We start from the raw sequence: 56,362 nt of genomic DNA on the forward strand, positions 1-56,362 counted from the left end.
TCCCGCATGCAGGCTCAGGGCGGCTTCCTCGAGGCCTATGCCGGTCTGGTACAAAGGGTGTTCGCCGAATGGGAGCCGGAGCACTCGGCCGTCACCCGGCCACTTGACGTGGCCGAGGCAGTCTGGCTTGCGGCGACCGATCCGTCGTCGCCGGCTCGCATTCCTGCCGGCGCCGACGCCGTGGCACTGGCCGGCTGACACTGGCTGGCTGACACTGGCGCCAACTATCTTTCAAGCCCCACGAACCGGCTCGCCGCGGAGGCCCTTCCGCGGCGAGCCGGTCGCTGACCCGAGGTTGCATTTATTGCAGCAGCTCCGTCAAGCCGTAGAACGCCGCCGATATCGCGGCAGTTGCCGGCATGGTCACGATCCAGGCGATCACGATGTTGCCGGCGAGCCCCCAACGTACCGCCGAAACCCGTCGCGCGGCGCCGACGCCGACGATCGCTCCTGTGATCGTGTGGGTCGTCGAGACGGGAATGCCGAGCCAGGTCGCTCCGAACAGGGTCAGCGCGCCGCCAGTCTCGGCACAGAAACCCTGCATGGGGTTGAGCCTCGTGATCTTCGAGCCCATGGTATGAACGATCCGCCATCCGCCGAAGAGCGTACCGAGCGCCATTGCCGATTGGCAGGAGATCACCACCCAGAAGGGGACGTAGAACGTCGAGCCGAGATATCCCTGGCTGAACAGAAGCACCGCGATGATGCCCATCGTTTTCTGCGCGTCATTGCCGCCGTGGCCGAGGGAGTAAAGCGACGCGGAGATGAACTGCATCACGCGAAATGTCCGGTCCACCGCGAACGGCGTTTGCCGGACGAAGAGCCAGGAAACCAGGAGCACGAGCACCAGGGCAAGCAGGAAGCCGATGGCCGGCGAGAGGAAAATCGCACCTACCGTCTTCCCGAGACCGCTCCAGACAATCGAACTGAAGCCGACCTTTGCCAGGCCGGCGCCCACCAGCCCGCCGACGAGCGCATGCGAGGAACTGGACGGAATTCCGAAAATCCAGGTGAGAATATTCCAGATGATTGCCCCCATGAGGGCGGCGAAAATCACCTGGGGTGAAACGATCCCCGGATCGATGATGCCTGTGCCCAGCGTTTCCGCCACGTGCAGGCCGAAGAAAAGGAAGGCGATGAAATTGAAGAACGCCGCCCAGGCGACCGCATATTGCGGCCGCAAGACGCGGGTCGAGACGATCGTCGCGATGGAATTGGCCGCATCATGGAGACCGTTGAGGAAATCGAAGAACAGAGCGAGTGCGATCAGCCCGAAGAGAAGTGGCAAGGCGAGAGAGATATCCATCAAACGTTCTCGATAACGATGCCGCTGATCTCGTTGGCGACATCCTCGAAACGGTCGACGACCTTTTCCAGTTCGCCGTAGATCTCGCTGCCGATCATGTAGGCCATCGCGTCGCCGCTTGCGCCATGACGCCGGTACAGGTCTTTCAGGCCCTGGTCATGAAGGTCGTCCGACCGGCCTTCCACGCGGGTAATCTCCTCGGCGATCGCGGCAAGGCGGTGAGCATTGGAGCCCACCTTGTTGAGGAGGGGGATTGCTTCCGAAATGAGGTCCGCCGCCTTGACGATTTCGCCACCCATCTGCTGCATCAGCGGATCGAAGCCGGACTGCTCGAACAGCCGGATCGTCTTGACCGTTTTATGCATCATGTCGATCGCGTCATCCATCGACTGGATGAGGTCCTTGATGTCGCCGCGGTCGAAGGGCGTGATAAAACTCCGCCGGACGGCGAGAAGAACCTCCCGCGTGATGTCATCGGCCTCATTCTCCAATGCGACGATCAGCTCGCAGTTCTTCTCGATCTCGTTGCCCTTGAGGAGCTGGTCAAGCGCGTGGGCTGCTGCAACGACAGCTTTCGAATGCTGGGAAAACATTTCAAAGAAACTGTCTTCACGCGGCATCAGCTTCCGAAAAATACTCATCATACCGTGCGACCTTCCATGCGGCTGACTGTCATAAATGTGTCATAAACATGCTCGGGCAATTGAAGCAACACGCAAAATCGACAGTTTGATCCGCATGAAATCCACAAAAAAGCGCAGCAAGCCGCGACCGGACAGGTCCCAGACGCTGCTCAAGCAACTTGCGGCAGTTCCGGGAAGGTTATTCGCCGGCGCGTTTCACCAACAATATGGCGCCCTGTGTTTTCGATATCGGGGGGACGGTCCTCAAGTTGAGATCCTGGTGATCACCTCGCGCGAGGCCGGGCGGTGGGTCATCCCGAAAGGCTGGCCGATGAAGGAAAAAAAGCCATTCGAGGCCGCGGCCACCGAAGCCTGGGAAGAAGCAGGCGTGAGCGGTACGGTGAAGAAGAAGCCGGTGGGCCGCTATACCTACCTGAAAGAACTCGACAACGGCGATGTGGCCCCCTGTATCGTCGACGTGTTCCAGATCGAAGTCACGGAGGTCACGGGTGACTTCAAGGAACAGGGGCAGCGTATTCTCGAATGGGTCAGCCCTGATGAAGCGGCACGACGCGTTCGCGAGATCGAACTCAAGTCGCTGCTCGTCGAATTTGAGCCGCGGGGTCGCAAGAAGCGCAATCGCGGCTAATTCTGAACCTGATCGCCGGCGCTTTGGTAGGTGGTCCTGCTTTGCAGCAGCTCGCCTTGCCTTTCCAGAACCGGATAGGCCGTGGCTGCGACGAGGTGCGAATTGATCTGCTTGAAATCCCGCAACAGGTCCAGGTGCAGCGAGCTGGTTTCCGCCGTATCGAAATCGCCCTCGCGCAGCCGCTGGAAATGAGCGTTGGTTCCGTCGCGCTCCGCCCGCCGGAAGACGATTTTTTCGTCGGCGAGCATGCGTGCGACGCGCTCGTCCTGCGACATGAAAAGCGCAGCGGCGGTGCGCAGATTGGTCGAGAGGCGGTCCAGCAGACCGCTAAGCTCATGCTGCCCTTCCTTCGAAAAGGTCATGCCTCGGCGCAGTCTTTTGACAAGGTGGGGAAGCACGTTTTGGTCGACGACGTCGCCCGCGTGTTCCAGGCCGGTCGAGAACAGCAGAATCTCGTCAAGGCGCCTCCGATCGATATCGCTGAGTTCTTCCGGGTCGATGGACGTGAGGTACCGTTTGACTGCCGTATTCAGGCGGTCGAGGACGTTGTCCTTCCGCCGCAGTTCCGCCAGGGCGCGGCGATCGGTGCTCGTCAGGGCAGCCTTCGTCCCCGCCAGCATTTCCTCCAGCACGTCGACCAGCCGCAGGACTTCGCGTGCCGCTCCCTGCAGCGCGACGACCGGCGTTTCCTTGGCGGAGGGATCGAGATATCGCGGATGGCCGGGATCGCTTTCGTCGATCCGCCGCGGCAGCAGCCTGACGAGGGCGTTTGCGAAGGGCGAGAGGAACGGCATGAAGACGACCGCGACCACGAGATTGAATGCCGTGTGGAAATTCGCGACCAACCGGGCACCATCGCCCTCGATCTGGATCATCAGCGCCGTAATCGGAGAGAGAAGCGCAAACGCCGCCAGAACACCGAGGATCCTGGTAACCAGATTGCCGATCGGAAGCCGTCTGGCCGCAAGATCCTTCCCGGACTGCCCCTCGACAACCGGATTGATCGCCGTTCCCAGGTTGGCGCCGAGGGTCAATGCGAAGGCCTGGTAGGGATCGATCAGCCCCTGGCTTGCAAGTGACATAATGAGCAGGACCACCGCGACGCTGGAATGGGCTGCCCAGGTCAGCGCGGCCGCGAGCAGAAGGCTGAGGAGCGGTGTCGTCGAAATGGCTGAAAGAACCGCAGCGAAGACCGGTGTATCGGCATATTCCGTCAGCACATCGAGCAGTTGATGCAGGGCGAGCAGCATGAAGCCGAGCCCGATAAACACGCGACCGAGGTCATGGACCTGCGGATTTTGCGTACGGCGGAACATCAGGACGCCGAGCAGTATCAGAGCCGGTGATGCGGCGGCCACGTCGAAGGACAGGACTTGCACGATGAGCGTGCTGCCGACATTGGCGCCGAGCATGACGGCAAGGGCCGGGACAAGGTCGACCAGCCCGTCGGCCGCGAACCCCGACGCCATCAGCCCGGTCGCCGTGCTGCTCTGAAGAATTGCCGTGACGCCCAATCCGGAAAAAAACGCCTTTATCCTATTGTTCAGCGCGCGGCCGAGAAAAGACCTGAGATTGGGGCCGAAAGCGCGCTGGATGCCCGTCTGCACCATCCGCGTCCCCCATAGAAGGAGGGCTATGTGTCCGGCAATGGTGATGATTGCAATGATGAAGGGCATGGCATTTCCGTAAGTAATCAGCCGGATGGAGAATCGCACCGGCAGCGCAAGATGTTAGCCAGCTAACATAGTTGCCGGGATCTATTGCTTTTTCAAGGCTGAGGTCTGACCGGTAGGTATTGGGGGTCTACCATCCGGCATTGCCCGGAAAGCGGGAGATTTTTTTGAGACGAGGGGGTGTCGGGTTGGCAAAGTCTGGTTCGTCCTTAGAGTCGTCCATTCCACATTTCAAAAGGATCACGACCATGCCGAACACCATACGCCTGCATCGCGTTCTGGCAACCAGCCCGGAAAAGATCTATCGCGCGTTCATCGAGGCTGACGCGCTTGCCAAATGGCTTCCGCCCAACGGCTTTTTGTGCACTGTGCATCACTTGGAACCGAAAGTCGGCGGCCAGTTCAGAATGTCCTTCCGCAACTTCACGACCGGCAACAGCCATGCCTTCGGCGGCGAATTTGTTGAGCTCGTCCCAGGCGAACTTGTCCGCTACACGGACAAATTCGACGATCCCAACCTGCCGGGCGAAATGGAAGTCACGGTGACGTTGAAGAAGGTTTCGGTCGGAACCGAGGTGAATATAACCCAGGCAGGAGTGCCGGACCTCATCCCGCCCGAAGCCTGCTATCTCGGCTGGCAGGAGTCGCTGCGAAACCTGGCAAGGGTCGTCGAGCCCGAGATCAAGGAATAATCTATCATGACGGCGCAAGCCCGGGACCGGTTCGCGTTGGTGACTTTCGCGATCCGGTACGGGAAGCAGTTGCCTGCGGGAACAATCGCGGGCCTGTCTTGTTGACCTTCCGAAAGAGAAGGAAGTCATGCAACAGCCACCGACAGCATCCTCTACCGACCGGCAGCCTCCCGTGCCGCCGCGATCCAATCCGGTCTCCCCGGCCTCCGAAGCGCAATCAGATCGCCTGCCGGACGAGGGCCCCAGTCCCCATCCGCAGCAGAACGACGCGAAGCCGAAATATACGCCCGAGGATCTCGTGAAGAACTATGGCCTGAGTGCGCAGGAAGCGCAGCGTCTCATCGACCGGTTCGGAGCCTCCGCGGCGGAGCTCGATTTCATTCTGGCCGGGAAGGGGCGTCCCAAGAGGCATCGCCGGCAGGATATCGAACGCTCGGCCGAAGAAATCGCTTTCGGGTGAGCGTGCGGGTGGCAACATTCTTCAAGAGAAATACCCGTCTGGAACTTGAGCCCGATGCCCGGCGTTGGCGGATCTCCGAGGGAAACGGATCATGACGCTTTTCGGTTATCACGCCTCCCATGAACAGTTTTCACCAAGCGAGCTTATCGGGCATGCCCAGGCTGCGGAGGCAGCGGGCTTCGGAGCGGTGATGTCCTCCGATCATCTGACCCCATGGAGCGAGCGGCAGGGGCAGTCTGGTTTTGCCTGGGCGTGGCTGGGCGCGGCGCTCCAGGCGACACGGTCGATCCCGTTCGGGCTCATCACCATTCCCATGGGCTGGCGCTACCACCCGGCCATCACGGCGCAGGCCGCCGCGACGATCGCCGAAATGTTTCCCGGAAGGCTGCCGTGGATTGCGGTCGGCAGCGGGCAGGCCATGAACGAACATGTCACCGGCGAGCGCTGGCCTTCGAAGCGGGAACGGAACGAACGGCTACAGGCGGCGGTCGAGATCATCCGCGATCTGTGGTCGGGCAAGCTGGTCAGCCGGGAGCAGCCGATCAGGGTGGACGAGGCGCGTGTCCATACCCTTCCCGAAGAGCCGCCCCGCCTCGTTGCCGGCGCCTTGTCGCCCGAGACGGCGCAATGGGCCGGAAGCTGGGCCGACGCGCTGATCACCATCAATCAGCCGAAGGATAATCTGCGCAAGATCATCGACGGTTTCCGGCGCGGCGGCGGCGAGGGCAAACCGCTTTACCTGCAGACCCATGTGTCCATCGCCGGCTCCGATGACGAGGCGAGAGCAAACGCATTCGACCAGTGGCGGAGCAATGCAGTGACGGCGGCGGTCTCCGAAACGCTGCGCCTGCCCGAGGAATTCGACCAGGCGTGCGCCAATGTGCGGCCGGAAGACATGGATCAGCATGTGCGGATTTCCGCTGACCCGCGCCGGCATGTCGAATGGCTGGAAGCCGACGCCGCCATGGGCTTTGCAGAAATCTACGTCCACAATGTCGGACGCAACCAGCGCGAATTCATCGATCGCTTCGGACGCGAGGTTTTGCCTCACGTGAAGGCGGATAAACGCCACCGGAACGGGCGGTGACGGGTTGGCGTCGTCGCGTCCGGCGATGGGCCTCTGGCCGGAGTTAGGGCCGATGCCGAACTAAGTTCCGGCGCCATGGAACTACGATGGCTGACCCAAGTTGGAAGTGCTCAATCCAACCATCCCATTCACAATGACCTCAAGACCGAAAAGACGCCGCGTCTAGGCTTTCCAAGTGGCCCAGCCGGCGGATGGGGATCGGCTAGGTCCGTGGGTGAGGTGCTCATCCGGGAACACGTTCCGGTGTCCGGGCCTTCTCTTCTGGCGCATCAGAACAAGCCGGCCGGCTTGTCTCAGGCAAAGCCGGCGGCGGACGGTTCATTCGGATCCCAGTCGGGAAGCGTTCTCCCGCTCCCGCACTTCCTTCAGAAGCTTTTCGCGAGGCTTGCCGGAGAGCTTGCGACGCGTCCTTTCGACGGTCTCGTCGTCAACCTCGACCGGTCGCCCGCTGTCATCCGGCAGGCCGTCGGCGGTCTGGCCTATCGGCGCGTTCTTCGGCCTGTCATTCAGGCCCTCGGTCTGTTTTTCAGTGCTCATTTCAGCCTCCTTGGACCTTTCCAACAATCGACGGCCGGTTTTGTGCCCTGACATGCGGCCCTCGGAGGCCGAAAAGGAGTTTTTCTGCTGGTCCTGGAACAACCCGAGGAATGCATTGTTCGCGCTGATGCGAAAGGAGAATTGCATGAACAAGATCATTCTAGTGACTGCCATGGCAATGGTTACGACGTCGGCATTCGCCCAGTCCGCGGCGGAAAAATCAGGCGTCAATTCGCTTGCGGGCATCCCTCCGAAGACCCAGGATTTCGTCACCGAAGCTGCAACGAGCGACATGTTCGAGATCGAATCCAGCAAGCTGGCCGCCGAACGGGCCGACGCGGCGACGAAGACGTTCGCACAGCAGATGATCCAGGAGCATCAGAAGACCACGACCGAACTGAAGCAGCTCGTCGATGGCGGCAAGGTGAAAGTCAAGTTGCCGACGGCGATGACCGACGCGCAAAAGAAGTCGATCGCCAAGCTCAAGGGCTTGAAGGGCAAGGAGTTCACCGAGCAATATCATTCGGATCAGGAAGACGCCCATGAAGATGCCGTCGACCTGTTCAAGCGATATGGCAAGGAAGGTGAAAATGGCGATCTGAAGGCGTGGGCGGCAAAGACGGTCCCTGTGCTCGAACATCATCTGAAGATGGCCGAGGATTTGAACAAGTAATCGCCATTGCACGGGCTTGCGTCGACGGCTGTGGCTTATGCGGCGGCCGTCGAGGCCTGTGCGCAAACGAAGATAGTGGGGAAAGACCGGAGCCACGCCGCAGCCGTATTTGTGTTACCATTCCAGCGGTCTCAAAGCGGAAAGGTCGAATGCCCCTTCAGCGTGTCAGTTTTTATGTGCTTCTGGTCCTGGTGACCATTGCGTTCGTCGCAGTCGTCCTGCCGTTTTATTCAGCGATATTCTGGGCAATCGTCCTCGCCATCATCTTCTTTCCTCTCCATGCTCGTATCGAGGCCCGTCTGGGTGGACGCAGAAATGTTGCCGCGGCGCTCTCCGTCCTGATCTGCCTTTGCGTCGTCATCATTCCGGGGCTGATCGTCCTCAGCTCGCTCGTCCAGCAGGGCAATCTTCTCTATGGGCGCATCGACAATGGCGAGATCGATGTCCGGAGGTTTTTCCAGGAACTACAGGCATCGCTGCCCCTGTTCGTCCGCGGCTGGATCGAGCGGATCGAGCTGGAAGGCTTCGACACGCTTCGGGAACGTATTTCTGCGGCGCTGATGCCGGGCGGTGGTTTCTTTGCCGGACGCGCCTTGAGCCTCGGGCAGAACACCCTGCAGTTCTTCGTCACTTTCGGCGTCATGCTCTATCTGCTGTTCTTCATGTTCCGCGACGGGCAGGTGCTCGCCCGCACGATCCGAAAGGCACTGCCTCTCAGCAACGCGCATACCCGTCGCTTCACCTCCAAATTCACCGCCGTCATCCACGCGACGGTGCGGGGCAATATCATCATTGCCATCATCCAGGGTTCGATCGGTGGCGTCGCCTTCTGGGCGCTCGGCGTGGAGCCGGCCTTGCTGTGGGGCGTTCTGATGAGCGTCCTGTCGCTGCTGCCGGCGGTCGGTGCTGCATTGATCTGGATGCCCACTGCCGTTTATCTGGCGCTTGCCGGCTTTTGGGTGAAGGCCATCGTGCTGGTTGCGGTCGGCGCACTTGTCATCGGTCTGGTCGACAATCTTCTGAGGCCGCGCCTGGTCGGCAGAGAAACCAAGCTTCCCGACTATGTCGTCCTGATTTCCACCATTGGCGGCATTTCTCTGATGGGTATCAACGGGTTCGTCATCGGACCGCTCGTCGCCGCGCTGTTCATCGCCGCCTGGGGAATATTCGTCGAGGAGGAGGGCGTTGCCGATACCCAGTGAGGGCAACGACCTCTCCGTGCATTTTTAAGACGGCCTTCGGAACTTCCGTCTCCCTGAGGGGTTCGAAAGATTCGAACCATCATCATGGAGGTGAAGCCATGAGTGCTTCGGGTCTCACCGTCTTCGACAAGACGCTGCAAACCACCAACATATGGCTGGACGATCTGATGGCCGATCAGGGACCTGACCGGCAGCTTGCCTGGCATGTGCTGGGCGCGGTTCTCCACACGCTGAGGGATCGCCTGCCGATCGAACTGGCCGCACATCTTTCGGCACAACTGCCGCTTCTCGTACGCGGCGCCTATTACGACCGCTACGATCCCTCCAGGCAGCCGACCCGTTCCCGCTCGCTGGACGAATTCCTGGAACCGGTGAAGGCGGAGCTTTCATCGACGCGTCCGGTGGACGCGAAGGAGGCGGTGCGGTCGGTTTTCCGGGTGCTTTCCCATTATATCGATCCCGGCGAGGTGCGCAAAGTGCGCGAGGGACTGCCGTTGGAAGTCCAGGCGCTCTGGCCGGATCCGCAAAAACCGCACTGAAGGGTTCGGAAGGAGCGACCAATGACAATGACCCTCACCAGCCCGGCTTTCGCCGATGGCGAACGCATGCCGGACAAGTATACTCGCCTCGGGGAAAACCTGATGCCGCCTTTGAAATGGGGCGATGCGCCTGAGGAGGCCAAAAGCTTCGCACTGATCGTGGAGGACCCGGATGCACCGAGCGGGACCTTCCGCCACTGCGGTGTCTTCAATATCCCGAAGGACTGGAACCAGTTGGGCCAGAGCGCGGATACGGCGCCCGGCGGCGGTCCGCGTTTCTCCGCGAACGACTTCGGCAACGCCCGTTACGACGGGCCTCAACCGCCGAAAGGCCACGGCCTGCACCATTACCGGTTCCGTCTCGCCGCCCTCGACGTCCCAAGCCTCAAGGTGCCGGACAGCGCGGGCGTGGAGGCGATGTGGAAGGAGGCGCGCAGCCACATCCTCTCGGAGACCAGTCTCACCGGAACATTCGACGTCCACTGAACGAAGGAGGAAAGACCATGAAAGTGTCAGAGATCATGTCGCGCGATGTCGAGATCGCCAGTCCCCACCAGACCGTCGCCGAAGTCGCCAAGTGCATGGCCGACAGGCAGATCGGCTTTTTGCCGGTCGGTGACAACGACAAGCTCGTCGGAACGATCACCGACCGCGATCTGGTCATCCGCGGGCTTGCCGACGGGCTCGGAGGCGATGCGAAAATCCGGGAAGTGATGACGCGTGACGTAAAGTACTGTTTCGAAGACGATGATGTCGACGACGTGGCCCGCAACATGGGCAAGGTTCAGGTCCGCCGTCTTCCTGTCGTCAACCGCGACAAACGCCTGACGGGCGTCATTTCGCTCGGGGATGCCGCCCTTGCGGACGCCGCAGCCGCGGGAGCCGGATTGAAGAAGGTTTCCCGCCCGGGCGGCGCGCACGCCCACTGACGAAAGGACGTCGGCCGGGACAATGCCAACCTGAAAGTAGGGGATCGCCTCGTGGTTCTCTTCACGATCTCCTGCGGCGAATGCTTTTTTGCCAGCGCGGCCTTTATTCCGGCTGTGAACGCTCTCCGCAGATCTCTCTCGCAAATCCCGGACAGCTCTAACCCCGGCCCGTGGGGGTCGCGCTCACAGCGAACCTTGACAGTAGTATCTGGACGGCGACGCCGCGATCGGCAGCATGGCGGGCGATCTCGGCGATCCGGTCCACCGACATTCTGCGGGCGAGAGCGGTAAGATGGAGCCCCGTTGTCGATGGGATGAGCTCGAGATGTTCGGCAAACTCACGGGAGATAGCGTCCGCGAGGAGCTGGTGCCGTTCCCGGTAGATTGCGCCCACTCGTCGGACATGACGCGCAAACTCGCCCTCATCGATGAAATTCCCGAGTGCCGCTTGCGCGAGGGTCGATGAGTGCCAGTCGCTGACGAATTTCGCCTTGTGCAAGGCCGCTCGCAGCGATGGCGGCGTCATCAGGAAGCCTAGCCGAAGCGTCGGCAGCATTGTCTTTGAGAAGGAGCCGACGTAGACGACCAGTCCTTTTGCGTCGAGTGTCTGCAACGGCTCGAGAGGACGGCCCCCGAAACGGAACTCGCTGTCGTAGTCATCCTCGATGATGGCCGCGTTGTTTCTTTCTACCCAGGCCAGCAGTGCCTGCCGGCGCGGTAGCGTCATCGTTACGGAAAGCGGATATTGATGGGAAGGCGTGACGTACACGGCCCGGACGCCGCGCGGCAGCGCATCAACGACCAGCCCCTGGCGATCCCACCGGTACCCCGAGGCGTCGATCGTGCAGATCGATGAGGTTCACGGTGACACTACGATCGCGCGCGGCACCGAAGGCATCCTCCTGACCATGGCGGCCTATATCGGACTTAAGCCCCATATGGATGTCGTCACTCATCACACCACGATTGCGGGGGCTTCGCCATGACGCGCTCGCAGTGGCTGATCAGGGGCGCCGATGAGAATGGTCGCGCGATCGAAGTGCACCATCATGGCATGGAGGTTCATCGTCGGCTTGCCGATGGGACTTGGGTATTTTTCATAGATCATCCGTCCGGCGCCGATCCGAGATGGGCTGTCGAAACTCCGCCGCATGCGGAGTAGGGTGCCAAGGCACAGGGAAAGCCACGGAGGATGCTTGCACGTGCTTCATCTGCAACGAGTTACGAAAACTTCCACGCGCGCAGGAATCGGGCGTCTTGATGCCATCCGCGACGAGGTCACTACCCTTGCCGCCGAGCACAAGGCAGAAGGCGACTCGATGCGCCGGCTACCGGTGCCATTGGCAGAGGCGTTCGTCAGGCACGACGTTTATCGCCTGCTGCTGCCACATGATCTCGCCGGCTCGGCGGTCGACCCGCTCGACTAGCTGCAACTCATCGACGACATCGCCCGCATCGACGGATCGACGGCGTGGTGCCTGGCCCTTGGAATCGGCTCTGGTCTCTATGCGGGTTATCTGCCGCCTGAGCGGAGCCGGACCATGTAGCGGAGCCGGATTGCTGTATTGCAGGCGCCTACGCGCCGATTGGGCGCGGCGTAACCGTTCCCGGCGGATATCGAGTGAGCGGGCATTGGGGCTGGGCCAGCAGCGTCCATCAGGCGCGCTGGATGGTGTTAGGCTTCACGGTGGGCGGAGGGCGGCCGCGTGGATGGCCGCCAGGCTCTCGCGCCTCGCGAGGCATTCCGAATCCTCGACACCTGGCACGTGAGCGGCATGCGCGGCACTGGCAGCAGCGAGTATGAGGTTGAAGATCTGTTTGTGTCGGCGGAGATGACCTTTCAGATGTTCATCGGCAAGCCACTTCATTCGGCGCAGGTATTCAGCCTGCCAGGCGCGTTCTTCAGCGCCATTGTTGCTACGGTGGCGGTCGGCATCGCGTATGGTGTGATCGAGGCGCTGGCGGAACTCGCCGCCGTCAAGCGCGGGTACTCGGGACGCCCGACTTTGCGTGACCAGGCATTCGCGCAGTATTCTGTCGCCAAGGCGCAGGCGCTAGCCGAATCCGGCGGCGTCTACCTGTAGCGCGCAAAATCGAATGGCCCGTCGCGCAAGATCAATTGGCAGCAGATACCGGACTGCACTCAGCCCTTCTTCGATACCAATTCAAGCCTCTTTCAATGGCGATTTCAAAGTCTCCAAATTTTGCCCCACAAGATGATGGGGCGGTGGGCTAGGCGGCTGCCATCGCGCGCTTGCGCGTTAGGGCTTTACCTAGCGCCTGACCGGGAATCTCAATCCATCTGTATCCAATCGCAGCAATCAGATATGTGACCGGCACGGTGATCGCCAGCGCGGTAGCCCATCGGGCCGGGTTTGACATCGGATGGTTCGCGATAAGATACGCGATAACTGGTTGCATCACGAGAAGGTGGGCGAGGTAGGCGCCAAACGAGAGCTCGCCGAGCAGATGGAAGAACTTGTTCCCAAGTAAGCTGCTGATCTTCGACAGCGGCGGCCTGAGTGGTTGCCACACCACACGATGATGAAGGAGAAGGAAGAACACTCCGACAATCGCCAGCCGCGCACCGTGATGGATTATGCCCATTGCGCCGCCGATCGGGATCAACATAAGCGCCGCCGACAGAGCGGCGGCTAACCAGACACGCTTCGCGTCCGCGCCGAGAACACTTGCCATCAAAATTCCGACCGCGAAGACATGCATCTTCAAAGGCAAGAATGCCGGCATTGGGAATCGATATCCAAGCGCATAGGAAATCACCGCAGCAGCCAGGCCGGCGAACACAACAGCACTCATGCCCACAAAGAGGTTCAAACGTTTGATGACGAGCATCACAAACGGAAGCACGAGGTAGAACTGCATTTCGAGGCCGATACTCCAATCAGGGAGCGCAGTTCGATATGCATATCCCGGCATGGCGCCGAACGCGAATGTCAGATGCGCCACCCAATTCCAGAAGCTTTGATCGAGGTAACGCCCTGCCGGCTGCACCGGAACGGAGTTGTAAGCGTCGATCATTACCCGCGCTTCGTAAATCGCGGGGCCAAGGGCCATCGCAAAAATCAACATGATGTAATAGAGCGGCGCGATCCTAAAAAAGCGGCGCAGCCAAAATGTTCGCCACGTGGATGGTAGCTCCCATGGTTCCTTCGCTTCCCGCAGCCGATAATGAAACACCATCAAGAAGCCAGAAAGGACAATGAAGAGATCTACGCCAAGGTCCGGATCACCGATTAAAGGCACCCGGAACCGGGTCAAGAGGTGCGCATGACCTATCAAAACCCATAGCGCCGCGATACCTCGCAATCCATCCAGACACTCAATGCGGTTTGGCGCAGTTTCGGTCATTAGGTTGCCTCCGATCGAAATGCAGTATTCGTGCACCATCTAGACGATTGCAGCAACCAGATGATCCAGAGAGAGTCAAAGTCATAGCTACGCCTGTGCCTCGGAAACAACGGCTGCATATCGCCCGGGCGCTTGCGCAACAGCCAGAAATCCTGCTGCTCGACGAGCCGACTAACCATCTCGATATCGGCCATCAGATCAGCCTTCTCGACCTGGTGCATCAACAGGACCTGACCGTTGTTGCGGCCCTGCACGATCTCAATCACGCGGCCCTGTTCTGCGACCGGATCGCGGTGATGCAGGAAGGCCGGATTATAGCGCTGGGTGAGCCGGGCGACATTTTGACGGAGGAGCGCATCCGCGCGGTGTTCGGCGTCGATGTCGAGATCGAGCAGGATGATGGCGGCATCTGCAATATCCGCTTCCTGACGCGTCGGGCGCAGAGGCGCGCGCCGGCCGGAAGGCGGAGAAACCTTTCCGCCATGGGAGCCTGAGCCGATGGATATGCGCAATCAAAGCATGGCGAAGTTAACCTGCATTATGGCAGTGAGCCGGGATAAAGGCTCTATTGCCGGTTGTCGGTTCGCCATAGCTACTTCAGCATCCTACCGATCAGTCCAATCGACACGCAGGTTGGCGTAAGCGGTGTGCTACTCACCTGCTCGTGCCAGGGCGATATGCGTCCACCATCCGGAAATCGCCTCGAACGGCCCGCCGGTGAAATCGCGCGCAAACTCGGCGGCCGAAACGGTCCTCTCCCCGTCGTCGAGCGAGATCGCTCGCCGTAGCGCCCGCCACCGGCTGGCCGAAAGTCCATAGGGACGGGTAGGGACATGGCCCGCTTCTGCGGCCTCGAGGGCATTGCCGGGGGCATAGGGGCGGATGCCGGTCAAGGCGAGGTACGTGATGATGCCGAGCGAAAAGACGTCGTCGCCGGTGCCGGGCTCGGCGCCGGCAAGCCGTTGCGGTGATGCATAGGCCGGCGTCAGCGCGCCGAGGCGGCCGAGAATGGCGATCGTATCCTCCTCGCGGGTCTTCCTCGGTCGTGCCACCGGATAGGCGATGTTGAAATCGATCAGCTTGATCCGCCCGGATGTTTCCAGGAATATGTTACCAGGCTTGAGATCGGCATGGATGATGCCTTTGCCATGGGCAAATTCGAGCGCGGCCGCGATTTTGCCGACCAGCCGGTCAACCGCCGGCAGTACCAGCCGGTGCCCCGGTGCCTCCCGCAGCATGCGCGACAGCGGCTGTCCTTCGAGATATTCCATGATCATGAAATGAAGCCGCCGATCGGAATCCATATCGTAGACGCGGACGATGTTCGGATGGACGAGATCGCGCAACCGCCGCGCCTCCCGATGCATCAGCGCGATCACGTCGGGATCGGTATTCTTGCCCGCGGCGATCAGCTTCAGGGCCACATGAGGATCGGCGAGGCCGGCGCGCAAAGCCACCATGTCGCGGGCCTTGAAGACCCGCGACAGCCCGCCGCGGCCGATTTCCGCCACCAGTTGGTACCGCCCGCGCAGCAGGCGGGAGGGATCGATCGGGGGCTGGTCCTCGATGAGAACCAGCGCCGTCGATTGCGATCTGTGGTCCTCACTCATCGGCAAGCACCCAGACCAGCACCAGCGTGATATCGTCGACGGATCCGCCCGCGATCGATTTCGCGAGCAGCCGATCGGCGGCATTCTCGCGTCTGTCGCACAGGATGCCGACCAGTTCGTCCTCGCCCATGCCCTTGAGCAGGCCGTCGCTGCAGAGCACGAACAAGTCGCCGTCGGCAAGCTCTACGATCCGCCGGTCCACATCGACCTTGGCCGAGGAACCGATGGCACGGGTCAGCGCGCCGCCTTCCGCCGCATGATCCTCCGAGATCAGGTAGAGCTTCTCGTTGCGCATGAGGTAGAGCCTGGAATCTCCGACCCAGAGGCAGCAGGCGTAATCTTCCCCAACCAGCAAGGCCACGGCGGTCGAACCGGAAATGCCGGCTGCCGGATTGGCAAGGCTCTCGCCGAACAGGGTTGTATTCGCGTCTTCGAGCGCGTGCGTGGCATTGTCGATCCGTTCCTCCAGGGAGGTGGCGGCGCTCCGTTGCTGAAGCGACGTGATCACCGCCCGGCTGGCGATGTGGCCGTCGCGATGGCCGCCCATGCCGTCGGCAATCGCGAAAAGGCGCTCGTCGAGGCTGACCATATAGGCGTCCTCGTTATGCACATGGGAATAGCCGCGACGGGTCGTCGCTTCGGCTTCGACGATGCGGCGTGAACGGAGGAAATGGGGATCGGCCGTGGGGTGCTCCATCAGGCAAGGCCCGTGCCGAGCGGCTGGCGCTGCTGCCATCCCGCCGGCCAGTCGGCAAAAAACAGGTGCCGCGCGGTGGCCTCCGTCGGCAGGCCGCGAACGACATAAAACTGTGACGGCCTGAGCGGCGCATGACCGTCGTGCCACCAATAGCTTTCGGGGGATCCGGCAGGCGAGGGGGCGGGACCGGAGGGAAGGCTTGTCGCTTGCGCCGCCCGGCCGCCCGACCAGGCCGGATCGGCGCCGATGAAACAGGCCGCTTTTTCGGTATCCGCCAGAAGCGGGCTAGCTATCACCTTCTCGCGTGCGACAAGCGAAAGATCGGTCGCCACCGTCTTCAGCATTTCGACGAACTCTTGCCTGGCGATCTGGTCTTCCATGAAGCCGAGCATGGCGGCTTCGATGCGATCGAGCGCCCTGTCCAGCCGAGCGTCCGGCCTCAGGATGCCGGCGGTTTCGCGCGAGACCAGCAACACCGCGAACGGAAAGGCGCGGCCGGCCCCATCGATCGAGCCCGCCATCAGGCCCGCGGCGCCGTTAACACCGGCCTTGCCGCCGAAACCCGCTGGCATCAGGAAGCGCCAGACCGGCGAGGAGAGCACGTTTCGCTGGAAACTCTCGTCGCCCTCGCTGCGCACCGATGCCATCCAGCCGGCTGCGATCTCGGCCCAGGCTTCGGTGACGCGAACGGGCAGACCGTGAAACACGAAATCCTTGGCCGCGGGAACCTTGCCGAAATAACCGAGCAATTCCAAGGGAGCCATCCTCCCTCACAGCGCCGGAGGGCAGCGGAACGAGGCGTAGAGCTCACCATTGAACGGATTGGCGACGCTCGATGCCCTCAGCCGGAAGCTGGCCCTGATCTTGTCCTTCTCGATCGAGAACTCGAACTGGTCCTGGCCGCTGGTTCTCGCCATGCCGGTGCCGCTCAGCATCCGGAAGATCGCCCAGTTGCCGGTGCGTTGCACGGTCTCGGTCTTGCCGTCGAGAAGCGTGATGCTCAGCTGCGCGGTGCTCGCATCGCGCTTGCTCGGCCAGACGAAGTCGCGCGGCCTGATCGGACCATGCCGGTAGACGAGATCGGCGTCGTCGAGAACGAAGGACGATCGGAGCGCTTTCGGATCGAGATACATCGGTTCGACAGTGAATTTCGCTTCCGGCGCCGTGCCGGCCGCGCCGAAAAACGCATCGCGGATGGCGAGCGCCCGGGCAAATTGTCCGAGCGCATTGGGCGACAGGCCGATGCCGCTGCGCTGCGGATCGATCGGCACCAGCTGGCGGCCCTTGACGACGACGAAGGGCGCCAGGTTGTCCTTGAAGAACTGGTCGATGATGCCAGCCGGCTTGAAGATGTCGGCAAAATCCTGAAGCGAGATTTCCTGCTGCGATTCCGGCGAGAACGGGTAGCGGTCGTTCATCATCGCGTTGCAGGTCGGAAGAACCTCCTCCTGCCAGCGCTGGTTGACATGTGTATAGGCAAGCCTGCGCAGCACCTGCCAGGTCCGGTTGGAGACGAATTCGACCATCGGCCGGATTGGCGTCGGCTTGGTGGCCGCGTTTGCCCTGAGCCGCGAAAAACTGTCGGTGGTCGGGTTCTTGCCGCGCTGAAGCACGAAATCGAAGGCGGCCGCCTCGGGGCTCGGTGCGGATGCGATGCCCGCGGCGGTGCCGAAAAGCTCCCCGAACAACTGCTGCATCTGCGCCAGGCCCTGGCCGTTCTGTGGATCGACCAGCGATGTCAGCGGCAGGAAGGCGTTGCGGATCGTCGTCCCCGGCCACGGTGCGGAACCGAAGGCTGTTGCGAGCGCTGTCTTGGCAAGCGCATCCGTGACGGTGCCGGCGACGGCCGTCGCGATCCCGGGCGGGGCGGCGACCTGGGACAGCGCGCCCCCGGGCGCCTGGCTTTCGGCATTGGCGCCGGGCAGCGGCAGTTCGGTATTGTCGCGCAGCGTCGTCAGCAGCGAGGTCAGCGGCGATTGCGGACTTGAAAGATCGCGCAGCACCGTCTGGCCCTGGCTCAGCGAATCGAAGTCGATCACCCGCACCGGGTTGACCGCGCTTTTCCATATGGCGATGTAGTCGCGCACGTAGGCCTTGGCGATCTCTTCGGAGAGTTTCTGATAGGCGTCGTTGCTGATGCCGTTTTCGCCGAGAACCCAATCGGTCCCGGTCGAGCTGCGAATATATTCGGGCAGCCGCGGCAGGAAGAACTGGTAGAAGCCATTCTTCGTGTAGAGGCCGGGGATCACGCTCGTGCCGCCGGCGGCTGTGTCGACCTGCAGTACCCCGGGGCCGAGAACGTTGATGATGCTGATCGGCGGCAGTTGATAGCGCCGCTGTGCATCCTGGACCATGCGCGTATAGATGTCGGACGCCTGCGGCACGTCGGCGAGGCGGGTGCGCGCCGCCTGCACGGTCGACTGGTCGGTCGCAGTCCCCGCCGGCAGGAGGGCGGCGAGGCTCTCCGCGTGTTCGTCCATGCGCAATTTGGCGTCGGGCCGCAGCGCAAAGGCCGCCTCGTTCTGCCGCGAAAATTCGCTTTCGACCCGGCCTCTTTCGTATTTCTGGCCGGTGGTCAGCATCAAATAGGTTTCGAGCTGGCCGCGCAGCAGCAGGTTGTTCGGGTCTGCGGTTGTCGACAGCAGCTGGATCTGGGTCTGCAGCCGGGCCACGACGGACGGAAGAAGGAAGGTCCTGAGCAGCGCGTCGTAGGTTTGCAGCGAGACGCCGCGCAGTTCGGGCCGCGCGTCGATCGACAGGATATCCGGCAGCGGCCAGCCCGATTCCGCGATCTCGCGCAGCCGGCGTGCCTCGTCGAGGATCGGCAGCAGGCTTTCCAGCGACCGGTTGTTGCCCGCCTGCTCGATGCCGATCTTCAATTTGTCGGCGGAGGCGTCGGCCTGTTTGATCAGCGAAAGCGAGCTGTCGAGCCCCGCCAGCCAATAGCCGCAGAACAGCACGGCGACCGCAGCAAGGCCCGCATAGGCGGCACTTCGGGCGGCGGCGAACTGCCGTTCGACCTTGGTATTGCGTCCGACGAGGTTCTGTTCGGCAAAGATGATATCCGTCAGCAGATTTTTGATGAAGAACGCCTTGCCCTGGCCGCTTGTCGGCGGCTGGTGGCTCGGCGCCAGCGCGAAACTGCGGCCCATGGCGCCGAGAAGCCTGTCGAACGGTGTTCCCTCCTGGGTGCCGGAGGTGAAATAGACGCCGCGCAAGAGCGGTTGCGCCTCATAGCGGTTGACCCGGAAGACATCGGTGACGAAGCCGCGCAGCACCGCCGAAAGCGAGGCGAATTCATGCGGAAAACCGTAGATGCGGCAACGGCGGCCGTTGTTGCGCTCGGTCTCGAGTTTCGATGGCAGGCGCCGTTCGATGCGGCTGACGAGATCCTGAAAACCGCTCTCGAATGTCGGGCCGAAGCTTGCCTGATCGTCGTCGCGCGGGAAAGTGATGCCCCAGACCTGGTCGCGATCGGCTTCGGTCGAGTCGTCGAAATATTCCTCGAAACCGGCGATCAGGTCGCATTTGGTGAAAAGCACATAGACCGGCAGCCGCATTTCGAAGCTGCGATGCAATTCGCGCAGCCGCTGCCGGAGGATTTCGGCATGGCGCTGCCGTTCGGCCTCGCTGGCGAGCGCGACATCGGCGACGCTGATCGCCAGCAACACGCCGTTGACCGGCCGCCTTCTGCGGTTTTCCTTGAGGATGTTCAGAAACCCGCCCCAGGCTGCGGCATCTATGCCCTGGTTGACGTCCTGAGTCGTGTAGCGTCCGGCGGTATCGATCAGCACCGCGTCGTTGGAGATCCACCAGTCGCAATGGCGGGTGCCGCCCATGCCCTGCAGAGCAGCCGTATGCCCGGTTTCGGCCAGCGGAAAGTCGAGGCCAGAATTCTGCAGGATGGTGGTCTTGCCGGTCCCCGGCGGGCCGATGATGATGTACCAGGGGAGGTCGAACAGGTATTCACGCCGTTTGCGCCCGTCGAGCGGACTGTCGCGCAGCGTCTTCAGCGTCTTTTCGAAGCGCTCGCGGATGAGTTCCACTTCGTCGGAGGACAGATCGCTGCCCATCGAGATCAGCTCGTCATTGACGAGCATCGAATTGATCAGCCGGGCGTTGGCGCGCCGCGCCAGGAAAAACCTGAGGAAGGTGACGACGAAGAACAGCAGCACCGCGCCGGTGGCCACCAGCGTCCGGCTCGGAACGGTGGCGAAGGGTGTGATGCCGCCGACCGTGACTTGACCGCCGAACAGCCAGAACAGCGCCGCCAGCAGGATGATCATCAGGAGGATGATCAGGCTGGACGGTCTAAGAATGCTGACGAGATAGGTTCTGATCATCGACGGTATCCTAACCCGCTGGTCAGCGCCGAAATCTTGGTGAGAACAGGTTTCAGGGCTCCGGAGAGATAGAATTCCAGGTAGACGTAGACGACGACAAGCGACAGGCCGGCGATCGCCGCCGCCATCCACAGCGGAAACACGGCACGGATCTTCTTGCCACCCCGTTCGCCCTTGGAAATCTTCGAAAGCGGTTCTTCGGCGCCGGTATCGCCTGCCTTTTTGATGACCCGCGACAGCTCGTTGCGCAGGTCCTCGAGCTGGTCGCGGCCACGCTCCACGATCCGGTACCGACCTTCGAAGCCGAGCATCAGGCAGGCGTGGATGAGGAGCAGCAGCGGCAGACGCTGCGACGGGCTCTGTTTCACCCGGTCGAGGATCACGAACACCTTTTCGCCGCCCCAGGTCTCGTTGTGATACTGGTTGAGCAGGGAGTTCGAGCTCCATTCGCTGCGGCTTCCCCAGGGCGTCATCAGCACGGTCTCGTCGATGGTCGCGCAGAGCACGTAGCGGGCCGCGACGATATCGCCGGCCTCGACGCCGCTCTTCTGGGCGATCTGCTGGAAGCGGTCCATTTCCTCGACGACCTGGCGGCGCAGGGCCGTGACATCGGCCCGTTCCGTCGAATTGCGCAGCTGCGCGACGATCAGGAGCAGCGGCGCTGCGGCCCGCACCAGCTTGCGCTCCGGCGCGGTGTCGAGCTGTTGCACCAGGTTGATGGCGCTTTGCAGCGACGACGCGTCGCCGGCATTGGCGGACGGCGGCAACGACTGGCGCACGACGACGGTCGGATCGTCGCCCATCTCACCGCCGAGCGCCGTTCTCGCCCGGGGGCTTAAGTGACGCACAACCGTCGGGGCGTCGTTATCGTCGCCGAAATTGCTCATCTGCCGGCCTCACGCTGGATCGCCCAGAGCTCCAGGTCGAGCCCGGGATAATTACCGCTCACATGCAGGGCGAAGGCGGCGGAATCCTTAAGCTTCGGCCAGAGCGGATTGGTGGTGTCGACCTCGAAATAGACGGCGTTCTGGATGAACGGGATTTCGCGCGGCGCCACCGAAAGCGGCTGGATCGCGATGCCCGGAAGCTGAAGGTTGACGAGGTCGCGGATCTGCTCGACCGGGCCGATCTTGATATGGGCCGGCAATTGCTGGCGGATGTTTTCGAGCGCCAGGTCGGCGCGGGCGATCAGCACGAAACGGCGGCTGTTGAACGCCATCCGATCCTTGATCTCGCCGAGCCAGATGCCGAAATCACGTTCTGTCAACGGAATGCTGAGCGCATTGCGCTCGACGATGACGCTTAGCATCTCGCGCAGGATGGCAAGCAGCCCGTCGAAGCTCATGCGCAGGTCGAGATGGTTGTAGGGCGGCATGTCCGGCGGTCGCCGGGTCGGCGAGGCATAGGCCGATATCTCGGCGGCGAGCGCGATCACCTCGCGATAGGCGCTCTCGGCGGAATGAAGGCCGGTCGCGATCAGATGACCGATGATCGCCTCGGCGCGGTTGGCAATCCCGAGCAGCATGACGTCGAGCATGCCGGAACGGGTATCGTTCGCCTGCCCGGTCGCACCCGCCGTCAGCGACGCCGCCCTGCTGCGCAGCAGGCCGCGGATCTGCTCCAGGATCGAGATCAGCCTGAGACTTGCCCCGATCGCGACCACCGGGGGGATATAGGTTTCGGTGAGGGTTACCTGACCAAGTGCGCCGACCGTCTCGATTTCGCCGATCGGCAGATAGGTGAGCTCGTCGAGTTTCTCGCCCTCAAGCACGATGCGCACATTCAGCGTGCCGACGCCGATTTCGGCCGACGGTCGGTTGGCCTGCGCGTTGTCGATCACACGAACCGCGGTGTTGCGGAAACGTTGCGTCATGCCGGCGCCTTCGGCGACCTCGCTCGCCCCCGGGGCGCGGATCGGCAAGGCCAGAAACACACGTTTGCCCTGGCTGCCCGGCGGTACGTGGACAGCCTGCGGCAGGGGCTGCGGGCCAGGCGCGATGAAGAGGGTGCCGTCGGGAAAGACGATATCGACGGCACTGACGCGGATCTGCCCGGTCTTCAACGCTTCCTTGTCGAATTCGAGCTGCCGCACGCCCCATGGATAGGGAGCGAGCCCCGCCACGCGCTGGTCGAGATTGCTTTCGATCCAGCGGTCATATTGCTGCAGGTGCTGCGGCCGAAGAAACATGCCTTCCAGCCAGAGTGGCTTGCCCATCGATGTCAATCATACCCCCTGGGCCAAGGCCCCGATTGCGCATTCAAATTCAAGGTTTCGCCCGGCAGGCTGGATCACTTGCCGAACGAAAAACGCGAATATTTCTGGATCCGAACCGCCAGGCTCGTGACGTAGATGGTGAAACGGTTCTGCGAGCCCTTCTCCAATTCGATGGAATCCCGCCACTGCGCCGACTGCATGTCGCGGAAGCTCGCGACGACGCCGATATAGGCAGCCTCGCTGGAGATCTCGCGATCGTATTTCTTCTCGGTCCCCGGCAGCATCTCGAATTCGCGGCTCGAAATCAGGTCCGCGCCGAGCAGCTTGGCCTCGTCGTCGAACTCGAAATAGGTGGCGTTGTTGAAGGCCTTGAGCGACTTCAGTTCATAAATGCGGATCACTACGGGAGAAGCGAGCTTGGTTTCGCCCGGATTGACGGCCGCATCGGCATTGATGGTGAAAGCGGCAGGCGTCGGCTCCGGCACGCCGCCGCAAGCCGAGAGCACGCCTGCCAAAACCAGCAGCGCGATACCGAGGAATGTCAGCCTCTTGAAGCTCATTTCTTGTTCTCCCAATATTGCGAAGCGATCCGCCTTGCCTGTTCCTCCTGAACCTGAGCAAAGGCTTCGGCGATCAGTTGGCGCGCCACGCCATCGAAATTGCTGCTCATGCGCTGATGCATGTCGACATAGGTCTCCCACTTGCCCTTGCGCGCGCCCAAGCCCCGGATGCGATGGGTGCCTTCGGCTTCGTTGTCGCGCGCCGCATGTTCCGGGCTCAGCCGCTCCATCAGCAGTTTGATCGCCCGCTGCATCGCCGCCATGGTCAGCATGACGTGCTGCTTGAGGTCCTCCAATGCCGATTGGGCGGCTTCGCCGGGTGCCTGGAAACCACCAGAGCGGGTGACGAACAGTTCGTCCAGCGCGAGCTCTGCCATCTTGAAATGCTTGAAAGGATTGTTCTCTTCCGGCTGCACCTGTGTTTCGTCCATGCGGAATTCGGATTTCACCATACGGCGGGCTGACAAGAGCAGGATGAGGCCGTCGGAAAAGGCCCGCACCATCTCGCCGACTTCCTGCATCACCTGCTTCTGCCTGTCCGGTGAAATGTCGGCGCCCGGCAGGCCCATGCCGGTGAACAGTGCGACCAGCGCGGTGCCGTCGGCACCGGTCCGGCCGATCGGCTGGAGCGGCTGGTCTGAAACCGCGCCAAAGGGCTCGCCGGGAGCCGCAGCCAGAGGTGGTTGCGGCTCAAGTGGACCGGGAAATATGGGCGCAATGGACGGCAACGGCACGCCCGGTATCGAAGCTGGTATCTGAGCAGATGCGGGAACTACCGGCCGAGGGTGACCGTCTCCGGCCGCCTTCTCGATCAGTCGCGCCTTGCGTTCTTCGCGGCGGGCCTTCATGGCCTCTATGGCGTCGAATTCGCCGGCAGGCTGCTCCGGTCCCGCCGGGCGTGTCGCAGCCGGCTCGCTCAATCGCGCCAGATCGGCCATCAGCGACGGGCTGAGCGGCTCGCGGGCAGGCGGCAGTGGCACAGGCCCAAGTAAGGGCGGAGTAGGGGCCGATTGAGCGGGTGGGTTGGCCGCCAAAGGCTGATGACCGAACGGTGAGGCCGCGGTGTTCCCGGGCTCCTGCCGCAGCTCCCGGTTACGTCGCGCCGGGCTGGCAAGGATGGAAAGCGGATCGAAATCGTCGGGAATGAGTTTTTGGGGGCCGGCAGCCGGCATCGGTTGCGGCGCGGATGAGGGAGGAGCCGCGACGCTTGGCTGCGAAGCAACCGGCGGCCACGACTGCAAAGGCTCGAAACCCATTGGCAAGCCGGTGGCGGGCTGATGCGAAAAAGCCGGTTGAGGCGGGGAAGCCGGCGACAGGAACTGTTCGCGCGGATCCGGCCCCGGCATGAAATGGGCCGGTATCGGCTGTGGCGCCGGCATTGCCGGCTGGCCGTTGGCGATCATGCCCGCAAACGGATCCGTCTGACGTGGAGGAGGCGAGAAAAGCGGGTCGACATAGGAAATGGCAGAGGCGGCCGGATCTGGCGATGCAGCCTCCGGCCATGGTGCCGATCCGAGATAGGCGAGCGGATCTTGGGAATTCTTGGCCCAGACATCACCCATGTCGCCACGTTCGCGCAACGCCTGCTCGGCCGATGGCGCAGCATTCTGCCAGACGGGCTGGTAGGCCTGCGGCAAGGCAGGGCCTGATGTTGGTGCCGGTGAAAAGGCGGCGGCGGCCAGGAGCTGCGCCTCGATCAGGTGTTTGGCGGCGCGGAACCTGAAGCCGCCCACCAGCGCCACGCCGTTGCCGCGTCCGAGTGGCTGCTGTCGGCCATCGAGGAAAATGCCGTTGGTGCTTTCGTCGACCAACATGAACTTGTTGTTCTCGAAGACGACGCGGCCGTGGATGGACGAAAGGATGCGCTCCTCATCGGAGAGAACCCAATCGCATTTCAACGAACGGCCGAATGTGCCGCCCTGAACTTCGAAGACATGTTCGCTCGGCTGTGTCCCGCCGATCAGGGAAAGCCTGACCCTCATGGCCGCCCTCCGATGCCCTCAAAGCCCGCCATGGCGGCAGGCGGCATATCGAAGGACGACACGGTGCTGTCGGTCGACAGGAGGACCGTGTCCTCGAGCGGTTCCGGCGTGTCGGCATGAAGCCAGCTCGTCCAGCCGAGGCGGCATTCGCCGAGCTTCGCCATCGGGATGGTCTCCGGCTCGAACGAAAATTGCAGCTCCCATTCCAGCGGCTCGCGTGTCACCATCAACAGCAGTTCGCAGAACTGGCGATGTTTGGCGCCATGCGGCAGGAAAGGTTCGAGCACGGCGAAGCTCGCCCGGCCGGCGCAGATGCGGTACTTGCCGAAATCGTCGTCGAGTTCGAAGCCGAGGATCGCGTCCTCGCCGAGGATGTTGTTCGTTCGGCCAAGCGCCAGCCGAGACTCTTCGCCGATCGCCACCTTGCGCGGAATGAACTCTTCGATCCGGCAGGGGATCGCAAAGAAGTTGGAGAGTGTCGCGCCGACCACATCGGCCGAATTGGAAAAGAGCGAAATCAATCCCAGATGCGGCAGAAGCGCCGAGCGGGAAATCTCGCCGATCCGGTCGCGATCCTCGATCGGGAAACCGCACAGCGCCAGGAAGCGCTTCGACAAGGGGTCGGCGCCGCCGCTTTCATAGCGCAGATAATAGCGGTGCTTTCGCCAGATCACATGCAGCAGCGAGATCAGCCGGTGATTGAAAAGATCGAGGAAATCCTCGACCGGGGTCGGAACGGTATCCGACTCGATGATCCGCTCGGTGAACCAAGGCGGCAGCGGCGAAGCCGGGCCATAGAGACCGAAGAAATTGACCCGGATATCAAGCCGGTCGGCCGCCGTGTCATAGGCGACGGCACTGACATCGGACGCCCCGAAACTCAAGGAGCGGGTGGCGCGAAATCGCAGATATTCGCTCGAGGGATCACCCAGGCTCCCGACGGGCAGCGCGTCGCCGCGCCTGAGTTCCATCAGCGCGACAAGCTGGTGGAAACGGAAATGAGCGAGTTCCGAAAGCTGCGCATCCCCGAGCGCTCCGGCCATCCGGCCGGAAACCGCCTCCACCGCCATTGCCTCGTTGCCACTCATAGCGTCGCGGCCTCACCCCATTTGGCGGCCCAACGAAACACGATGTTGGAATCGAGCCCGGTCATGGAAAACCGGTGCAGGCTGTTGATGCTCGAATAGGATTTCAGGAAGTGGTCGAGGATGGAGCCGAAAAGATACATTTCGCCTTCGCCGCCCATCATGTTTTCGGAGACCGAAAGCGCCAGCTCGAAACTGCGCACCGGCCGGCCGCGGCTGATGACATCGACGCTCCTGCGCTCGAAGCTTCGGAAACTCTGCAGCAGCATGTCGCGCTGCATTGCCGCCTGCCGGTCGGTCCGGGCGCGGAAGTCATAGGCGCCGACCACTGTCCGCAGCGCCTCAACATCGATGATCGACGAGAAGTTGCGGGCCAGATTGGCGATCAGTGTCCAGAGAATGTCTTCCTCGAGCGGCGGAGGCACTTCGCTCAATACCGGCGTGATGTTGGAAAATTCCAGCTTGGCCGGCGTCGATGATGTCGGCTGGTTGACGCTGCCGACCCCGAGGCGGCTTGCCAGCGACCCGTTCGAACATCTGAGCCGCATCGACACCATCTCGGTTTCCGGCAGGCCCACCTTGCCGAGGCGGGTAACGAAGGACAGCGAATGATCGACGCCGTTGGTGATTACGCCGGGCTTCACCTGAGTGCGGTAGTAGAGCTTCGGCTTACCGTCCTCGGAGAGATCGTGGCGAAAACTCTCGAACGGCTCATAGACGATGCGACGGCCGCTGCCCTGAACCCAGCCTTCCACGCCCTCGACGGTATGAACGCTGAAATGGCTGGAATCGCCGGCCGACCGGACCGGATATTCGGAGCGCTCGTGGGAAACCGTCAGCGGTCGGCCTTCGGCCTCGAACAGGTTGATCGCCGGCGTGGTGTTGAGCGCGAAGAGATCGGCGCTGATGCGGGTCGATTCCGGAAAGGCCTGCGACATTTCGAAAGCCAGACTGAAGCGGTCGGCGCGGGAGTCGGCGAAGTTCTCCAGGCCCTTCAGCCGCAGGAACATGAATTTTTCCGGGCAGGAGAAATATTCCTGCATGATCCGGAAACCGTCGAAGGCGCCTTCGGGATAGGGCAGGGCCGCCTCTGTGGGCGCAAAGCCCATCGGTTCGACGGTGAGGTTGGCGGCGGCCGGCCGCTCATCCGGCACAATGAGCTGAACGCCGCGCACCCGCTCGCGGAAAAAGAGATAGAGCTGGCGAGCCGTTGCCGTGTCCTTGGCGCTGTTGATGAACAAGGTCAGCGGCCCGGCTGCCAGCGCCTGCAGGCCGGCGCCGCCGGTCTGGCGGAACGAAATCACGATCCGGCTGCTGTTCTTGCGGTTTTCGAGTTCGGCGCCGACGATCTCGAAGGGCAGGACCTTCAGGTCGAAACTGGTCTGGAACGAAATGGCCTCGCCGTCGATCGGCCGCGACTGCACCCTTGTGCCGCGCGGCACGTCGATCGACACGCCGCTCGCACCTTCGGCAAAACCGAAGCGCACCATGGTGATCGGGGCGACGGGCCGCAGGTAATGGGGCCAGACCAGCTGCAGGAGGCTGAGCGCCAGTTCCGGCATTTCCGCATCGAGCCGCTGGCGCAGCCGCCCGACCATGAAGGCCATGCCTTCGAGCAGTCGCTCCACGTCCGGGTCGGTGGCGTCCTTGCCGAGATGGCGCGCCAGCCGCGGATTGGCCTTGGCAAACAGCGCACCCATCTCGCGCAGATAGGAGAGCTCGTCCCGGTAGTAGTTGTTGATCGCCATCGGTCCAACCCTCGACTAGCCGTTGAACCGCATGCGTCCGTCGCTGCCGAGGACCGAGTCGAAAGCAACCTTGATGGTGCGATCGTCATCGGCCAATTCACCATCCACGTGAAAGATGAATTCGAGCGGTCGCGTCTTGTCCTCGATCGGCCGTACCGCGACGTTGCGCAGGCGCGGCTCGAAACTGCGCAACTGCCTTTCGACATCGCGGGCGATCGAAGAGATCAGGCTGCGATAGTCGGACGTCGCATTGAAATCCGAAAGGCCGAAATCGGGCCGGGTTTCACAGCAGCCCTTGCGGCTGTTGAGGATCATCAGAAGATTGGCAAGGATACTGTCGAACACGGCGGAATCATCCTGCCGGCCGGCCCTTTCGGCTCCGACCCCGTCAAGTTCCAGGCGCTGCAGCAAGCTTACCGATACCATTGCTTACTCACTCTCAAAAGCCATTGGCCGGACAGCGAATGCCCGGCCATTAGGTACATCTGCGCCATCATGGCCGCGACGACCGCGCTTCAGGCCCGTATCAGGCCTTGTCGAGCTTGCCCTTGAGCGAAAGCGTGAAGTCGGCGCCCATGTATTTGAAGTGCGGCTGCACTGCCATGCCGACACTGTACCAGCCTGGTTCGCCTTCAACGTCGGACACCGTGATCTGCGCCTTGCGCAGCGGCCGGCGGGAGCGCACATCGGCAGACGGATTGTCCTGGTCCGAGACATACTGGCGGATCCAGTTGTTGAGTTCGCTTTCCAGCTCGCCGCGGTTTTTCCAGCTGCCGATGTTCTCGCGCTGCAGAACCTTGATGTAGTGGGCCAGGCGGTTGACGATCATCATGTAGGGAAGCTGCGTTCCGAGCCGGTAGTTAAGCTCGGCGGCCTTGCCTTCGGTGGTGTTTCCGAAGGACTTCGGCTTCTGCACCGAGTTGGCCGAGAAGAAGGCCGCATTGTCGCTGCCCTTGCGCATGGTCAGCGCAATGAAGCCCTGCTCGGCGAGTTCGTATTCCTTGCGATCGGAAACGAGCACTTCGGTCGGAATCTTGCTCTGCAGCTGGCCCATCGCCTCGAAGCTGTGAACCGGCAGGTCTTCGACGGCGCCGCCCGACTGCGGCCCGATGATGTTCGGGCACCAGCGGAACTTGGCGAAGCTGTCGGTGAGGCGGGTTGCAAGCGCGATCGACGCGTTGCCCCAGAGATAGTTCTCGGTCTCGCCGGAGGAACGCTCTTCATAGTTGAAGGCCTTGACCGGGACGGTCTCTGCTCCATAGGGCGAGCGGAGCATGAAACGCGGCATGGCGAGTGCGAAATAGCGCGAGTCTTCGCTTTCGCGGAACGAGTTCCACTTGGCATATTTCGGGCCTTCGAAGATCGATTCCATGTCCTTGAGGTTCGGGATTTCCTCGAACGTATCGACACCGAACATGGCCGGAGCGGCACCGGCAATGACCGGCGCATGGGCCATGGCGCCGACGCTGGCGCAATACTGCGCAAGCTTGACGTCCGGGGCGTTCGGGCTGAAGGCGTAGTTGCAGACGACTGCGCCAACCGGCTGGCCGCCGAACTGGCCGTATTCCGCCGTGTAGATGTGCTTGTAGAGACCGGACTTTGCGACTTCGGGGCTGTCCTCGAAATCCGCAAGCAGTTCGTCCTTCGAGACGTTCATGATCTCGATCTTGATATTCTGGCGGAAATCGGTGCGGTCGACCGCGAATTTCAGGCCGCGCCAGGCGGATTCCAGCGTCCGGAATTCTTCGTTGTGCAGCACCTCGTCGACCTGGGCCGACAGCTTGCGGTCGATTTCCGCAATCATCTGGTCGATCGCGTTGCTGTTGACGGTGCTGTCCGAACGGGTCGGTTTCAGCAGCTCGGCGATAAAGGCGCTGACGCCCTTGCGGGCCACATCGTAGCCGTCGTCGCTCGGCACCAGCCGGGTTTCCTGCAGGATCTGGTCCAGCAGGGAGCTTTCGGCATGCTCGACGGTAACCTGTTGTTGGGCGGATTCTCTCTCAGCCATGAAAAAGCCTTCTTTCGAATTCGGACGCACTCGTTCGAGGCATCGATCGTGCCGCAGCTCCCCGGAAGGGGTCGGGATAAATTACTTGTCTTTGGAGGCCGCGGCCGTCAGCTCGGCCAGCAGTTTCTCGCGGGCTTCGTCGTCGCCAAGAACGCCCTGGATCGCCTTGCGGAAGGCCGGGACGTTGCCAAGCGGTCCCTTGAGCGCCACCAGGGCTTCCCGCAGTTCGAGCAGCTTGTTGAGCTCGGGGGTCTGGCGCACGATCGCCTCGGGCGTGAAGTCGTTGAGGCTTTCCAGCTTCAGGGAGAGGTTCATCTGCCCGGCATCGGCCTCTTCGGAAAGCTTGTCGTCGACGGCGATATCAAGGCTCAGGTTATGGCCCTTCATCACGTCGTTGAAATTGTCCTTGTTGACGTTGATGAGTTCGCGATCCTCTACGGGCGTGTCGTCGCCCTTCAGCGTGTAATCGCCGAGGAAGACCATCTTCAGAGGCAGTTCCACCTCTTCCTTGGCGTCGCCGGTCGCTGGCTTGTAGCGAATATTGACGCGCTCTTTAGGCGCCACAGACGAGTCTTTCGTCATGTTCGGTTTCCCCCGTAAAACCCCAGATGCAATTCTTAAAATTCAAAGCAGAAAACATGTGTCTGCAGCGAATAACGCGCAATAGCTCGTCCGGACTGCCCTTGCCCGGACGCCTGCATAATTGCGCCTGTATATGTAGGTTTTATAACGGCAGCGATGTATTGCGCATCTTTATGCAATTTGTGGTGACGTCAGCCGAACCGCCTGGACGATGTCGAGTGCGCTCAGCGTTTCGGCGATGCGCGCCTTGCGAAGGACGATGTCCCGCTCTTCGAGATGACGGACGGCATTTCGGTGGGAATAACCACGCCAGGACAGGGCGGCCAGAGCCGTCGCCAGCGCTGGCTCCCAGCTGGCCAGCGCCTGATCCTCGACCATCTGCTCTAGCGCCGGAATGAGTGCGAACAGCGGCTGCAGCAGTTCGTAACGCAGGCAGAATTTGCCGATTTCCAGCTTGGCGCAGAACCGTTCCCGCCCACTCGGGCAGCGCTCGCTATAATCGGAGAGCAGTTTCAATCCCGCCAGGACCTGACCCTGCTGGGCAAGCTGGCCCGCGGCTGCCTTTACTTTGTCGCGTTCCGAACCCGTCGCCTGTCCGTCGCCGTCGGTCATGATCTGGCTGGCAATCCAGTTCTGGGTCTCGCCGTCGGCAAACGGGCTACCGTCGCTGAAGGAAAGCTGCGTCAGTTCCGGCATCCGTTTGAGAAATGCGGAAAGCTGACCAGTAACAACGCTGAGCGCCGCGTCATAGTCGCCGCCGAGCGCTTGCATGGCGTTGGCGATCAACAGTTGTGCGTCGAAATAGAAGGGCGAGGAAACGAACACGCTCTCGGCGGATAACAGTAGACCCTGATGGTTTCCGGCTGCCTTCAGGGCGGCAAGTTCCGCAAGCCTTGGTTTTTGCGGCGGCGGCAGCAGGGTGCGCCCGGCCTTGTCCGGCGGCGCCTTGAGGATATCGCCCCAGGCGGCAAACCGTGTCGCGAGGTAGATCCGCGGATCGGCGGGCGCCGATGGCCGCAATGCGCCTGCGGCCCGGATAGCACTGCCGAACAGGGCCTGGAAGGTTTTTTCGACTCCGTCGCTGGTAGGCGCCTCGGCGATCTCGACCGCAGCGACCGGTGCCGCAGTAGAGACTTTCGGCTGTGGCTGGGGTTGAGCCTGCGGTGCGGCAGCGGCCGGCTGCGGCGGTTCGGCGACAGGAGCCGGAGAAGCAGGCGCGGGTTCCGGTGTCGGCTGACCGGCTGCCGCAGCCCGTACCGCTTCGGCCTCGGCCCGCGCCGCTTCGGCCGCAGCCTTGGCGTCTAGCTCGGCTTTCGCTTCGCGCGCATGCGGCCGGAGAGCCCGGATCAGCGGGCCGATGGCGGCCGGATATTTGCGCATCCGCTCCGACAGGAACTCGTCGATGATGACGAGCCGGTCATGGGCGGCAAGAGCGAAGAGCTTCGCATCAGGAGAAGGCGGCCCGGACTCGATGAGCGGAGCCAGCCTTTCGGCCATCCAGTCGAGTGCTCCTGCGCGGGCTCTCTCTCGCGCCGGCGGCGGAAAAAGACCGTCCCAGTGGGCCTCCACCATTCCATGCAGGATGGCGACCCCGACGGCGAGGCCCCGATAGCTCTCCTCTCGCTGCAGCCCGAAGACCAGCCGCGAGGCGAGCACCATGTCTTTCGAACGGGTCTTCAGAATATCGATCGTCGCCGTGTTGAACCGCTTCCAGTCGACCGCGGAAGGGCCGCCGGTTTCCATCTTGCGGAATTCGGTGTCCAAAGCGTCGAATTCCGCTTCGTCGCGCAGGTCGCGGCCGGCCGGCGCGCCGTCGATGGCAAGCCCTCCGATGGAGGCACGCGGGTCCGCGAGCAAGGCGTCAAGATCGATATCTGCCATGTATTGTCCCCGGCGGTGTGAATGACGGATTCCCCGACCGGGCGAATCGCAATCCGGATTGATCAAAGAAGGAAGTCGGGCTTTAAAATGCATAAGCGTCATAGTCGTGTAGTTTGAAGATCATATGAGCGAAGGGCGGGGCGTCGCGATTTTCTTGCCATCGGCGTCAGATGCCGCGGCGGCCGATGGGCGCGCGGATGACGGAGGCTGATGCGTGCATGATTGACATTGCCGAAACAACCGAGAGAGGCGCCACGATCGTCGCTCCCACCGGAAAGATCGATACCCTGACGGCGAAGGCTTTCGAGGCCGAGCTGAAGAAACATATCGACGGTGGTACCGGCGCCTTGCTGGTCGATATGAGCGGGGTCGATTATGTCAGCAGCTTCGGCCTTCGTTCGCTGCTGATCGCGGCGAAACAACTGGCTCCCGCCGGACGCAAATACGTCCTGTTCGGTTTGAGCCCGCATGTCCACGACGTCCTGCGCGTTTCGGGCTTCCTGAAGATCATTCCGGTGGTCGCAACCCGCGAGCAGGCGCTCGACCTGGTTGATCCGCCGCCACTCAGTATCGGCTAGGGGGCGTGGCGGAAAAATGACCGGCGCTTCCTGCATTGTTTCAGTGAACAACAGCCTTGAGGAACTTACGCAGGTCCATGCGGCCCTGGAGAATTTTGCCGATACCTGCGGAGTGACCGCCGAGACGCGGCATGCGACGATGCTGATCGTCGAGGAACTGTTCGCCAATGCGGTGCGCTACGGTTACGACGAGGACGAAGCGGACACCATCATCATTTCCGCCCGTTACCAGCAGGGCACCATGCGGCTGACCATCCGCGACCGCGCCCGTCCTTTCGACGTCAGCGCGCCGCCGCGCCGGCCCGACGAGACGCTGAGCCTGGAGGACATGGAGGTCGGCGGGCTGGGGCTTTTCCTGGTCCATGAATTTGCCCAGTCGATCACCCAGGACCGGGACGGCGCGACCAACGTAACGGAAATCGTCCTGAAGAATGCGCAGGCGAACTGAGCAGTTGGTGCCGGCATAGATGCTCAGTTGAACTTTGAATGGCAGCGCCAAGGCGGGAAGGCGCGAGCGGGGAGATTGAGGATTTTGGCCAACAACAAGCGGCGCAAGGCGATGGTGAGCCTGGGTTCCACCTGCGAGGCGATTGCCCAGGGGCGGTTCGAGGACATGGAACAGCTCTTCGGCATCGTCGCCGACGAAACCCTTCCCGTGGACATTCGCGACCTGGCGGAGACCTTTGCCGGCATGGTGGTGCAGGTCGAGGCGAGGGAGTTTCACGCCAACCAGCTGATCGACGAGCTGAAGGAAACCCAGCGCCAGCTCGAAGCTGCCCAGAATGCGCTACGCAAGGAAAATACCGACCTTCGACAGCGCCTGAAGAAGCTCGATGTGAAGTTCGATGAGGAACAGGCCGAGCACGAGATCCGCGAGATTGCCGACAGCGAATATTTCCGCGACCTGCAGCAGCGCGCCAAGTCGCTGCGCTCTCGCTTCAAAGAGAAGAATTGAGACCGCGACAGGCTGGCCTGTCGAGCCGGTCGAGGACTTCCGCTTCATCTGCGTTTTCATGGTAGATCAAAAATGACGAAGATAATTTCCACGCATTCCTATCGCGGCGGCACCGGCAAATCGAACCTGACCGCCAACCTCGCCGCCGGCCTGGCGCTGCGGGGCCACAGGGTCGGTGTCGTCGACACCGATATCCAGTCGCCGGGCATCCACACCCTGTTCAAGGTCGATCCGCATGCGCTGCGCTTCACGCTCAACGACTATCTCTGGGGCAAATGCGGTGTCGCGGAGACGGCGCTCGACGTCACCTCCGGTGTGGTTGATGGCGAGGGGCGCGAGATCGTTCCCGAGGGCGGCAAGGTCTATCTCGTGCCGTCGAGCATCAAGACCGGCGAAATCGCCCGTATCCTCAAGGAAAAATACGATGTCGAGGATCTGAACACCGGTTTCCACGATCTCTGCAACGAACTGGAACTCGACTATCTGCTGATCGACACTCATCCCGGCGTCAACGAGGAAACCCTGCTGTCGATCGCCATTTCCGACACGCTGATGCTGTTGCTACGGCCCGATATCCAGGACTACCAGGGAACGGCCGTGACGCTCGAACTGGCGCGCAAGCTCGAAGTGCCGCAGCTGCTTCTGGTGGTCAACAAGGTGCTGGAAAGCTTCGATTTCCGGGAATTGGCGCAGCGGGTGTTCGCCAGCTACCGCACGCCCGTCGCCGCCGTCCTGCCGCTCTCGACGGAGCTCATTCAGATCGGCAGCACCGGCCTGGTACGGGCGATCCATCCCGAGCACGCATTTTCCGAGGGGATCGAGACGATCCTTGATGCGATCGAATAGCGGTTTGCGCGCCGATTTTAACCGCAGGCCCTAGCTTTCGAATATCGCCTGCGCAAAAGTCTCGACGCTGGCGATGCGCTCGTCGCGATCGAACCGCAGCGCCTTTTCGATCGCCGTCCAGCCGCCGGGGTCGAGATCGGCGATCGGCTCGGGTGCCAGCCCCAGTAACTGCGCATCGATACTTGGTTTCATCGCAAACGGATGGAAGCCCATGAACATCTGGTAGGCGATGCAGCCGAGCGCATAGATGTCGTCGCGCGGATCGCGCGTCGCGTCGATGAACATTTCGGGGCTGGCATAGGCGACCGTCAGCGCTTCCAGCGCACCGACATTGAAGCCTTCGAGATTGTTGGCGGTGGCAAGCCCGAAGTCGATGAGCTTGACCTGTTTATCCTCGCCGACGAAGATATTGCCCGGCTTGAGGTCCGAGTGGATCACGCCATTGGCATGGGCATAGGCAAGCCCTGCGCAGATGCCCTTGAGGACCGGCGCGATCAGCCCGATCGGCATCTGCTGGCCGGTCGAAGTCGCCAGGTGGCGGTTGAGCGGCTTGCCGGTCAGAAGCTCCATGACGATGAACACCTCGGATTTGTCGCGGTCGAAGTCGAACACCGTCGCGATATTCGGATGGGCGAGGCTCTGGGATTTTCGCGCTTCGGCTTCCAGGGTTCTCAGCGCATTGGAGTTGCTCCTGAACTCGTCGTTCAGAAGCTTCAGCGCCACATAGGGCTGGGCGCTGCCGGCCTCGAGCCTGCGCCGGTCGACGGCGCTGTAGACGATCCCCATCCCACCGCGACCGACCTCACGGTCGAGGATGAAACGGTCTCTGAGGATCGAGCCGATGCCGGCGCGCTGGGCGCCGGTATCGCCGAGCTTGCCGAGCGAGGCGCCCGTCGTTGCGCCGTCGCGCACCGCTCGCTTGGCGGCGGAGCGGAACCGGGCGCTGCGATAGCTGCCGAGCAATCCGTCGAGCGCGTCGCTGCGGCGCGAGCCTGCTTCCTCCGCGCGCTCACCGCCGCGCCGGCCTTTGTAGTCGCCGATCAGATCGGAGAGCACGGCATCGTCGACACGGCTGCGCAGATCGTCGAATGCCGGCAGATTGACGCCGGGACGAGACGCTTCGGGCACAGCGGCCATGGTTGGCGGAAACTGACCAGCTGCGGGCCGGCTCGACGGCGGAAGGGGTCCAGGCAGGGCGGGGGAAGCGGCGATTGAGGGCAGGGCAGGCAAGGGCGCCTCCGGTGCCGAAGCAGGTCCCGCCGAGATCGATCCGTCAGGCCCCGGCTGGTTCGATGCCAGCCAATTCGGAGACGGCACAAAAGCGTGAGGCACGGTGTCCTCGTCGAACATATCGTCCGGAATGGGGGAGGTGGGTGCTGTAGCCGGGGTCGGTGCCGCGCCGGGAATGGCGGAGAGCAGGATCTGGGCGATGTCGGGCGGCAGCCTTCCGGCTTCCATGCTTTCCGTCACTGCCAGCCGCGCCGACATGCCATCGGCCTCGGATTTCAGCCGTGTCACCAGCGCATCGAAGGTCATGCGGCCGCCCACGAAGGCCAAGAGGGCTCCCTCGGCGCCTATCGCCTCATCCGCCGGTCTGCGACCTGGTGATTTACCCTGAAAGAATCTCAGTTTTCCGCTCTCTAGAAACCATTGCGCATGGGAGTGCCTGGACGGCGTATGTCGTACCGGTTGAGTTTTTCGACGATGGTGCGGCGACTGACCTTCAGATTGCGGGCCGCGTGGCTCTGGTTCCAGTTGACTTCCCGAAGCTTCGTCTCGATCACCAACGCCTCGTATAGTCCCACAATCGTCTTCAGGTCACCATCGGGAATGAAGCCGGGCAATCGCGTGCTCCGCTGCTCGCGAAAACCGCCGATTTCGGGCGGCAGATGCTGAGGACCGATCGACTGGCCCCTGTTGGCGAGCAGCACGGCCCGCTCCAGGATGTTTTTCAGTTCCCGGACATTGCCAGGATAACTCCAGCGCAGCAGCGCATTGAGCGCTTCAGACGAGAGCGGCGGGACCTCGCGGTTACCCACCGCATCCTTCAGGAAATGGTCGATCAGGCCGGGAATGTCCGACGGCCGCTCACGCAGTGGCGGCACGATGATCGGGAAGACGTTGAGGCGGTAATAGAGATCCTTGCGAAACTCGCCGCGGTCGATCTTCTCCTCCAGATTGGCATTGGTGGCGGCGACGATGCGCACGTCCACATGTTCGGTCTTGGTCGAGCCGACCCGGCGCACTTCGCCTTCCTGCAGCAGCCGGAGCACCTTCGCCTGCAGACCGAGCGGCATGTCGCCCACTTCGTCGAGAAACAGCGTGCCGCCATGGGCTTCATGGGCAAGGCCCGCCTTGTTGCCGATCGCGCCGGTAAAGGCTCCGCGCACATGGCCGAACAGCTCGCTTTCCAGCAGGCTTTCGGGCAGGGCTGCGCAGTTCTGGGCGATGAAGGAGCGCTCGGCTCTTGCGCTGGAAAGATGGATGTAATTCGCCATCATTTCCTTGCCCGTGCCGGTTTCGCCGAGCAGCAGGATCGGAACCGACGAGCCGGCGGCCCGCTCGATCAGGTCGAACACCTTTTCGATCGGCGGGCTATTGCCGATCAGCCCCTTCGGCTTCGATGATTTCGGTTTGGCCTTGCTGAGAAGGCGGGTGTTTTCCTGCAGCAGTTCCTCGTTCATGCGTCCGAGCTGCTTGATCAGGCGCTGGTTCTCCTCGAACAGCCGCGCATTGCGGATGGCTGCAGCCGCGTGCGCCGCAAGCCCCTGAAGCGGTCTGACCAGCGTCTTTGACAGCCCGCCGCCGCGCTCGCGGACGTTGACGAGCTGCAGCGTCCCGATCGTTTCCTCGCCGTCGACGAACAGTGGCATGATCACCAGCGAGCGCGAGCGGAAACCGATCGTCTTGTCCATTTCCCGGATAGCGGAAAAATCGAAGCCCGGCGCGTTGTCGATATCGGCGACGTTGACCATCGTCGCGGTGGTGACCGCAAAGGTGGCAGGATCGCGCAGGTTCGGCGTCAGCGACTTGTCGTAGAGCGCAATCCGGCTGTCGGCCTGGTTGGAACTGGTGACGCCGCGGTAGTTGAAGCAGACGCGGTGCAGATGGCGGGCCAGCCGGTCGAGCGTGAAGATCGCAGCACCTTCGGCATTGGAAAGCCTGAGTGCTGCTTCGAGCACGTGAACGAGCAGCGCCTCGACCCGGCGCTCCTTGGCAAGCGCGGTCGTCAGGTCCAGAAGGTCCTCATAGATCGTCTCGTTGCTCATCTTCCCGCTTCCCCCGGTTGCGGTGCTCCGGACCAATCATGTGCAATTCCGGCTGGCAGCCCCTCAGCCAGCTGGCTTCTCGAAAGCGCGATCGGCCGAGACGGGAAGGCGATCCCTCCCGCCGTGCCTCGTTCTCTATCAGGACAATGTGTAGGCGAAACTACCGGCTTCGCTGATGCTGACATCGACCGCGGTGAAGGCCTTGCCGTCCTCGCCCATGTTGCTGAGGAGTTCGGTGGCAAGTTCCGGCAGGATCGTGCGGTTGACGATATGGTCGATGTTGCGGGCGCCGGTTTCGACTTCGGTGCAACGCGCCGCGATTGCGGTCACCACGGCATCGTCATAGGCAAACTGCATCTTCTGGCTTTCGCGCAGGCGCTTGCCCACCTTGTTCAGCTTCAGGCGGACGATCTTTTCGAGCGGCGCGCCGATCAGCGGATAGAAGGGAATGATCTGCATGCGGGCGAGAAGCGCCGGCTTGAAATGAGCCGAAAGCGTCGGGCGGATTGCTTCGACCAGCTCCGTTACGGCTGGGCGCTCCGCGCGGGTGCCGAGTTCGGTCAGCAGATCAGTCGCCAGGTTGGATGTCAGCACGACGATCGTGTTCTTGAAATCGATCAGGCGGCCTTCGCCATCCGACAGCATGCCCTTGTCGAACACCTGGTAGAAGACGTTCATGACTTCGAGGTCGGCTTTCTCGACCTCGTCGAGCAGTACGACCGAATAGGGGCGCTGGCGTACCGCCTCGGTCAGCACGCCGCCTTCGCCGTAACCGACATAACCGGGAGGCGAGCCGACGAGCTTGGAAACGGTGTGCTTTTCCTGGAATTCCGACATGTTGATCGAAACCAGGAACCGCTCGCCGCCGAACAACTGGTCGGCGATCGCGGTTGCAAGTTCGGTCTTGCCGACACCCGACGGACCGACGAACAGGAAGACGCCCATCGGCGCGTCCGGGTTCTGCAGGCCGGCCTTGGAGACGCGGACGCCATGGTCGATCGCCTCGATCGCCTGGTCCTGGCCGATGACGCGGGCGCCAAGATTTTCCGCAAGCGTCAGGATCGACTGCGCTTCGTCCTTCACCATGTTGCCGAGCGGAATGCCGGTCCATTCGGCGATGACCTGGCCGACCACGTCTTCGGTCACTTCGAAGGAAACGAGCGGGTTGCCCCTCTGCAGTTTCTTCAGCTTGTCGGCCGCCTCGCGGAATTCGGCGCGCAATGCGTCGAGGTCGAGGCCCGCTGTTTCCTCGGCGACCTCCAGTGCTTCCTGCTCGCCGCCTGCCGAGGGAACGGGCGTTTCCGTCGCCGGCTTGTCGCTTTCGAGCGACAGGCCGAGCTTGGAGCGAATGTCGAGGATCTGGTGCACCAGCGCCAGTTCGCCGTCGCGCTTGGCGACGAGGCCGGCGATTTCGGCTTCGAGGCTTGCGATATCCTGCTTGATCGCTTCGATGCGGGCGTCGTCGGCACCATGGTTGGAGTGGTGGTCACGCTCCAGCGCGTCCAATGCGCGCTTCTGTTCGGCAACGCGCTTCTGCTTGAGCTCGGTCATCGGCGGCGTTGACGACAACGACAGTTTTACACGAGCGCAGGCGGTGTCGAGAACGTCGACCGCCTTGTCCGGCAGCTGGCGGCCGGAAATATAACGGGCCGACATCTTTGCGGCAGCCTCGACGGCGCTGTCGCGGATATAGACACCATGCGCCTTTTCATAGGATTTGCGCAGGCCCCGCAGGATGGTGATCGCCTGGTCGGGGCTCGGCTCGTCGAGCTTGACGAGCTGGAAGCGGCGGGCGAGCGCCGGATCCTTTTCGAAATATTTCTTGTATTCGCTCCAGGTGGTGGCGGCGACCGTGCGCAGCTCACCACGCGCCAGCGCTGGCTTCAACAGATTGGCCGCATCGGCACCACCAGCTGAACCGCCGGCACCGATCAGCATATGCGCTTCGTCGATGAACAGCACGATCGGCTTCGGCGATGCCTTGACCTCGTCGATGATGCCCTTGAGGCGGTTTTCGAACTCGCCCTTCACGCCCGCACCGGCCTGCAGCATGCCGAGGTCGAGGCCGATCAGTTCGATATCCTTGAGGAAATCGGGCACGTCGCCTTCGGCAACCTTGAGCGCCAGGCCTTCGACGACAGCGGTCTTGCCGACGCCGGGTTCGCCGACGCAGATCGGGTTGTTCTTGCGGCGGCGGCCGAGGATATCGATCATCTGCTGGATCTCGCGGTCGCGGCAGAAGACGGGGTCGATCTTGCCCTTGCGGGCCTGCTCGGTGAAATTGGTGCAGAAGCGGGCAAGCGCGCTGTCGGCGTTGAGGCCGGGCGCTACGTCGCTCTTGCCGGCTTCACCGCTGGAAGCTGTCGAGCTTGCGATGATTTCCTGGCTGCCTTCGACGATGGCGGTGAAATCCACCTTGAACCGGGCATAGGTGATCGCTTCGAGGCCGTTGAGCCAGCGCTCGTCGCCGAAACGGTTGGGCCTGGCAAAGATGGTCCCAAACAGCGCGCCCGAGCGGGTCTGGTCGAGCGAGAGCTCGACGGAGCTGACGAGCCAGGCTTCGGTCAGCCATTCGATCAGCAGCGGCGAGAAGACCGGCCGGCCCTGGTTGCCGCTGCGGATGCCTTCGAGAACCGCCTGCAGCTTGCGCTTGAATGTGGCGATATCCACCTCGAAATGACGGCAGGCGGCCTGGACGTCATGGGTCGTGTCCTCAAGGAACACCCAGAGCAGGTGCTCGACCGAGACCTCGTAGTGCCCCCTGGAAACCGCGACGCCGGCGGCCGATTCCAGCGACCGGCGCGAATAGGTGTTGAGGCGGCCGACGAGACGACGAAGATCGATGTCTATCACTGCAGTATCCCTGGGTTCAGCCGGGCTCGTGAGCACAGCGCGGCCATAATTGACGAAAATCCGCGGTCGGTTGGGCAGCTATGCCCGTCTGCGACTTCGGCGGGATGATTCTGATTTCAGGTCGGTGAAAATTCTGCCGTGGCAATGCTTTAGAAGGCTGGCTTTTGAACATGCCGAAGGATGTCGACCGGCTCGAGCATCTGCAGAGAAATAACGAAACACATCGCTGTAACGGCCCCCTTTGTGTTCCCTGTCGCTCCGGGCCGAAACCTGCTGCATCCAGCTCGGCAACGGCTTGCCCCCGCGCCGGAGACGATCGGCACGCTACTTGCGTAATACATCCATATGACAGGAATTTTGCACCCGGCTGTGAAGTGCCGAGAACTTGCAGCCAATAAGCGAAACCGCCCGCAAAATTGCGGGCGGCCGGGTGCTTCCGCGGAAAGGCCGATCAGACCGGCTTGCGCCAGTCGTCCGATGCCGAGGTGCCGGCGATTTCATGGGTCCAGTCGCACTTGCGGTAGGTGAAGGACCAGTCTTCGCAATGACCGCGGGAGTCGTTGGCAGTATCGGCGGTGTCGGGGAGCTGGACCTTGCCACCGACCAGGACGGCATCCTCCCACTTGATGGTGTAGTAGTGTTCCTGCGTGCCCTTGGTGGACGTGCGCCAGAACTTCAGTTCGATTTCGAGGTTTTCACCGGTGGCAAGAGCCTGCCACAGCATCGGCGAAGCCTTGTCGAGCGGCTTGACGAAGCGAGCCGGCTCATGGCGGCGGGTGCCGATGGCCGTACCCGAGTTCGGATCGCGGGGAACGATGGCGTTGCTTTCGAAGGCGTATACGAGGGATTCGCCCTCGTGGCCTTCCTGCCAGACGTTGCCGATGGAGTCGGCGGTGGAAGCGTCCTTGGTGATTTCGCCTTGGGTGACGCCCTTGATGGTGATGTATGCGATGCTTGCCATTTTTCTCTCCAATGGTCTCGGGGATCGGGAAACGGTATCAGCAGCAGCCGATGATTTTGTGAATTGCAAGCACTGTGCCAGTTTCCAAAAATCTAAAAAGATTATTTAAATTCAATTGGTTATAAAGATAATTCGCCTTGCAGGGACTTTCTGAACTGAGAAGGAAACTTCGCAGTCGAAGCGTCGTCAGCGCAGCTTTCCTACCCCTTTCAGGGATGCGAATTTTATGTGACGTCTGCAGCCGAGCCTTCGGACCACCGCACGGTTTCCGCCGCGCTTGTTTTTCCGCCGTTTTCCTCTGAGCGCTGACGGCGTCGTTTTGCACTGCGCATATTTTCGCAAATTGACCGCATGGCCGGCCGATGAAATCCTGATTTCCTGTCGTCGCCCGAATGGCGCGAACTGCACGGATGCAGGATCGCCAACTTATTTTTCCCGGAGGAGAAGGTCGAAATGCCCGCGCTCATGAAGCCTTCCCGTCTTGCCGCGGCAGTCCGCGCCGAGCCGGTTCCGCAAGGCGGCTTGTTGACCGTGTCGGCGTTTCTCCTGTTCGACTTCGAAAGCCCCCGCCAGCTGCTGAGCGAGCAGGCCCTCTGGCCGATGGTGACCGAGCAGATGGCCGGTGCGATTTTCGATAAGGGCAACCTGAAGCCGTTCGGTGAATTGATCATTGCCGGCGCAGCACTTGCGCCCACCGATGCGCCGGTCACCGGTCTGCCGGTGGTGGCGCGCCTCGGCTCCATCGAGAAATCGTTGAACGTTTTCGGCGACCGCTTTTGGCGCCGGACCGATCGCGGTGTCGTGCTCGCTCCCGCCGTACCGTTCGACAGGATGCCGATCGACGAGGCGCATGCCTTTGGCGGTCCGCGTTTTGTGGAAAATCCGCGCGGCAAGGGCCATGACGCCCGCGCCATCCTGGAAGCGGGATATGACGCGCCGCTTCCCAATGTGGAAAATCCGCAACGCCTCATCCGGTCGCCCGACGATCATCCGCGCCCCGCCTATTTCGGCCCGCTGGCCGCCGATGCGGCCTCCCGCATGCGCCATGCCGGAACCTACGACCAGAGCTGGGTCAAGAACCGGGCGCCGATGAAGCCCGACGATTTCAATCCGCTGTTTCATTGCGATGCCCCTGAAGATCAGCGGCTTCAGGCATTTTTCTCCGGCGATGAGCGTTTTTCGGTGAGCGGCATGAGCCGGGGCGTGACAATGGTCGGCGGTGCACTGCCGAACATGATCCTGCGCGCCTTCGTCCATCGCCCGGGTGACGGCAGCCTGGCTGAGACGCGCATGGTCTGCGATACCGTGACGCTGTTTCCGAATATCACCAAGGCGGTAATGACCTTCCGCGGTCTTGCCAAGGCTCAGGACCCGTTCTGCGAGGATATCGGCACCGTCATGCTCGCCTGCGAGCACAGGGAAGACCAGCCGCGCCCGGCCGAATACTACGAGCGCATCTTCCGCCTTCGCAGCGATCCCGAGCAGGCGCACAAGTACGTCCTGTCCGATTTCCAGCTGATGCCGCTTCGCGACGAGGCGGCGATCGGCGCAAGACGCGCGGCGCGGCTTGAAAAGGCCAAGCAAGGGCTCCAGACCTTCGTGGACAACCAGAACTGGATGATCCGCAAAGCCATGACGGATCAGGGTATCTCGCCGTCGCTGGCGCCGGTGATGGCTGTCGGCGAACTTGACGAGCTACCACTGATCCCGTTGCCCGATCGCGAAGAGATCGCGCGCGGGGATCTCGACGTCGCCGAATTGCTGGATGACGTCGAGACTTTGACCCGGGCGGTGGCGGCGAAGAACCATCTCTATACGGCCAAGGCCGAGCTTTCCCGCCAGGCTGTAGTGAAAGCGATCCCGCCGTCGCTTGTGCCGCCACATATGCTGAAGCCCATGGCTTCGGAAGAGGATCTGGCGCGCTACCCTGATCTTGAACCCTGGGAAGGCGTTGCAGAAGCGTTCCAGGCCGACGTCTCGGCGATGCGGCCGAACAGGCAGAAGGATGAGCGCTTTGCCGAGACGGTCGATCCGGCGATGAAACAGATCGATGAAGCCTTTGCGACACTCGATGTCTCGAAGGATATCAATCCGGCCGTCCTCGAAGCGCAATATGAAAAGGCCTGCGCCCGGGCGATGAAACTGCCCGAAGGCTCGCTGCTTCATGAAGCCCGCGTGGAGATCGAGGGCATTGGTGGACGAACGATCGCTGGAGGCCGGAAAGCGAGCCCGGACGAGCCGGCTTTCATGGCGGACGTCATGCAGCGCATGGACGAAATCTCCAGCCGGCCGATTGCGGAATTCGCTCCGAGCCCCACCCCGGCGATCGCATTTCCGCCGATACCGGGTGTCAACGGCGATGCTGCGGCAAGAAGTTCCGCACAGATCGCAGGGGGACTCCAGTCTGCCACTGCCAGCCTTGCCAATCTTCTGCCGGGTGTCGCGGCCGGTGCGAAAACCGAAAGCCTTGACGACATTCTGGCCTCGCTGATCGCGGGCCTCCCGGCCTCGCCTTCGGCCGAGGGCGGCCAGACACTTGGCCAGGCGACGTCACAGAAACTTGCCGACGCTTCGCGGGAGATTGCTTCAGCGGAAATCAAGGTCGACGAGGTGATGTCCGAAGCCCGCCGCAAGACACCGGCGGCGATCTTTCCTTTGGAACCCATGGTTCCGGCGGTGGCGCAAAGGCTTGGCTCCTTCATTGCGGCAAAGCTTGGCGAGGGGCATGACTTTTCGGGAGCCGATCTGGCGGGTGCCGATCTGGCCGGGCTCGACCTCCGCGGCCTGCCGTTCCGATCCGCCTTCTTCGAGCGCTGCAATCTGCGTGGCACGGACTTTTCCGGTGCCGATCTCGAAGGCGCGGTGTTCGCCGAAGCCGATCTTGAAGGTGCCAATTTCGCAGGCGCCCGCATCGGCGGCATCAATTTCGGCAAGGCCAACCTGCGCGGTACCCGTTTCGACGGTTGCGCGATGACCGCAACGACCTTGGTCGGGGCCGACATGACCGGCGCGTCATTCCGCCAGACGAAGCTTTCGGAAGTGGTCCTGATCGACTGCGGGCTGGACGGAGCCGATTTTTCCGACGCCCTGCTTGGCGATTTTCATATCCTGCGTGGACAGGCCGACAGGATCGTCATGGCGGGTGCCGAAATCGCCCGCGGCGTGTTCATCGACGTCTCGATGAAGCAGAGCGTGTTCAAGGGCGCGGGTTTCGAACGCACGACATTTGGCGATGTTTTTGCCCCGAACGCCGATTTTACGGGTGTGCATCTGGAGGGTAGCAGCTTCATCGGGGCCTGCGACCTGACCGGCGCCATGTTTGCCGAAGCGGTCGCGATCGGTTCCTCCTGGAACGGCTCCAAGCTCGGCCGCTCCTGTTTCCTGCGCGCCACCTTGAACCGCAGCCTCTTCAACGGCTGCGACTTGGTCGAATCCGATCTTCGGCTCGCCTGGTTCCGCGAAGGCAGGCTGGACCGTTCAAACCTGACCGGCAGCGACCTGTTCGGCGCCAACCTTTATGCCGCATCGCTTGCCGGCTGCGATCTGACCCGCGCCTCGCTGCGCGGCGCCAATCTCTATTTCGCCAATCTGGCCGGATCCAAGCTCGGCAGCTGCGATCTGACCGGCGCCAATCTCGGAAAGACGATCATGGAGAGCGCCACCGATGCCTGATACAGCCGAAACAATCACGCCGATCGGCCTGGACGAGCTCCTGGATTATCTCGCTCACAACCAGCCGGTGCTGATGCGCGACGGCCGGCAGATCGATTTTGCTACCATCGACCTGGTGGGCGGAAAGTTCATCCATTGCGACTTTACCGACTGCAGTTTCGAGGGCGCCGATCTTGCGCGGACAAGTTTCATCAAATGCCGGCTCGACCGGGCGATCTTCACCGACGCCGAATTGGTGGGGGCGAGCTTTCTCGACTGCAGCCTGATCGCCGCCGATTTCTGTGATTGCGAATTGAGCGAGACGCAGTTCCTGACCGGCGATCTCCGTTCAGCCGGTTTCGAGAGAGCCGTCTTCGACCGGGCGATCTTCGCCAAGGCTGGCCTGCGCGCGGGCAATTTCAAGGAGACGATGCTCGATCGCAGCTGCCTGCTTGATTGCGATATCGAGGGAATGTCACTGTCCGGAGCGTCGCTGAAGAGCATCACCGTCACCAAGGCGGCGCTGAACCGGGTCGATATGTCCGGCATCGTCATCGATACGGGTCTCTTCGCCGAGGCCGACCTTTCCGGCCTCGATCTGAGCCGCCAGGCCTGGCAACGCTGCACATTCCACCAGGCCCGGTTCGTCGGCACGAATATGGCCGGCGCCCAGCTGGAAAACAGCGTGTTTTCCGAATGCGATTTTGCCGGAGCGTCGCTTGCGGGCGTCAAGGCGCGCGTGGCCGCCTTTCCGAAAAGCCGACTGGATGGGGTCGATCTGTCCGGCAGTGATTTCACCATGGCGAATTTCTCAGAGGCCTCGTTGTCCGGCGCGGTTTTCGACGGCAGCCAGCTTTTCGCGGCCTATCTCGGCGAAACCGATTGCCGCGCCGCCCGGCTCGAGAAATGCGACTTGCGCCAGGCGGATCTGTCGCATGCCGACCTGACCGGCGCGAGCCTTTCCGCCTCCACCTTCGCCCATACGAAATTCCATGGCGCCCGCACCGAGGGCACGCTGTTTCTGGGAGCCGGCGGCAGCACCATCGGTACCGACCAGGACCGCATGATTGCAGAAGTCTACAGGCCGGATCGCGTCGCACTCGGCGACGAACCGGGAAGGGAGGGTTGACCATGCCTTTTGTAAATTCTCAAGGACCGATACCCGGCATGGATTTCTCCGTGCCGGACGTCTATCTGCAGCCCACTCCGGTCGGCCCGATCCCGGTGCCGTTCATGAGCATGGGCATGCGCGCCACGGAAATCCCGACCAATTTCCGTTTCCTGATCTGCTGCATGCCGTCCCACAATATGATGAACATCGCACCGGTGACGATCAGCGGGCCGGGCCCGGGCGTCGCCTCCGGCATGGTCTGCTCGAACAGCCGCAACGTGAAGGGCTCGGTCAAGCTGATCATCCAGGCCGCGCCGGCGACGCGGGCGTTGATGGATCCGACGGTTCAGAACGGCGTCTCGCCGAACTCGGTCGGCACCACCATCGTGCCTTCCCAGGTGCGCTTTCTCAATCCAAGCGGCTGAGGCTTTTGAACGCCGGTTACCCAATGAAGGCAAAGGTTCCAAGACGATGAACGCGACCGATACCGCACAGGAAATTTCGATAACGCTGCCGACGCTTGGCGAACGCGACGTCTTTGCCGACCGGGTACGAGGCCGCGAGGCATTGAGTGCTCCCTACGAGTTCGAAGTCGATGTCATCTCGGCCAAGGTTCTCAATATCCGCGATATGATCGGCCAGGCGGCTTCCTTGAAGATCCGCTGCCTCGACGAGACGGCCGACGTGAAGGGCGTAGTGCTGAAGGCCGAAAGCCTCGATCCGACCCAGAACCGGCAATTCTGCTACCGTTTCGCGATCGGACCGTCCCTGGCGCTGATGCGGTTCAGTGCGCAGAACCAGGTCTATGGCACCGATCGCGACGTCACCGTCATCGAAATCATCGAGAACGAGCTGAAGGATGCCGTCAAGGCTGGCTCGCGCACCGGAGGCAATCGCGCCGACCGCCGGATTGGCTACCGGATGCTCGCCGGCGGCGACTACCCGAAGCTCGACTTCGTGATGCAATACCGGGAAAACGACTTCGATTTCGTCTCGCGGCTATGCGAAAAATTCGGCATCTTCTACGCCTTCGACCATGATGGCAGCCGCGAGGACGTGCTGTTTTGCGATCGCAACGTGCATTTTCGCCAGGTGTCCGGCCAGACCCTTTCGAGCGAACTGCCTTATCGCCACCGGTCCATGTCGATGGGCGAGGGCGGCTTTGCCATCCGCGCCTTCAATTCGAGCTACAGCGCCTCGACCGATCGGGTCGAACTGCGCGAATATTACGAGGTCACGCCGAGTGTCGATCTTGGCGTATCGTCGAAGGCTGCATTTTCCGGCCAGGGCGTGAGCGTGCTCTACGGCGAAAATTACCGCACCACAGGCGAGGGTCAGGCGCTCGCCCGCGTGCGCGCCGAGCAACTGGCGGCCGAACAGCTCGTCTTTCACGGCGAGAGCAATATTCCGTTGCTGCGCCCCGGCTTCTTCTTCAAACTCACCGACCATCCCGACAGCGCCTTCGAGACGCTCTATGTCGTCACCGAGGTCGAACATCGGGTCACCGAGCCTACGCCGCTCGGCTTCACCGCGTCGGACAGACAAGCGGAACCCTATTCCAACCGCTTCACCTGCATTCCCTTCGAAGTGCCCTACCGGCCGAAGCTTGCGACGCGCAAGCCGGTCGTCGAGGGCGTGCTGATCGCCTTCATCGACGGCGATGAGAATTCCACCAAGGCGCAGATCGACGAATATGGGCGCTACCACGTGCGTATCGTCGACGAGGAGAGCGGCCTCTCCGGCGGCAAGGCCAGCCATCTCGTGCGCAAGGCCGAACCCTATGGCGGCGGCGATCAATACGGCTCCCACTCGACCCTGCTGGTCGGCACGGAAATCCTGCTCGCCTTCGTCAACGGCGATCCTGACCGGCCGATCATCCTGGGCGCACTATCGAACGCCGAAAAGACCAATCCGGTGGTCGACAGCAATGCCAATGTGGCCCAGCGGACGCGAACGTCTACCGGGATTGTCTTCGAATTTTATGATGGTGGCGCATGAGCACCGGCCTGGCGCCGATCGACTCGGCGATGATGGAAAGGAACGACCATGGCTACTAGCCCGACAAAAGCCGGCAGGATGAAAACCTCCGTCCAGGACAGCTCGGCCCACCTGTTCGTGCCGTATTCAGCCGGTCCAACCCGGTCTGTCGCCGACGATTCTCGCCAGCCGGGGGCATATCTGCGCCTCGGCGGATATTCCGGGATCGAATCCAATTCACTGGCCGATCCGAACACGCAAGGTACGACCGACAGCACGGCTTCCTTCTATCCGCGCCAGCACATCACCGACGCCGGCGCCAATAAGGTCGAACATGCCGCCGGCGATTCCACGGCGGGCTACAAGGGCGGGATCATGCTTTCCTGCGACGGCCGCATGCTGATGCGGGCGGGCGAGAGGTTTTACCTGCATGCTGTGGCTGCCATGCATATCGATACCGAAAGCACGCTGACGGTATTTGCCAAGGAAGCCATTACGGTGACATCGGACTCGACGATCACCATCAAGAGCAACAATGCGCAGGCGATCCTCATCAGTGCCGACGCGGGCGCAGGAGATGTCACGACCGAGGCGCAGAAAGAAACGCGCACGGTCGCGGGAAGTAGTTACGAATATATCGATACGGACAAATACACTTACACCCAGGCCGATACCTATGCCTACAAGCTCGGTCACGCGGAATCGGTCACGCTCGGCGATTCCCTGAGCTTCTTCATGGGCGCGACTTACACTTTCAAGGTCTCGATCGAAATCACGATTGCCCTGGCGGCCCTGATACTACTGTATGCCATGAAATTCGAGGTCGGGTTTCTAAAGATGGACTTCAACAAGTTCAAGCTGGAATACAAGGAGGGTGAATTTTCCTTCTCCAACTGGAACACCAAGGCCCGTAACATCTGGGTCAAGGCGGCGGTGGTTGATACGAATACGAATGCCGTCAAGAAAGACGATGTGGCCGTCGAATCCCAGTCCAAGGGGGTGGAATCGAACAATAACGGCGTCGGTGTCGGAACCGGCGCCACCCAGGTCTGGATCAAGGGCGTGATCAATGCCCCGTAAGGCGGCCTGCGAGGGTTATCAGGTAGTTGTCGGGCGCGCGAAAGCGGAGAGAGGGTATGGAAGAGTTGACTGACATGCAGGCGAACCCGACAATTCAGGCAGGGCGTCGTCGCGAGGCGGTGGCAGGCGGCGCGGCGCTGCAGCGTGCGAGGGTGCGGGCCTTTCTGACCGCGACGGAAGCGAGCGTCGAAACGGAAGCCGGCGAGAGCCTGATCGCCCGCCAGGCGGCGAGCTGCCTGCTGGCGCCGGTCATCGGCGATCTGGTGCTGATCCATGCCGATGGCGGCGAGGCCTTCATCCTGGCTGTGCTCGTTCGTCGCGCCGAACACGCCGCCGAGATATCCGTGCCAGATGCCGACCACATCACCATCAGGGCCTCGGCCAAACTCGACATCACGGCGCCTCTTGTGTCCCTCCAGGCCGGCCGGTTGGAACTGGTCGCACGCGGTCTCGTGCAGATGGGCGAGAGCCTGACCACCAATTTCCGCCGCATCGCCGAGACCGTCGTCGACAAGGTCATCGGCGCGCGCACCATCACCACAAGGGCCGAAAGCCGCATGGCCGTCGTCAAGGATGTCGAAATGCTCGAGGCCGGCAGCCTGGTGCAGAATGTCGAAAGCGTTTCGAGCCAGAAAAGCGAGATCACGCTGATCACTGCGCGGCGTGACATGCGGCTCGACGGCGAACGCGTCAGCGTCGGATAAAGACAGGACGAATGCGATGATCCTCCTCGAACGTCGATTGGCCGCCGCAACGAAACACCGCGCCGAGGGGCGCGGCGAGAATGCCCTGACGATCTATCAGGAGATTCTGGATATCAGCCCGGCCAATGGCGAGGCCCTGAAGGGCCTGGGCGAGGTCCTGCTCGAACTGGGACGGATCGAGGATGCGGCAAGGGTTGCTGCGCGGGCGGTCGCCCTGGCGCCAACGGACCTCGAAGTGCTGACGCTGCTTGCCGTCACCGCGCGCGTAGCGGGCGATGCCGCCGGCGAGGTTTTTGCGCTCGATCGGGCAGCGGCCGTCGATCCTCTGCATCCCGCGACGGCATGCATGCGGGCCGAGAAAGCCCAGACTTCAGGCGACATGCCGGGCAGCGAACGCATTCTCGTCGATGCTCTGCGGAGCCATCCCGAGGATGTGACATTGCTCTGTGCCCTGTCGCGGACCTACATGGCCGCCGGACTGATGGACGACGCGCTGGAACTGTCCTCGAAAGCGGTCAGGATCGATCCTAACTCCAGTGCGCACCTGATCCTGCTCGGTTCTCAGCTTTCCGCCGTCGGAGACCATGCGATGGCGCTCGAACAATTCGAGCAGGCCAGTCTTGTCGATCCCGCCAACATATTGCCGATGATCTTCATGGCCGATGCCCATGCGGCGCTCGGTCAATCGACCGAGGCATTGCGGATCGCCAGGCGAACGATCGGCCTGCGCCCCGAACAACTGGCTGCCTGGCGCGTCCATGCGCGGATCCGCATCCAGCAGGGCGAGGTTGCCGAAGCGCTTGGCGAACTGGCCGAAGCCGCCCGCCGCCACAAGGACAAGGTCGAGGCGCTGATCGCCGTCAGCGACGCCTATCGTCAGGCCGGCGAACATGCGCAGGCGCTCCGTCTGCTGGAGCCGCTGAAGGCGCGGCACTCCGCATTCGAGCTGCCGCACAGGCAGGCCATTCTGGCGATCATGCGCGAAAGCCGCCTGTCGCTCGGGATGATCGACGAGGCATCGTCGCTGATGCAGGAGCTCGGCATTCGTGGCGCAGGATCCGGCGCGATAACCCCTGGAGTGCAAGCCCCTGATCTGCAAGACAAAATGCCGGTCGATGACGTCTCGATCGCGGAGCGCGCCCGGCTCGCGGCGATGCCGGTGTTGATCGGCGAGCATATGTCCATGCTGGAGGCCTTGCCACTTCTGCGGTTTCGCACCACCGCCGATCCCGGTCAGTCACTATCCATCCTTGGGCCGGCTGCCTTTGCAGAGCTCGCCGCCCTGTTGCCCGGGACGAGTTTCCGGCCGGTCGAAGGCAGTCGCCCGGTCCCTGGCCTGGATGGGTTTCCCCTGCCGGCCATCCTGGCGCTGCCGGCGCAGATACGTGGCGACGTCGAGATGTCTGGCCCCTATCTCGTCGCTCCTGAGGACCGGCGAGCGATCTGGCGGGGAAGCCTCGCCGACCTGCCGCGGCCCTGGGTGGCGCTATCCTGGAATGCCGCGCGTCCCGGAATGCTGCTCAATGATCTCCTGCCGCTGTTTTCCGACTTTACGGGCAGCCTGATCAGCGTGGTCTGGGATGACAGCCGCCATCAGCTGGCCGAGGCGCCATTCATTGTCGACGCCGGCTCTCATTTCACCGATCTGGGGGATTTGGCTGCCCTTCTGGCCGAGGTCGACGCTTTGGTCGGGCCGGACGGCCTGGCGCTCCATGTCGCAGGCGCCATGCAAAGGCGCAGCGCGGTTTTGGTGCAGCCAAACACTCCCTGGTATTGGTGCGAGCGCGACGGGCGCTCCGCCTGGTACCCCTCGGTCAGCGTCGTGAAGAGCGGCACCATCGGCCATTGGGCAGAACGATACAGCGATCTGGAGGGAGGGTTGGCTGCCTTTTTGGCGGATCTGCCGGCCGATGGCGATCGACCAATGCCCGGTGTGCAAGCCGATAGGGCATTGCCAACCTCCATGGAAGGAGTGCTCTGAGATGGCGTCCTGGCGACCCTTCAGCCGCGAACCGGATGCGCTGCGTGCAGCGCTTTTGGATTATCTGCGAAACCGAGCGGCGCAGGTGTTTCTCGATGGCTCGGCCTCGGCCCGCCCGCTCGGACGCGCGACGGTCGTCATGAGCGACGGCAGCAATCTCGCGATCGACCTGACCGTGACGCCCGAGCGTGCTGCGGCTTTTGCCAAGCGTGCCGCGCTTTATTTCGGCATCAGCGGCCAGGCGGCAAACCGCGATTCGGGTTACGAGGTCGGGGGGCAGATTGTTCTCGATCGCGAGACGCTTGCTTTCCTGTCGCTCGACATCACGGTCAACGCGGTTACGCCGGCGGGCCGAGCTTTCAATAGGTAAAAAATAGTATTCTTCACTGTCTCCGACCGATCGCGGCTCGCTTTCTTCTTCTTCGACGTGGTCATCAACTTACATAGTCATGGAAACGTCAACCGGCGGTGATATCGCTTGCGGTGGGGTTCTTCAGAGGGTGGCTGAATATGCGCATAGGATTGCGCGTCTATATCTACAGCATGTTCGTCATCGTCGCTGCTCTGTCTCTGCTTGGGCTCATGAGCATCGTCAAGTACGAGAACATTCTGACGGAGACGCTTGCCAAGCGATTGACGACCGTGACAGAGGACGCACGGGCCTCGGTCGAGAAGGCGGATGCCCTCGGTGTGTCGCTGAGAGCCTTGACGCAACAGGATGGCGGCCCGATCGACGTGGCGGCCGGCCTTTTGCCGAGCGACATGCGTATCGCCGTTGTCGATCCGCGTGGCGATCTCATTCGCCGGCCGGGGGAAACCGCGGCATTGCCGGTCTCGGTCGACGCGCTGGTCGATCGGATCGCTGCAAAACAGTCCGACTGGCATTTGCGGGAAAACGGCTATCTGGTAGCGGGCAGCACGGTAGTCAATTCCTTCGGTGAGCCGGAGGGTGCGATCATCGCGGTGCAGTCCGATGCCGTCATCGAGAGCCGCAATGCGGCGATGTTGCGCGACCTCGTCAGCTTCTCGCTTCTGACCCTGATACCGACCGCGATCCTCGCGGCCTTCGTCGTGTATTTCAGCCTTCGCCCGCTCGGCCGCTCGATCAGTGCGATGCGCTCCGTTGTCGAGGAGCAGAATGCCGGCCATCTCAGCAAAGTGCAGGGGCCGCTTGCGCCGACGCTGCACTGGTTCGGGCGGATATTCGGCGATCTCGAGCTGCAACGCGGTCAAGCCCTTACCGCGCTGAATGAAATCGAGGCAATGGCAACGGCGGAGGGGCGTCGCGATGGCAGATGATAATGAGAGCATGGCCAGCAGCGAGCAGCTGGTCGATACCTCTGCGCAAAGGATTACCCGTCATATCGGCATCTCGATCGGCCTTCTGGTGATCATCGCCAGCTGCATCGTCTTTGTGCTGACGATCCAGGCTTTCCAGCGTGACCTGGAACACGATATCCGCGCGGCCGGCACCCAGATCGCCCACTCTCTCAGCAATTCGGTCGAGTTCGCTGCCGAACTTGGCATTCCCGTCAAGGACCTGCGCGGTGTCGATCAGCTGTTTCAGCTGACCATCGCCCAGAATGCCCAGATTCAAGCGCTGACACTTCTGGCGCCGGACGGCCACGTTCTGGCCCGCTCCGGGATCGAAACGGCCGCGGCCGCTGCCGCGCAGGAGGCAAACGGACGCGGCGACGGCCTGAGTGGCATCCTGTTCACCTCGTCTCAAAATGTTCTCGAAATCTTTTCGGCCAAGGCGCCGGTGCTGGAACAGCCGATCATGAAGAACGGCGTGATCTATGCGACGCTCCGGGTTGAAGTGGCGAAGGACTTCATCAACGGCCAGTTCCGCGACATCCTGTTCGACATGGTTGTGATCCTCATCGTCTCGCTGCTTGTCGCATTCGAGCTGATGACCGCCTTCATCCTGTTCCACATCGTCAGCCCGATAAGGCGGCTGATGTTCCTGGTGGTCAATGGCGCGCGCGGTCAGTTCGACACCTATATCGTGCCGAAGAACGACGACGAGATCGGCCAGATCACCCGGCGCGTGTCAGACGTCGTCATCGGACTGCATCGGCGTTTCAGCACTCTTGTCTCGTCCATCTCGAGCGCCACTCCGACTCTGCGCAGCCAGCTCGAAAACGCCTCTTCGCGCTTCAGCCTGAGCGCCGAAGGGCCGAAGCGGCTGTTCATCGGCAGTTTCGTCGATGTGCGCGTGCCGCTCTTCCTGTTCTCTTTCGCCGATGAATTGCAGAAATCCTGGCTTCCGCTTTATGCCCAAAGCCTGGCCGGACCGAATTCGTTCTTGTCCGAGGAAGTCGTCGTCGGCCTGCCGATCTCGGTCTACATGGGAACGATCGCGGTGGTGACGCCCTTCGCTTCGCGCTGGGCCGACCAATACGGTGCCCGCCTGATGTTCCTGATCGGTCTTTTCCCGGCCGTGCTCGGCTATACCATCTGCGCCATGGCGCCGGACGCGCTGTTCCTCGTGCTCGGCCGCGGCGTCACGGCGTTCGGTTACGCCATCATCACCATCGCCTGCCAGGGTTACATCGCGGCGATCGCCACGAGCGAAAACCGTGGCCGGGCCATGGCGATGTTCGTCGGTGTGCTGATGAGCGCCACGATGTGCGGCACGGCGATCGGCGGCGTCCTTGCCGATCGCGTCGGTTACCGTGCGGTCTTCTGGATTTCCGTGGGCCTTGCGCTCGCCGCCGGTATTCTGGCGCGCTCGATGCTGGTATCGGAACTCGCCACCGACAAATCGGCCCCGAAGATGAGCCTGCTGCGCGGCCTGCGAGCGCTGGGGCAGAACACGCGCTATGTCGCGATGATCCTGCTTGCGGCCATTCCGTCGAAGATCCTGCTGACCGGCTTCCTCTTCTATATGGTGCCGCTCTACCTCGCCACGCTTGGCTCCAACGAGGCGGAAATCGGCCGCGTCATGCTGCTCTATTCGCTGACGATCATCCTGTTCGGGGCGGCCAGCGGACGCGTCGTCGATTGGCTCGGTCGCACCGGCTTCATGTTGGCACTCGGCGGTATCATGTCGGCAGCCGGACTGGTGATCTTTTCCGAATGGCAGAATATCTGGTCGGTCGTGCTGATGGTTCTGGTCATGGGCCTTGGTCATTCGGTGACCAAGAGCCCGCAGATCGCCTATGCGCTGGAGATCGCGGAGGAGGAGGCCATTCGTATAGGCCGCACCACCGTGCTCGGCGTGCTGCGCACCACGGAGCGGATCGGCAGCGTGCTGGGGCCGATGCTTGCCGCCTTCCTTGTCCTGCAGTTCGGTTTCCAGAAGGCCATCCTGATGTTCGGCATCGGCACCGTTGTGACCTCGGCATTTTTCTATTTGATCATCGCCCGCGAAGGCGCGAGCGGGGTGAAGCCCGCTCTATCGAACTGATGCGGGAAGGTTGGGGAACATCATGACACTGATCAGGCGGCTTATCGGCATCGGTGCGATGCTGGCTCTCTCGCTATCTTGCGCTGGTGCCCCTTTGGCGCAAACCGCTCCGAAGGATAAGCGCTTCACCATCTACATGGCGGCGTGGCGCGGCTGCGAAGACGCCTGCCAGGGCTTTATCGACTATATCAAGGAAAGCGGCATGCCGGCGGATGTTCTCATCCGCGACGCGAAGACCGACAAAAACACGCTGAGCCAGTTCGTCAAGGAAGTGAAGACGACCCGCCCCGACCTGGTGATCGCCTGGGGAACCAATGTCGCGGCCCAGATGATCGGACCTTATGATGCGCCGGATCCGTCCAAGTTCATCGGCGATATTCCGAGCATCTTCATGATCGTCGCAGATCCGGTCGAAGCCAAGATCACCAGAGGCCAGGAAATCTCTGGTCGCGCTTACGTCACCGGCACCCGCAACCGCGTATCGGAGAGCATCCAGCTCAAGGCGATGCTCGAATACCGACCGTTCAAGCGTTT

Annotated in this window: 53 protein-coding genes and 2 pseudogenes (2 of these 55 only partly in view); 30 read left to right on the forward strand and 25 right to left on the reverse strand. The window is 62.1% G+C overall.

The genetic code is table 11. The features are described from left to right. Positions 1 to 198: the final stretch of an SDR family oxidoreductase gene (locus C5J26_RS21000; RefSeq protein ID WP_105403530.1), read on the forward strand. Its footprint begins 549 nt before the window's first position; 198 of the gene's 747 nt are visible here — the last part of the coding sequence; the start codon falls outside the window, past its left edge; it ends in the stop codon at positions 196 to 198. A 103-nt stretch (positions 199 to 301) separates the two neighbouring features. Here C5J26_RS21000 and C5J26_RS21005 read toward each other — a convergent pair whose 3' ends face one another. Together C5J26_RS21005 and C5J26_RS21010 are read right to left on the reverse strand one after the other, a co-directional pair. Continuing rightward, positions 302 to 1,306 carry an inorganic phosphate transporter gene (locus C5J26_RS21005; RefSeq protein WP_105403531.1) on the reverse strand — a complete coding sequence of 335 codons (1,005 nt, stop codon included), beginning with the start codon at positions 1,304 to 1,306 and terminating at the stop codon, positions 302 to 304. Beyond that, the gene (locus C5J26_RS21010; RefSeq protein WP_105403532.1) at positions 1,306 to 1,950 is read right to left on the reverse strand and encodes a DUF47 domain-containing protein; all 645 of its coding nucleotides are present in this window, start codon (positions 1,948 to 1,950) and stop codon (positions 1,306 to 1,308) included. Before C5J26_RS21010 ends, C5J26_RS21005 begins: the two co-directional genes overlap by 1 nt. A gap of 94 nt (positions 1,951 to 2,044) precedes the next feature. On the opposite strand from C5J26_RS21010, the gene C5J26_RS21015 reads away from it, so the two are divergent. Continuing rightward, positions 2,045 to 2,578, forward strand: a complete 534-nt coding sequence (locus tag C5J26_RS21015) for an NUDIX hydrolase (RefSeq protein ID WP_105403601.1) — start codon at positions 2,045 to 2,047, stop codon at positions 2,576 to 2,578. Here the strand turns inward: C5J26_RS21015 and C5J26_RS21020 are convergent. Beyond that, positions 2,575 to 4,254, reverse strand: a complete 1,680-nt coding sequence (locus C5J26_RS21020; RefSeq protein ID WP_105403533.1) for a Na/Pi cotransporter family protein — start codon at positions 4,252 to 4,254, stop codon at positions 2,575 to 2,577. The two genes, C5J26_RS21015 and C5J26_RS21020, sit on opposite strands and share 4 nt — an antisense overlap. Before the next feature lie 245 nt (positions 4,255 to 4,499). Here C5J26_RS21020 and C5J26_RS21025 point away from each other — a divergent pair, with 245 nt between their 5' ends. The 3 genes from C5J26_RS21025 (at position 4,500) to C5J26_RS21035 (ending at position 6,490) form a co-directional block, all read left to right on the forward strand. After that, positions 4,500 to 4,943, forward strand: coding sequence for an SRPBCC family protein (locus tag C5J26_RS21025; RefSeq protein ID WP_105403534.1), 444 nt, complete (start codon positions 4,500 to 4,502; stop codon positions 4,941 to 4,943). A gap of 127 nt (positions 4,944 to 5,070) precedes the next feature. Beyond that, complete coding sequence (locus C5J26_RS21030) at positions 5,071 to 5,403, forward strand: hypothetical protein (protein ID WP_105403535.1); 333 nt, start codon at positions 5,071 to 5,073, stop codon at positions 5,401 to 5,403. Positions 5,404 to 5,494: 91 nt separating this feature from the next. After that, entirely contained in the window at positions 5,495 to 6,490 is a 996-nt protein-coding gene (locus C5J26_RS21035; protein ID WP_046666959.1) for a TIGR03885 family FMN-dependent LLM class oxidoreductase, read from the forward strand. A gap of 318 nt (positions 6,491 to 6,808) precedes the next feature. Here C5J26_RS21035 and C5J26_RS21040 read toward each other — a convergent pair whose 3' ends face one another. Continuing rightward, positions 6,809 to 7,027, reverse strand: a complete 219-nt coding sequence (locus C5J26_RS21040) for a hypothetical protein (protein WP_105403602.1) — start codon at positions 7,025 to 7,027, stop codon at positions 6,809 to 6,811. A gap of 145 nt (positions 7,028 to 7,172) precedes the next feature. On the opposite strand from C5J26_RS21040, the gene C5J26_RS21045 reads away from it, so the two are divergent. The 6 genes and pseudogenes from C5J26_RS21045 to C5J26_RS33285 all read left to right on the forward strand — a co-directional run. Continuing rightward, positions 7,173 to 7,700: a DUF4142 domain-containing protein gene (locus C5J26_RS21045; protein ID WP_105403536.1), complete on the forward strand. Its 528-nt coding sequence runs from the start codon at positions 7,173 to 7,175 to the stop codon at positions 7,698 to 7,700. A gap of 149 nt (positions 7,701 to 7,849) precedes the next feature. Then, positions 7,850 to 8,902 (forward strand): AI-2E family transporter, encoded by a 1,053-nt coding sequence (locus tag C5J26_RS21050; protein WP_105403537.1) that lies wholly within the window; start codon positions 7,850 to 7,852, stop codon positions 8,900 to 8,902. Positions 8,903 to 9,000: 98 nt separating this feature from the next. After that, a complete protein-coding gene (locus C5J26_RS21055) occupies positions 9,001 to 9,441 on the forward strand; it encodes a DUF2267 domain-containing protein (protein WP_105403538.1) in 441 nt (146 codons plus the stop codon). Between the two features lie 21 nt (positions 9,442 to 9,462). Beyond that, a complete protein-coding gene (locus tag C5J26_RS21060) occupies positions 9,463 to 9,927 on the forward strand; it encodes a YbhB/YbcL family Raf kinase inhibitor-like protein (protein WP_105403539.1) in 465 nt (154 codons plus the stop codon). 17 nt (positions 9,928 to 9,944) lie between these two features. After that, positions 9,945 to 10,370: a CBS domain-containing protein gene (locus C5J26_RS21065; protein ID WP_105403540.1), complete on the forward strand. Its 426-nt coding sequence runs from the start codon at positions 9,945 to 9,947 to the stop codon at positions 10,368 to 10,370. Between the two features lie 6 nt (positions 10,371 to 10,376). Continuing rightward, positions 10,377 to 10,495: pseudogene (locus tag C5J26_RS33285) on the forward strand (alcohol dehydrogenase catalytic domain-containing protein); the annotation flags it as partial. A gap of 32 nt (positions 10,496 to 10,527) precedes the next feature. Here the strand turns inward: C5J26_RS33285 and C5J26_RS21075 are convergent. Further along, positions 10,528 to 11,139 carry a PLP-dependent aminotransferase family protein gene (locus C5J26_RS21075; protein ID WP_172745980.1) on the reverse strand — a complete coding sequence of 204 codons (612 nt, stop codon included), beginning with the start codon at positions 11,137 to 11,139 and terminating at the stop codon, positions 10,528 to 10,530. Between the two features lie 73 nt (positions 11,140 to 11,212). On the opposite strand from C5J26_RS21075, the gene C5J26_RS32815 reads away from it, so the two are divergent. The 3 genes from C5J26_RS32815 (at position 11,213) to C5J26_RS21085 (ending at position 12,454) form a co-directional block, all read left to right on the forward strand. Next, the gene (locus C5J26_RS32815; protein ID WP_172745982.1) at positions 11,213 to 11,356 is read left to right on the forward strand and encodes a hypothetical protein; all 144 of its coding nucleotides are present in this window, start codon (positions 11,213 to 11,215) and stop codon (positions 11,354 to 11,356) included. A 216-nt stretch (positions 11,357 to 11,572) separates the two neighbouring features. After that, positions 11,573 to 11,797 (forward strand): hypothetical protein, encoded by a 225-nt coding sequence (locus tag C5J26_RS21080; RefSeq protein ID WP_105403542.1) that lies wholly within the window; start codon positions 11,573 to 11,575, stop codon positions 11,795 to 11,797. A gap of 279 nt (positions 11,798 to 12,076) precedes the next feature. Further along, positions 12,077 to 12,454: a hypothetical protein gene (locus C5J26_RS21085; RefSeq protein ID WP_105403543.1), complete on the forward strand. Its 378-nt coding sequence runs from the start codon at positions 12,077 to 12,079 to the stop codon at positions 12,452 to 12,454. Between the two features lie 148 nt (positions 12,455 to 12,602). On the opposite strand, the gene C5J26_RS21090 is transcribed toward C5J26_RS21085, so the two are convergent. Next, positions 12,603 to 13,739 (reverse strand): acyltransferase, encoded by a 1,137-nt coding sequence (locus tag C5J26_RS21090; RefSeq protein WP_105403544.1) that lies wholly within the window; start codon positions 13,737 to 13,739, stop codon positions 12,603 to 12,605. 104 nt (positions 13,740 to 13,843) lie between these two features. Here C5J26_RS21090 and C5J26_RS21095 point away from each other — a divergent pair. Continuing rightward, positions 13,844 to 14,233 (forward strand): annotated as a pseudogene (locus tag C5J26_RS21095) (ABC transporter ATP-binding protein); the annotation flags it as partial. A 156-nt stretch (positions 14,234 to 14,389) separates the two neighbouring features. On the opposite strand, the gene C5J26_RS21100 reads toward C5J26_RS21095, so the two are convergent. From C5J26_RS21100 to tssA, 14 genes are all read right to left on the reverse strand, one after another. Then, positions 14,390 to 15,349 (reverse strand): serine/threonine-protein kinase, encoded by a 960-nt coding sequence (locus C5J26_RS21100; protein ID WP_172745984.1) that lies wholly within the window; start codon positions 15,347 to 15,349, stop codon positions 14,390 to 14,392. Next, entirely contained in the window at positions 15,342 to 16,046 is a 705-nt protein-coding gene (locus C5J26_RS21105; RefSeq protein ID WP_172745986.1) for a PP2C family serine/threonine-protein phosphatase, read from the reverse strand. Before C5J26_RS21105 ends, C5J26_RS21100 begins: the two co-directional genes overlap by 8 nt. Continuing rightward, positions 16,046 to 16,801 carry a type VI secretion system-associated protein TagF gene (gene tagF / locus C5J26_RS21110; protein WP_172745988.1) on the reverse strand — a complete coding sequence of 252 codons (756 nt, stop codon included), beginning with the start codon at positions 16,799 to 16,801 and terminating at the stop codon, positions 16,046 to 16,048. Before tagF ends, C5J26_RS21105 begins: the two co-directional genes overlap by 1 nt. A 15-nt stretch (positions 16,802 to 16,816) precedes the next feature. Beyond that, the gene (tssM, locus tag C5J26_RS21115; protein ID WP_105403549.1) at positions 16,817 to 20,389 is read right to left on the reverse strand and encodes a type VI secretion system membrane subunit TssM; all 3,573 of its coding nucleotides are present in this window, start codon (positions 20,387 to 20,389) and stop codon (positions 16,817 to 16,819) included. Then, positions 20,386 to 21,276 (reverse strand): type IVB secretion system protein IcmH/DotU, encoded by an 891-nt coding sequence (gene icmH / locus C5J26_RS21120; RefSeq protein WP_105403550.1) that lies wholly within the window; start codon positions 21,274 to 21,276, stop codon positions 20,386 to 20,388. The genes tssM and icmH overlap by 4 nt, the downstream gene beginning before the upstream one ends. Beyond that, positions 21,273 to 22,604 carry a type VI secretion system baseplate subunit TssK gene (gene tssK / locus C5J26_RS21125; RefSeq protein ID WP_105403551.1) on the reverse strand — a complete coding sequence of 444 codons (1,332 nt, stop codon included), beginning with the start codon at positions 22,602 to 22,604 and terminating at the stop codon, positions 21,273 to 21,275. Before tssK ends, icmH begins: the two co-directional genes overlap by 4 nt. A gap of 74 nt (positions 22,605 to 22,678) precedes the next feature. After that, positions 22,679 to 23,164 carry a type VI secretion system lipoprotein TssJ gene (tssJ, locus tag C5J26_RS21130; RefSeq protein WP_105403552.1) on the reverse strand — a complete coding sequence of 162 codons (486 nt, stop codon included), beginning with the start codon at positions 23,162 to 23,164 and terminating at the stop codon, positions 22,679 to 22,681. Then, entirely contained in the window at positions 23,161 to 25,146 is a 1,986-nt protein-coding gene (gene tagH / locus C5J26_RS21135) for a type VI secretion system-associated FHA domain protein TagH (RefSeq protein WP_105403553.1), read from the reverse strand. The genes tssJ and tagH overlap by 4 nt, the downstream gene beginning before the upstream one ends. Next, positions 25,143 to 26,234, reverse strand: coding sequence for a type VI secretion system baseplate subunit TssG (gene tssG / locus C5J26_RS21140; RefSeq protein ID WP_105403554.1), 1,092 nt, complete (start codon positions 26,232 to 26,234; stop codon positions 25,143 to 25,145). Before tssG ends, tagH begins: the two co-directional genes overlap by 4 nt. Then, positions 26,231 to 27,979 carry a type VI secretion system baseplate subunit TssF gene (gene tssF / locus C5J26_RS21145; protein ID WP_105403555.1) on the reverse strand — a complete coding sequence of 583 codons (1,749 nt, stop codon included), beginning with the start codon at positions 27,977 to 27,979 and terminating at the stop codon, positions 26,231 to 26,233. The genes tssG and tssF overlap by 4 nt, the downstream gene beginning before the upstream one ends. 15 nt (positions 27,980 to 27,994) lie before the next feature. Beyond that, on the reverse strand, positions 27,995 to 28,405 hold the full coding sequence (gene tssE, locus C5J26_RS21150; protein ID WP_105403556.1) for a type VI secretion system baseplate subunit TssE: 411 nt from the start codon (positions 28,403 to 28,405) through the stop codon (positions 27,995 to 27,997). A gap of 100 nt (positions 28,406 to 28,505) precedes the next feature. Beyond that, positions 28,506 to 29,987: a type VI secretion system contractile sheath large subunit gene (gene tssC / locus C5J26_RS21155; protein ID WP_105403557.1), complete on the reverse strand. Its 1,482-nt coding sequence runs from the start codon at positions 29,985 to 29,987 to the stop codon at positions 28,506 to 28,508. Positions 29,988 to 30,068: 81 nt separating this feature from the next. Next, a complete protein-coding gene (tssB, locus tag C5J26_RS21160; protein WP_105403558.1) occupies positions 30,069 to 30,569 on the reverse strand; it encodes a type VI secretion system contractile sheath small subunit in 501 nt (166 codons plus the stop codon). A 171-nt stretch (positions 30,570 to 30,740) separates the two neighbouring features. Next, entirely contained in the window at positions 30,741 to 32,450 is a 1,710-nt protein-coding gene (gene tssA, locus C5J26_RS21165; protein ID WP_172745992.1) for a type VI secretion system protein TssA, read from the reverse strand. 218 nt (positions 32,451 to 32,668) lie between these two features. On the opposite strand from tssA, the gene C5J26_RS21170 reads away from it, so the two are divergent. From C5J26_RS21170 to C5J26_RS21185, 4 genes are all read left to right on the forward strand, one after another. After that, positions 32,669 to 33,028 carry an STAS domain-containing protein gene (locus tag C5J26_RS21170; RefSeq protein ID WP_172745994.1) on the forward strand — a complete coding sequence of 120 codons (360 nt, stop codon included), beginning with the start codon at positions 32,669 to 32,671 and terminating at the stop codon, positions 33,026 to 33,028. A 43-nt stretch (positions 33,029 to 33,071) separates the two neighbouring features. Next, positions 33,072 to 33,476: an ATP-binding protein gene (locus C5J26_RS21175; RefSeq protein ID WP_172745996.1), complete on the forward strand. Its 405-nt coding sequence runs from the start codon at positions 33,072 to 33,074 to the stop codon at positions 33,474 to 33,476. A gap of 84 nt (positions 33,477 to 33,560) precedes the next feature. After that, entirely contained in the window at positions 33,561 to 33,983 is a 423-nt protein-coding gene (locus C5J26_RS21180; RefSeq protein ID WP_105403562.1) for a hypothetical protein, read from the forward strand. Positions 33,984 to 34,055: 72 nt separating this feature from the next. Next, positions 34,056 to 34,829, forward strand: coding sequence for a MinD/ParA family protein (locus C5J26_RS21185; protein ID WP_105403563.1), 774 nt, complete (start codon positions 34,056 to 34,058; stop codon positions 34,827 to 34,829). 30 nt (positions 34,830 to 34,859) lie between these two features. Here the strand turns inward: C5J26_RS21185 and C5J26_RS21190 are convergent, their stop codons facing one another. The 5 genes from C5J26_RS21190 to C5J26_RS32820 form a co-directional block, all read right to left on the reverse strand. Next, entirely contained in the window at positions 34,860 to 36,377 is a 1,518-nt protein-coding gene (locus C5J26_RS21190; protein ID WP_245441236.1) for a serine/threonine-protein kinase, read from the reverse strand. Between the two features lie 92 nt (positions 36,378 to 36,469). Beyond that, a complete protein-coding gene (locus C5J26_RS21195) occupies positions 36,470 to 38,098 on the reverse strand; it encodes a sigma 54-interacting transcriptional regulator (RefSeq protein ID WP_105403565.1) in 1,629 nt (542 codons plus the stop codon). Positions 38,099 to 38,236: 138 nt separating this feature from the next. Continuing rightward, on the reverse strand, positions 38,237 to 40,951 hold the full coding sequence (gene tssH / locus C5J26_RS21200; RefSeq protein ID WP_105403566.1) for a type VI secretion system ATPase TssH: 2,715 nt from the start codon (positions 40,949 to 40,951) through the stop codon (positions 38,237 to 38,239). A gap of 451 nt (positions 40,952 to 41,402) precedes the next feature. After that, entirely contained in the window at positions 41,403 to 41,912 is a 510-nt protein-coding gene (locus tag C5J26_RS21205) for an Hcp family type VI secretion system effector (protein WP_105403567.1), read from the reverse strand. 224 nt (positions 41,913 to 42,136) lie between these two features. Next, entirely contained in the window at positions 42,137 to 42,379 is a 243-nt protein-coding gene (locus tag C5J26_RS32820) for a hypothetical protein (RefSeq protein WP_172745998.1), read from the reverse strand. On the opposite strand from C5J26_RS32820, the gene C5J26_RS21210 reads away from it, so the two are divergent. The 11 genes from C5J26_RS21210 to C5J26_RS21260 all read left to right on the forward strand — a co-directional run. Continuing rightward, a complete protein-coding gene (locus C5J26_RS21210; protein ID WP_105403568.1) occupies positions 42,366 to 45,584 on the forward strand; it encodes a DUF2169 domain-containing protein in 3,219 nt (1,072 codons plus the stop codon). The genes C5J26_RS32820 and C5J26_RS21210 overlap by 14 nt on opposite strands. Then, positions 45,577 to 46,692, forward strand: a complete 1,116-nt coding sequence (locus tag C5J26_RS21215; protein WP_105403569.1) for a pentapeptide repeat-containing protein — start codon at positions 45,577 to 45,579, stop codon at positions 46,690 to 46,692. The genes C5J26_RS21210 and C5J26_RS21215 overlap by 8 nt, the downstream gene beginning before the upstream one ends. A 2-nt stretch (positions 46,693 to 46,694) precedes the next feature. Next, the gene (locus C5J26_RS32825) at positions 46,695 to 47,099 is read left to right on the forward strand and encodes a PAAR-like domain-containing protein (protein ID WP_172746000.1); all 405 of its coding nucleotides are present in this window, start codon (positions 46,695 to 46,697) and stop codon (positions 47,097 to 47,099) included. Positions 47,100 to 47,145: 46 nt separating this feature from the next. Then, on the forward strand, positions 47,146 to 48,672 hold the full coding sequence (locus tag C5J26_RS21225; protein WP_105403570.1) for a type VI secretion system Vgr family protein: 1,527 nt from the start codon (positions 47,146 to 47,148) through the stop codon (positions 48,670 to 48,672). Positions 48,673 to 48,750: 78 nt separating this feature from the next. Continuing rightward, entirely contained in the window at positions 48,751 to 49,731 is a 981-nt protein-coding gene (locus tag C5J26_RS21230) for a hypothetical protein (RefSeq protein ID WP_105403571.1), read from the forward strand. Positions 49,732 to 49,787: 56 nt separating this feature from the next. Then, complete coding sequence (locus C5J26_RS21235; protein WP_105403572.1) at positions 49,788 to 50,435, forward strand: DUF3540 domain-containing protein; 648 nt, start codon at positions 49,788 to 49,790, stop codon at positions 50,433 to 50,435. A gap of 16 nt (positions 50,436 to 50,451) precedes the next feature. Continuing rightward, positions 50,452 to 52,416: a lipopolysaccharide assembly protein LapB gene (locus tag C5J26_RS21240; protein ID WP_105403573.1), complete on the forward strand. Its 1,965-nt coding sequence runs from the start codon at positions 50,452 to 50,454 to the stop codon at positions 52,414 to 52,416. A gap of 1 nt (position 52,417) precedes the next feature. Continuing rightward, a complete protein-coding gene (locus tag C5J26_RS21245) occupies positions 52,418 to 52,786 on the forward strand; it encodes a hypothetical protein (RefSeq protein ID WP_105403574.1) in 369 nt (122 codons plus the stop codon). A 140-nt stretch (positions 52,787 to 52,926) separates the two neighbouring features. Next, positions 52,927 to 53,715, forward strand: coding sequence for a hypothetical protein (locus tag C5J26_RS21250; RefSeq protein WP_172746002.1), 789 nt, complete (start codon positions 52,927 to 52,929; stop codon positions 53,713 to 53,715). Further along, positions 53,705 to 55,828 carry an MFS transporter gene (locus C5J26_RS21255; protein ID WP_172746004.1) on the forward strand — a complete coding sequence of 708 codons (2,124 nt, stop codon included), beginning with the start codon at positions 53,705 to 53,707 and terminating at the stop codon, positions 55,826 to 55,828. The genes C5J26_RS21250 and C5J26_RS21255 overlap by 11 nt, the downstream gene beginning before the upstream one ends. 22 nt (positions 55,829 to 55,850) lie before the next feature. Next, on the forward strand, positions 55,851 to 56,362 hold the start of the coding sequence (locus C5J26_RS21260; protein ID WP_105403577.1) for an ABC transporter substrate-binding protein. The gene runs 523 nt beyond the window's last position; the window shows 512 of its 1,035 coding nt (coding positions 1-512); its start codon is at positions 55,851 to 55,853; the stop codon falls past the right edge of the window.

It is taken from the genome of Neorhizobium sp. T7_12 (genome assembly GCF_002968535.1).
Classification (GTDB): Bacteria; Pseudomonadota; Alphaproteobacteria; order Rhizobiales; family Rhizobiaceae; genus Neorhizobium; species Neorhizobium tomejilense.

What these genes read in the sequence shown, in the direction of transcription:
- C5J26_RS21065 (WP_105403540.1), top strand. Translation starts at nt 9,945, where the DNA reads ATGAAAGTGTCAGAGATCATGTCGCGCGATGTCGAGATCGCCAGTCCC.
- tssM (WP_105403549.1), bottom strand. Translation starts at nt 20,389, where the DNA reads ATGATCAGAACCTATCTCGTCAGCATTCTTAGACCGTCCAGCCTGATC.
- C5J26_RS21225 (WP_105403570.1), top strand. Translation starts at nt 47,146, where the DNA reads ATGAACGCGACCGATACCGCACAGGAAATTTCGATAACGCTGCCGACG.
- C5J26_RS21045 (WP_105403536.1), top strand. Translation starts at nt 7,173, where the DNA reads ATGAACAAGATCATTCTAGTGACTGCCATGGCAATGGTTACGACGTCG.
- C5J26_RS21230 (WP_105403571.1), top strand. Translation starts at nt 48,751, where the DNA reads ATGAAAACCTCCGTCCAGGACAGCTCGGCCCACCTGTTCGTGCCGTAT.
- C5J26_RS21170 (WP_172745994.1), top strand. Translation starts at nt 32,669, where the DNA reads ATGATTGACATTGCCGAAACAACCGAGAGAGGCGCCACGATCGTCGCT.
- C5J26_RS21030 (WP_105403535.1), top strand. Translation starts at nt 5,071, where the DNA reads ATGCAACAGCCACCGACAGCATCCTCTACCGACCGGCAGCCTCCCGTG.
- C5J26_RS21195 (WP_105403565.1), bottom strand. Translation starts at nt 38,098, where the DNA reads ATGAGCAACGAGACGATCTATGAGGACCTTCTGGACCTGACGACCGCG.
- C5J26_RS21250 (WP_172746002.1), top strand. Translation starts at nt 52,927, where the DNA reads ATGCGCATAGGATTGCGCGTCTATATCTACAGCATGTTCGTCATCGTC.
- tssB (WP_105403558.1), bottom strand. Translation starts at nt 30,569, where the DNA reads ATGACGAAAGACTCGTCTGTGGCGCCTAAAGAGCGCGTCAATATTCGC.
- C5J26_RS21005 (WP_105403531.1), bottom strand. Translation starts at nt 1,306, where the DNA reads ATGGATATCTCTCTCGCCTTGCCACTTCTCTTCGGGCTGATCGCACTC.
- icmH (WP_105403550.1), bottom strand. Translation starts at nt 21,276, where the DNA reads ATGAGCAATTTCGGCGACGATAACGACGCCCCGACGGTTGTGCGTCAC.
- tssG (WP_105403554.1), bottom strand. Translation starts at nt 26,234, where the DNA reads ATGAGTGGCAACGAGGCAATGGCGGTGGAGGCGGTTTCCGGCCGGATG.
- tssK (WP_105403551.1), bottom strand. Translation starts at nt 22,604, where the DNA reads ATGGGCAAGCCACTCTGGCTGGAAGGCATGTTTCTTCGGCCGCAGCAC.
- C5J26_RS32825 (WP_172746000.1), top strand. Translation starts at nt 46,695, where the DNA reads ATGCCTTTTGTAAATTCTCAAGGACCGATACCCGGCATGGATTTCTCC.
- tssA (WP_172745992.1), bottom strand. Translation starts at nt 32,450, where the DNA reads ATGGCAGATATCGATCTTGACGCCTTGCTCGCGGACCCGCGTGCCTCC.
- C5J26_RS21240 (WP_105403573.1), top strand. Translation starts at nt 50,452, where the DNA reads ATGATCCTCCTCGAACGTCGATTGGCCGCCGCAACGAAACACCGCGCC.
- C5J26_RS21255 (WP_172746004.1), top strand. Translation starts at nt 53,705, where the DNA reads ATGGCAGATGATAATGAGAGCATGGCCAGCAGCGAGCAGCTGGTCGAT.
- C5J26_RS21235 (WP_105403572.1), top strand. Translation starts at nt 49,788, where the DNA reads ATGGAAGAGTTGACTGACATGCAGGCGAACCCGACAATTCAGGCAGGG.
- tssF (WP_105403555.1), bottom strand. Translation starts at nt 27,979, where the DNA reads ATGGCGATCAACAACTACTACCGGGACGAGCTCTCCTATCTGCGCGAG.
- C5J26_RS21215 (WP_105403569.1), top strand. Translation starts at nt 45,577, where the DNA reads ATGCCTGATACAGCCGAAACAATCACGCCGATCGGCCTGGACGAGCTC.
- C5J26_RS21035 (WP_046666959.1), top strand. Translation starts at nt 5,495, where the DNA reads ATGACGCTTTTCGGTTATCACGCCTCCCATGAACAGTTTTCACCAAGC.
- C5J26_RS21055 (WP_105403538.1), top strand. Translation starts at nt 9,001, where the DNA reads ATGAGTGCTTCGGGTCTCACCGTCTTCGACAAGACGCTGCAAACCACC.
- C5J26_RS21025 (WP_105403534.1), top strand. Translation starts at nt 4,500, where the DNA reads ATGCCGAACACCATACGCCTGCATCGCGTTCTGGCAACCAGCCCGGAA.
- C5J26_RS21100 (WP_172745984.1), bottom strand. Translation starts at nt 15,349, where the DNA reads ATGAGTGAGGACCACAGATCGCAATCGACGGCGCTGGTTCTCATCGAG.
- tssC (WP_105403557.1), bottom strand. Translation starts at nt 29,987, where the DNA reads ATGGCTGAGAGAGAATCCGCCCAACAACAGGTTACCGTCGAGCATGCC.
- C5J26_RS21105 (WP_172745986.1), bottom strand. Translation starts at nt 16,046, where the DNA reads ATGGAGCACCCCACGGCCGATCCCCATTTCCTCCGTTCACGCCGCATC.
- C5J26_RS21050 (WP_105403537.1), top strand. Translation starts at nt 7,850, where the DNA reads ATGCCCCTTCAGCGTGTCAGTTTTTATGTGCTTCTGGTCCTGGTGACC.
- tssE (WP_105403556.1), bottom strand. Translation starts at nt 28,405, where the DNA reads ATGGTATCGGTAAGCTTGCTGCAGCGCCTGGAACTTGACGGGGTCGGA.
- C5J26_RS21020 (WP_105403533.1), bottom strand. Translation starts at nt 4,254, where the DNA reads ATGCCCTTCATCATTGCAATCATCACCATTGCCGGACACATAGCCCTC.
- C5J26_RS21060 (WP_105403539.1), top strand. Translation starts at nt 9,463, where the DNA reads ATGACAATGACCCTCACCAGCCCGGCTTTCGCCGATGGCGAACGCATG.
- tagH (WP_105403553.1), bottom strand. Translation starts at nt 25,146, where the DNA reads ATGAGGGTCAGGCTTTCCCTGATCGGCGGGACACAGCCGAGCGAACAT.
- C5J26_RS32820 (WP_172745998.1), bottom strand. Translation starts at nt 42,379, where the DNA reads ATGAGCGCGGGCATTTCGACCTTCTCCTCCGGGAAAAATAAGTTGGCG.
- C5J26_RS21015 (WP_105403601.1), top strand. Translation starts at nt 2,045, where the DNA reads ATGAAATCCACAAAAAAGCGCAGCAAGCCGCGACCGGACAGGTCCCAG.
- C5J26_RS21040 (WP_105403602.1), bottom strand. Translation starts at nt 7,027, where the DNA reads ATGAGCACTGAAAAACAGACCGAGGGCCTGAATGACAGGCCGAAGAAC.
- C5J26_RS21245 (WP_105403574.1), top strand. Translation starts at nt 52,418, where the DNA reads ATGGCGTCCTGGCGACCCTTCAGCCGCGAACCGGATGCGCTGCGTGCA.
- C5J26_RS21205 (WP_105403567.1), bottom strand. Translation starts at nt 41,912, where the DNA reads ATGGCAAGCATCGCATACATCACCATCAAGGGCGTCACCCAAGGCGAA.
- C5J26_RS21090 (WP_105403544.1), bottom strand. Translation starts at nt 13,739, where the DNA reads ATGACCGAAACTGCGCCAAACCGCATTGAGTGTCTGGATGGATTGCGA.
- tssJ (WP_105403552.1), bottom strand. Translation starts at nt 23,164, where the DNA reads ATGAGCTTCAAGAGGCTGACATTCCTCGGTATCGCGCTGCTGGTTTTG.
- C5J26_RS21210 (WP_105403568.1), top strand. Translation starts at nt 42,366, where the DNA reads ATGCCCGCGCTCATGAAGCCTTCCCGTCTTGCCGCGGCAGTCCGCGCC.
- C5J26_RS21010 (WP_105403532.1), bottom strand. Translation starts at nt 1,950, where the DNA reads ATGATGAGTATTTTTCGGAAGCTGATGCCGCGTGAAGACAGTTTCTTT.
- C5J26_RS21185 (WP_105403563.1), top strand. Translation starts at nt 34,056, where the DNA reads ATGACGAAGATAATTTCCACGCATTCCTATCGCGGCGGCACCGGCAAA.